Here is a 55,379-nt window from a genome sequence, read left to right on the forward strand (position 1 = left end):
GCGGCTTCGCCGCGCTCGACGCCGCGCTGCCCGGCGGCGGCTGGCCCTCGCGCGTGCTCACCGAGCTGCTGCTGCCGCGTGCCGGCCTGGGCGAGATGCGGCTGCTGGCGCCAGCGTTGGCCGCGGTCCAGCGTGCCGAGGGCTGCGTGATGCTGTTCGACCCGCCGGCGCTGCCCTTCGGCTGGGCGCTGGCCGAATGCGGGCTCGACCTGGCGCGGCTGTTCGTCGTGCGCAGCCGCCAGGCACAGCGGGGCCGCGCGCGTGGGCCGCTGCCGGCCGCCGACGTGTTGTGGGCGCTGGAACAGGCGCTGCGTTCGGGCCAGGTCGGCGCCGTGCTCGCCTGGCTGCCGGCGCGCCTGCCGGCCGACGCGCTGCGCCGGCTGCAACTGGCCGCGCAGACGCACGACGGCCCGGCCTTCGTGCTGCGCGACGACGCCGCGCGCACCCGGCCCAGCGTCGCGCCGCTGCGGCTGTGGCTGTGCGCCGCCGGTGCCGACGCGCTGCGTGTGCACCTGCTCAAGCGCCGCGGCCCGCCGCTGGCCCAGCCGCTGGCGCTGGCCCTGCCTCCGGTGCTGCCGGCTGCGGCGCGGGCCCGCGCCGCGACGCCGGTGGCCCGCACTGCGTTCACCCAGGAGGTCCTGCAACCATGAACTCTCCCGCCTTTCTCGCCGGCGGCGCCGCCGTGCCGGCTTCGCCCGCGCTCGATGTTTCGCCGTCGTCGGCCGCCGTCGGCCCGGCCGTGGGTGCCGCGGCGCTGGTGCACGAGTTCTGGCGCCGCATGGCGAGCAACGACTTCGCCTCGGTCGGCGAGCTGCTGGCCGAGGATTTCGTGCTCGACTGGCCGCAGTCCGGCGAACGCTTCCGCGGTGCCGAACGTTTCGTGCGCATGAACCAGGAGTACCCGGCCAACGGGCCCTGGCGTTTCCGGCTGCACCGCGTCGTCGGCGGGGCGCACGACGCGGTGTCCGACGTCGGCGTCACCGACGGCGTGCAGCAGGCGCGTGTGATCTCGTTCTTCGACTGCGATCTCGCCGCCGGCCGTGTGCGCCGCCTGGTCGAGTTCTGGCCCGAACCTTATGCGGCGCCGACGAACCGCGCCCACCTGGCCGAGCCGATCGACGACGCGGAGGGCGAGGGCGGCTGACCGGGCGCCGTGGGCGCGCGGGCGAGCGTCGGGGTGCTGCGGCAGGGCCCGGTGTTGGCGTTGCCGTTGCCGTCTGCCCGTCTGTCCGGCCGTTTGCCCGTTCTCCTGTTCGCCCGTTCGCGTTACCCCACCGGCCGTTCCGCTTGAGGCTCCCCGTGTTCTGGATCGCGCTGCACGCCCCGCGGCTGTCGCTGGAGTCCTGGCGCGCCACGCTGGGTGCGGCCGAGGCCGCCCGGCCGCTGGCGCTGCTGGCCGCGCACCGCATCGCCGTCGTCGATCGCCAGGCCGCCGAACGCGGCGTGCAGCCCGGCATGCGGCGTGGCACCGCGCTGGCGCTGGCCCCCGATCTGGTGCACGGCGAGGCCGATGCGGTGCGCGACGCCGCCGCGCTGACGGCGCTGGCACACGCCGCGCTGGCCTTCACGCCGATGGTCGTGCCGGAGCCGCCGGCCACGGTGTTGCTGGAGGTGGCGGCCAGCCTGCGCTGCTTCGGCGGCGGGCCGCGGCTGCTGCAGCGGCTGCAGGCCGCCGTCGAGCCGCTGGGGCATGCACTGGCCCTCGCCAGCGCGCCCACGGCGCGCGCCGCCTCGCTGCTGGCGCGCTGGCGGGGCGATCAAACGGGCTTCATGCTCCTGCCGGGCGACCGGCTGGCGGCGCTGCAGGCCGTGCTGGCCGGCGCGCCGCTGGCCTTGCTGGACGCCGGGCGCGAGCACGCCGCGGTGCTGCAGGGCATGGGCGTGCACACGCTGGGCGAACTGCAGGCGCTGCCGCGCGACGGCGTCGCCCGCCGCTTCGGCACCACGCTGCTGGCCGAACTCGACCAGACGCTGGGCCACGCCGCCGATCCGCGCGAGCCGCTCGTGCCGCCGGCGGTCTTCGCGAGCCGGCTGGAGCTGTTCGCGCGTGCCGACACCACGGCCCAGGTGCTGCACGGCGCCGGCGTGCTGCTGGCGCGGCTGGTGGCCTGGGCGCAGGCGTGCCAGGTTCGCATCGCCGCCTTCACGCTGGACATGCACCACGACCGCTGCCGTGGCGACGCGCCGCCGGCCACGCGGCTGCGGCTGGAGCTGGCCGAGCCTTCGCTCGACCCGGATCACCTGCAACTGCTGCTGCGCGAGCGTCTGGGCCGGCTGGAACTGCTGGCGCCGACGCTGGAGCTGGAACTCGAATGCCGCGAGGCGGTGCACGCACCGGCGCCGAACGCCGAGCTGTTCCCGTCGCGCCAGGGCCAGGCGCAAGGCCTGCTGCGCCTGCTGGAGCGCCTGCGCGCGCGCCTGGGCGACGAGCAGGTGCTGCGCCTGGCGCCGCAGCCCGACCACCGCCCGGAATGCGGCACGCGGCTGCTGCCGCTGGGGCGCGTGCCGGCGCCGTCGGTGCGGCACGGCCGGCACCCGTCAGCCCCGCCGCCGGTGGTGGCGCAGGGCGCTGCACCGCCTGAACCGGCAACCGACCCGGCACAGGCCCTGATCGCCTCGCTGCTGGCGCGTGCCGCGCCGGTCGTGCCTGCAGCCGCACGGCGCCGGCGCGCCGCGCTGCACCGCCCGGTGTGGCTGCTGGACGCACCGCAGCCGCTGCCCGAGCGCCACGAGCGCCCGCAATGGCAGGGCCGACCGCTGCGTGTGCTGGCCGGGCCGGAGCGCATCGAGTCGGGCTGGTGGGACGGCGGCCTGGCGGTGCGCGACTATTTCGTCGCCCAGGCCGAGGACGGCGCGCTGGTCTGGGTCTACCGCGAACGCCTGCCGGCCGACGACGCAGCCGGCGGCTGGTACCTGCAGGGCTGGTTCGGCTGACGCCGCCGGCTCAGGCCAGCACCTTCAGCAGCCAGCGCTGCAGCGCCTGCACTTCCTCGAGACAGACCGAGTGTTCCATCGGGTAGTCGTGCCACTCGACCTCGAAGCCTTCGCGGCGCAGCGCCTCGCGCGCCGCCTGGCCGCGCACCAGCGGCACGACGCCGTCGTCGCGACCGTGGGCCAGGAAGACCGGCGTGCCGGTGCTCGCCGGGTGGCGTTCGGCGGCCAGTGTCTCGGGCAGCGGCAGATAACCCGACAGCCCGGCCAGGCCGGCCAGCCGGTGCGGCAGGCGCAGCCCGCCGCCCAGCGTGACCGCGCAGCCTTGCGAGAAGCCGGCGAGCACGATGCGCGACGCCGGCACGCCGCGCGCGATCTCGCGCTCGACCAGCGCCTGCACCGCGGCGAAGGACTCGCGCAGCCCGGCCTCGTCTTCACGGCGCGGCGCGTCCGGCCCGAGGATGTCGTACCAGGCGCGCATGCGGTAGCCGCCGTTGATCGTCACCGCCCGTTCGGGCGCGCGCGGCAGCACCCAGCGCACGGGCCCCAGCGCCTCCAGCCGCAGCTCGTCGGCCATCGGCAGGAAGTCGGTGCCGTCGGCGCCCAGCCCGTGCAGCACGATGACCGTGGCCACCGGCGCCACGCCCGGGTCGAGTTCGATCGTCTGCAGCGCCATCGTGTCTCCTTGCTCGGTCCATCGCCCGCCGCGGCGGTCTTGCAGCACGCATTTCCTCCGCGGAGGAGCGAATGCCAGAGCCGGGCAACTTCAAGCCCCGCTCGCACGCACACGGCGCATCAAGCGGCCGCCGCGGCCCGGCTTTGCCGGGTCGCTGGCGGCGCCCCCTGGGGGGAGCGCGTGAGCGCTCCGGGGGGGATCAGTAAGAGATGCCCATGGCTTCCCGGACGTCCTTCATCGTCTGCCGGGCCACCGTGCGCGCACGCTCGGTGCCCATCTCGACGATCCAGTGCACCTGCTTGGGGTTGGCGGTGAAGGCTGCGGCGCGTTCGCGCCAGGGCTGCTGTTCCTTGACGATCGCGTCGATGACCGGCTGCTTGCACTCCAGGCAGCCGATGCCGGCCGACGTGCAGCCCTGGCTGGCCCAGCTCTGGGTCGCTTCGTCGCTGTAGACCTTGTGGAAGGCCCAGACCGGGCACTTCTCCGGCGTGCCCGGGTCGGTGCGGCGCACGCGCGCCGGGTCGGTGACCATGCCGCGCACCTTCTTGGCCACGGTGTCCGGGTCGTCGCGCATCAGCACGGCGTTGCCGTAGCTCTTGCTCATCTTCGCGCCGTCCAGGCCGGGCAGGCGCGCGTTCTCGGTGTACAGCGCCTGCGGCTCGACGAGGATGCTCTTGCCGCTGCCCTTCAGGTGGCCGGCCAGCAGTTCGCTGTCGTGCGCCGTCCAGCCCTCGACCTGGCCTGCCGCCTTCTTCAGGATGCCTTCGCCCTTGGCCAGCGCCTCGGCGGCACCGGTCTCGCCGAAGGCCTTGCGCTGCTTCTCGAAGTAGCGCTGGTCGTCCTTGGAGAGTTTGGCCAGCGTTGCTGCCACCTGCTCGGCGAAGTCGGGTGCGCGGCCGTAGAGGCTGTTGAAGCGCCGCGCGCATTCACGCGTCAGTTCGACGTGCGAGGCCTGGTCTTCGCCGACCGGCACGTAGGCGGCCTTGTAGATCAGGATGTCGGCGGCCTGCAGCAGCGGGTAGCCGAGGAAGCCGTAGGTCGCGAGGTCGCGGTCCTTCAGCTTGTCCATCTGGTCCTTGTAGGTCGGCACACGTTCGAGCCAGCCCAGCGGCGTGCCCATCGCCAGCAGCGTGAACAACTCGGCGTGCTCGGGCAGACGGCTCTGGATGAAGATCGTGCTCTTCTCCGGGTCCAGGCCGGCGGCGAGCCAGTCGATCACCATCTCGTAGACGTTCTTCTCGATGACGTCACGCTCTTCGTAGTGCGTGGTCAGCGCGTGCCAGTCGGCAACGAAATAGAAGCAGTCGTACTGGTCCTGCAGCCGCACCCAGTTCTTGAGCGCGCCATGGTAGTGGCCGAGGTGCAGGGAGCCGGTCGGGCGCATGCCCGAGAGAACGCGGGGTCGCATGGAGTTTTGCCGGGACAAGGAAAGCGTCGATTGTCTCAGGTCGCGGCGGGGCCGCTCGCTACACTGCGCGCCCCATGAAGCGCATCGTCATCCTGATCTCCGGCCGCGGCTCGAACATGGAGGCGATCGTCCAGCGCTGTGCCGCCGAAGGCTGGCCGGCGCTCGTCGCGGCCGTCGTCTCGAACCGGCCCGACGCCTCGGGGCTGGCCTTCGCCGCCGCGCACGGCGTGCCGACGGCCGTCGTCGACCACCGCGGCTTCGCCGGTGACCGCGAGGCCTTTGACGCCGCGCTGGCCGCCGAGATCGACCGCCACGAGCCCGACCTCGTCGTGCTCGCCGGCTTCATGCGCATCCTCGGCGACGCCTTCGTGCGCCGCTACGCCGGGCGCATGCTGAACGTGCACCCGTCGCTGCTGCCGGCCTTCCCGGGGCTGCACACGCATCGCCGCGCGATCGAGGCCGGTTGCAAGGCCGCCGGCGCCACCGTGCACTTCGTGACGCCCGAGCTCGACCACGGGCCGATCGTCATGCAGGCCGTGGTGCCGGTGCTGCCGGGCGACGACGAGGCGGCGCTCGCTGACCGTGTGCTCGCCGCCGAACACGTCATCTACCCGCAGGCCGTGCGCTGGTTCGTCGAAGGCGCGCTGGTCGTCGACGGCGGCGTCGTGCGCCAGCGCGACGGCCAGGCCCAACTGCTCGTCTGAACGGCCCGCGGCAGCCGCCGTCGCGCCCCGATCCGGGGCGCGGGCCGCGCTCACGGGATAATCGCGCCCCTATGCATCCGAACGCCCTGCTCGACCTCGCCACCGAACTGCTGCGCAGCGTGCTGCGCCTGGACCAGCCGGCCGACGCCGTCGTCTCCGCGTTCTTCCGCCAGCACCGCGCGCTCGGTGCGCGCGACCGCCACGCGCTCGCGGAGACCGCCTACAACGTGCTGCGCCAGCGCCTGCTGCTCGCGCACCTGGCGCAAAGCGGCAGCGGCGCGCTCGAGCGCCGGCTGGCGATCCTCGGCTGGCAGGGCGGCGACAACTTCCTGCGTGGCGCGCTCGGCCCGCACGAGCAGCAGTGGCTGGCCCAGGTCAACACCGTCGACCGCACGACGCTGGCCGACAAGCTGCGCCACAACCTGCCCGACTGGCTGGCCGGCGCGCTGCAGACGCAGCTCGGCGAGGAGTTCTGGCCGCTGGTGCAGGCGATGGACGCCGCGGCACCGCTGGACCTGCGCGTCAACGCGCTGAAGACCAAACGCGACGAAGCCGCCAAGGCGCTGGCCGCCGCCGGCATCACCGCCGAGCCGACGCCGTATTCGCCCTGGGGCCTGCGCGTCGACGGCAAGCCGGCGTTGAACAAGCTCGAACTCTTCACCAACGGCAGCGTCGAGGTGCAGGACGAGGGCAGCCAGCTGCTGGCGCTGCTGACCGGTGCCAAACGCGGCGAGATGGTCGTCGACTTCTGCGCCGGCGCCGGCGGCAAGACGCTGGCGCTGGGCGCGATGATGCGCAACACCGGCCGCCTCTACGCCTTCGACGTCTCGGGCCACCGCCTGGACAACCTGAAGCCGCGGCTGGCGCGCAGCGGCCTGTCCAACGTCTATCCGGCGCAGATCGCGCACGAGCGCGACGAACGCGTCAAGCGCCTGGCCGGCAAGATCGACCGCGTGCTGATCGACGCGCCTTGTTCGGGCCTGGGCACGCTGCGCCGCAACCCCGACCTGAAGTGGCGCCAGTCGCCCAAGGCGGTGCAGGAGCTGCAGGCCAAGCAGCAGGCCATCCTGGCCAGCGCCTCGCGCCTGCCCAAGTCCGGCGGCCGCCTGGTCTACGCCACCTGCAGCCTGCTGACGGCGGAGAACGAGGAGATCGTCGCCGCGTTCGATGCCGAACACGGCCGCGACTTCGTGCGCCTGGACGCTGCCGAGCTGCTGCGCGAGCAGGGCGTCGAGCGTGCCGACGAACTGGTGCAGGACCGCTGCCTGCGCCTGTGGCCGCACCGCCATCGCACCGACGGCTTCTTCGCCGCCGTCTGGCAGCGGCGCTGACGCCGCGGCGCGGCCGCGCTTGCCACGATCAGCGCCTGAAAGCCAGGCGAAATCGCAAATCACCTTGCAAAACCAGGCTCGTACAATGCCTGGTTTGAGATAACGCAAGGCGAAAGACGCGATGACCCAGTTGTTGACCTTCCACGACGTCCTCGTCGATGGGCTCGCCCACGGGCTGCTCGGCGCGTCGTGGTGGCAGATCGTGCTCTTCACGCTGGTCGTGACGCACGTGACGATCGCCGCGGTGACGATCTTCCTGCACCGCTCGCAGGCGCACCGCGCACTTGACCTGCACCCGGTCGTCTCGCACTTCTTCCGCTTCTGGCTCTGGCTGACCACCGGCATGGTGACCAAGGAGTGGGTCGCGATCCACCGCAAGCACCACGCGAAGTGCGAGACCGAGGAAGACCCGCACAGCCCGGTGACCCGCGGCATCAAGACGGTGCTGCTGACCGGCAGCGAGCTCTACCGCGCCGAGGCCAAGGTCGGCGAGACGCTGAAGAAGTACGGCCATGGCACGCCCGACGACTGGATCGAGCGTCATCTCTACAGCCGCTTCAGCTGGCAGGGTGTGGCGCTGATGCTGATCGTCGATCTGCTGCTCTTCGGTGCCGTCGGCGCGACGGTCTGGGCGGTGCAGATGCTGTGGATCCCGATCCATGCCGCCGGCATCATCAACGGCATCGGCCACTTCTGGGGCTACCGCAACTTTGAGGCGGCCGACGCGTCGACCAACATCTCGCCCTGGGGCATCCTGATCGGCGGCGAGGAGCTGCACAACAACCACCACACCTACCCGACCTCGGCCAAGTTCTCGGTCAAGCGCTACGAGTTCGACATCGGCTGGGTCTACATCCGCGGCATGCAGACGCTGGGGCTGGCCAAGGTGCGCAAGACGCCGCCGCGGCTGGCGCTGGGCGAGCTCAAGCCGGTGGCCGACGGCCAGACGCTGGACGCGCTGATCGCCAACCGCTACGAGGTGATGGCGGGCTATGCCAAGGAGATGCGCCGCGCCGTGCGCGCCGAGCTGGCGCGGCTGAAGGCGCAAGGTGCCCAGAACAGTGCGCACTGGCGCCATCTGGTGCTCGCCAAGACCTGGCTACACCGCGACGAGGACAAGATCCCGCACGGCGTGCGGCCGCAGCTGTCGCAGGCGCTGGGCGACAACCCGAGCCTGGCCAAGCTGGTGGCGATGCGCGAGGAGTTGCGCGCGCTGTGGACGCGCACCAACGTCTCCGCCGATCAACTGGTCGCCGACCTGCAGGCCTGGTGCCGCAAGGCCGAGGACAGCGGCATCGCTGCGCTGCAGGAGTTCTCGCTGAAGCTGCGTTCGGCGCGCGCCTGAGGGCAGGGCGCCTGAACGGCAAAGGGGCCTCGCGGCCCCTTTTTCCTTGCCGGCAGCTCTGCCGCGTGGCGGGCGAAGCGCCCAGGCCTCCCGGGGTCAGGCCTCCCGGGGTTAGGTCTTGCGTTTTGCAGGAAGCGCCACCGGCGCCGCAAAAGGCAAGACCTGACCCCGTTCGTGAGCCGTACGCAAAACAAACGGGGCCCGAAGGCCCCGTTGTCTTGGTCCGCGCCGCCGGATGGCGGCCGGCCGATCACTTCAGCTTCACTTCCTTGTACAGGACGTGCTTGCGAGCCTTCGGGTCGAACTTCAGGAATTCGAGCTTTTCGGGCGTCGTCTTCTTGTTCTTGCTCGTGGTGTAGAAGTGGCCGGTGCCCGCGGTGGACTCCAGCTTGATCTTTTCGCGTCCGCCTTTGCTGGCCATGTCGCTCTCCTAACGGTCTGTCAGATTTCGCCGCGGGCACGCAGGTCGGCAACGACCTTCTCGATGCCCACCTTGTCGATCAGGCGCAGCGCCGCGTTGGACACGCGAAGGCGCACCCAGCGGTTCTCGCTTTCCATCCAGAAGCGGCGGTACTGCAGGTTGGGCAGAAAACGACGCTTCGTTTTGTTGTTGGCGTGGGAGACGTTGTTCCCCACCATCGGGCGCTTGCCCGTGACTTGACAGACGCGTGCCATGACGCTTCTCCGAAAGGTTCGAGGGTGATGGCCGCCTGCGAAAGATACCGAGCTCCCAGCGGAGCCGGGCCATCAAAGGCAGCAAAGCCGAAAATTATAGCCCAGATTGCTCCAGATAGCGCTGGGCATCGAGCGCGGCCATGCAACCGGTGCCGGCGCTGGTGATCGCCTGGCGGTAGATGTGGTCCTGCACGTCGCCCGCGGCGAAGACGCCGGGCACGCTGGTCATCGTCGCGAAACCCTCGGATCCGCCCTTGGTCAGCACGTAGCCGTCCTTCATCTCGAGCTGGCCCTTGAAGATCTCGGTGTTGGGCTGGTGGCCGATGGCGATGAAGCAGCCGTTGACCTTCAGCTCCTCGGTGCTGCCGTCGTTCACCGACTTCAGGCGCACGCCGGTCACGCCGCTGGCGTCGCCGAGCACCTCGTCGAGCGTGGCCCACAGGTGCAGCACGATCTTGCCGGCCTTCACCTTGTCCATCAGCTTGTCGACCATGATCGGCTCGGCGCGGAACTTGTCGCGGCGGTGGATCAGGTGCACGGTGCTCGCGATGTTCGACAGGTACAGCGCTTCCTCGACGGCGGTGTTGCCGCCGCCGACGACGCAGACCGCCTGGTCGCGGTAGAAGAAACCGTCGCAGGTCGCGCAGCCGCTGACGCCGCGGCCCATGAAGGTCTGTTCGCTGGGCAGGCCCAGGTACTTGGCGCTGGCGCCGGTGGCGACGATCAGCGTGTCGCAGGTGTACCGGCCGGAGTCGCCGGTCAGCACGAAGGGGCGCTGCGAGAAGTCGACGGCGTTGACGTGGTCGAAGACCATCTTCGTGTTGAAGCGCTCGGCGTGCTGCTGGAAGCGCTGCATCAGGTCCGGGCCCATCACGCCGTTGACGTCGGCGGGCCAGTTGTCGACCTCGGTGGTCGTCATCAGCTGGCCGCCCTGGGCGATGCCGGTGACGAGCAGCGGCTCGAGGTTGGCGCGGGCGGCGTAGATCGCGGCGGTGTAGCCGGCGGGGCCGGAGCCGAGGATCAGGACGCGGGCGTGGGTGGTGGTCTGGGTCATGGGAACTCTGAAAAAGGAGCCGGGCGCAACTTGGGCGTCGCGCCGATCCGACGGTCCGAGGATACCGCCCACGAGGCGCCGCGGCAGCCCGATGCGCTCAATGGGCACAATAGGGAATAACTTTCCGCGTCCCGGCCGTCGCGGTCGGGCGGGGAAATACATAAAAGGAGGTCCCCGTCGTGTCGATGCTCTCGAACCTGGATCTGATCCGGCGCGTGCCGCTGTTCTCGATGCTGACGGCCGAACAGGCCCAGGCGATCGCCGACAGCGTCGTCAAGCGCCGGTTCCGCCGTGGCGAACTCGTGGTCGAGCAGGGCCGCAAGAGCAACGCGCTGTTCATCCTCCTCAACGGCCGGGCGCGCGTGCTGACCGCCGACTCGCGCGGCCGCGAAGTCATCCTGGCGGTGCTCGAGTCCGGCGACTACGTCGGCGAGATGAGCCTGATCGACGGCGAGCCGCACTCGGCCACCGTGCGCGCCGAGATCCAGACCGACATGCTGGTGCTGCAGCGCGCCGATTTCGCGCGCTGCCTGCCCGAGGGCTCGACGCTGGCCTACGCGATCCTGCGCGGGCTGGTGCGCCGGCTGCGCAACGCCGATCGCCAGATCGAGTCGCTGGCGCTGCTGGACGTCTACGGCCGCGTCGCGCGCACGCTGCTGGACATGGCCGAGGACGACAAGGGCACGAAGATCATCCGCCACAAGGTCTCGCGCCAGGACATGGCCAAGGTCGTCGGCGCGTCGCGCGAGATGGTCAGCCGCGTCATGAAGGACCTGGAGGACCGCGGCGTCATCGAGACCCAGGAGAACGGCTCGGTGATCATCAAGGAACGGCTGCAGACCGACTGACACGGCGGCCGCCGGGGCGATCGGCCACAATCGCCGCATGACGTTCCCGCTCGGATCCCTGGGTGCCGGCGCCGCGGCGGCGAAGGCTCCGCGGCCGGTTCCGGCCCCGGCGCGCTGGCGCCAGCAGGCGCTGCTTTTCGCCGGCGCGGTGGCCTGGCTGCTGCTGGTGCTGGCGCTGGCCACCCACCACCCGGCCGACCCCGCGTTCACCACTTCCGGCACTGGCGAGCCGGTGCACAACGCCGCCGGCCTGGCTGGCGCCTGGGTCGCCGATCTCGCTTATTTCCTCTTCGGCTTCTCGGCCTGGTGGCTGGTGCCGGTGGGCCTGCGCGCCTGGCTGTCGCTGCTGGCGCAGACCCTGCGCAGCGGTGACGACGCCCCGGCCGAAGCCGGTCACCCGCGGCTGCGCTTCTGGGCGGGCCTGGCGCTGCTGATGATGGCGGCCACCGCGCTCGAATGGACGCGGCTGTACCGCCTGGAGCCGCTGCTGCCCGGGCATTCCGGCGGCGTGCTCGGCTACACGCTCGGGCCATTGTCGATGCGCTGGCTGGGTTTCGCCGGTTCGGGCGTGCTGTGGATCGTCGTGCTGGTCGCCGGGCTGGCGCTGGCGCTGCGCTTTTCCTGGCTGAAGCTGGCCGACGCGATCGGCGAGCGTTTCGACGGCCTGCGCGAGCGCCGCGCCGAGGTGCGTGAGCAGGAAGAAGACCGTCGCATCGGCGAGCAGGCCACGCGCGAGCGCGAGCACGTCGTCGAGGTCGAGCGTCAGGTCGTCGAGGAGCACGTGCCGATCGTCATCGAGCCGCCCGTCGTCGAGGTTCCCAAGTCCGAGCGTGTCGCCAAGGAGCGCCAGAAGCCGCTGTTCGTCGAGCTGACCGACACCAAACTGCCGCAGGTCGACCTGCTCGACGCCGCGCCGGGCCGCCAGGAGAGCGTGACGCCCGAGTCGCTGGAGATGACCAGCCGGCTGATCGAGAAGAAGCTGAAGGACTTCGGCGTCGAGGTGCGCGTCGTCGCCGCCTCGCCCGGCCCGGTGATCACGCGCTACGAGATCGAGCCGGCCACCGGCGTCAAGGGCGCGCAGATCGTCAACCTCGCCAAGGACCTGGCGCGCTCGCTGTCGCTGATCTCGATCCGCGTCGTCGAGGTCATTCCGGGCAAGAACTACATGGCGCTGGAGCTGCCCAACGCGCGCCGGCAGACGATCCGCCTGGCCGAGATCCTCGGCTCGCAGGTCTACCACGAGGCCGCGTCGCTGCTGACGATGGGCCTGGGCAAGGACATCGTCGGCAACCCGGTCGTCGCCGACCTGGCGAAGATGCCGCACTGCCTGGTCGCCGGCACCACCGGCTCGGGCAAGTCGGTGGGCATCAACGCGATGATCCTCAGCCTGCTCTACAAGGCCGAGGCGCGCGACGTGCGGCTCATCCTGATCGACCCGAAGATGCTCGAGATGAGCGTCTACGAGGGCATCCCGCACCTGCTGGCGCCGGTCGTCACCGACATGAAGCAGGCGGCCAACGCGCTGAACTGGTGCGTCGGCGAGATGGAACGGCGCTACAAGCTGATGAGCAAGCTCGGCGTGCGCAACCTCGCCGGCTACAACAAGAAGATCGCCGACGCCCAGGCCAAGGGCGAGAAGATCGGCAACCCGTTCAGCCTGACGCCCGAGGAGCCCGAGCCGCTGGAGCGGCTGCCGCACGTCGTCGTCGTCATCGACGAACTGGCCGACCTGATGATGGTCGTCGGCAAGAAGATCGAGGAGCTGATCGCGCGCCTGGCGCAGAAGGCGCGTGCCGCCGGCATCCACCTGATCCTGGCGACGCAGCGGCCCAGCGTCGACGTCATCACCGGCCTCATCAAGGCCAACATCCCGACCCGGTTGTCGTTCCAGGTGTCGAGCAAGATCGACAGCCGCACCATCCTCGACCAGATGGGTGCCGAGGCGCTGCTGGGGCAGGGCGACATGCTCTACCTGCCGCCGGGCAGCGGCATGCCGGTGCGCGTGCACGGCGCCTTCGTCAGCGACGACGAGGTGCACCGCGTCGTCGAGTACCTGAAGACCCAGGGCGAGGCCAACTACGTCGAGGGCATCCTCGAAGGCGGCACGCTCGAAGGCGACGCCGACGCGATGCCCGAAGGCGGCCCCAGCGGCGGCGGCGAGGACGACTCGATGTACGACCAGGCGGTGCAGGTCGTGCTGCAGCACCGCCGCGCCTCGATCTCGCTCGTGCAGCGCCATCTGCGCATCGGCTACAACCGCGCCGCGCGGCTGCTCGAGCAGATGGAGAAGTCCGGCCTCGTCTCGGCCATGGGCCACAACGGCAACCGCGACCTGCTGGTGCCCAAACGCGAAGAATGAAGAAGCTCCTGATCGCCGCGGCGCTGGCCGCCACCACTGTCGCCGCGCAGGCCGACGCCGTGCAGACGCTGCGCGCCTTCGTGCGCGACGTGAAGACCGGCCGCGCCGAGTTCACGCAGACCGTCACCTCGCCGGACGGCGCACGCAAGAAGACGTCTTCCGGGCGCTTCGAGTTCGCGCGCCCCGACCGCTTCCGCTTCGGCTACGAGAAGCCTTTCCAGCAGACCATCGTCGCCGACGGCCAGAAAGTCTGGATCCACGACCCCGACCTGAACCAGGTCAGTTCGCGCCGCCTGTCGCAGGCGCTGGGTGCGACGCCGGCGGCGCTGCTGGCCGGCGGTTCGCTGGAGTCCGATTTCGTGCTGTCCAACGGCGGCAGCCTGGGCGGGCTCGAATGGGCGCAGGCGACGCCGCGCACGCCCGACGGGCCGTTCAAGTCGATGAAGGTCGGTTTCCGCGGCGCCGAGTTGGCGGCCGTCGAGATCGTCGACAGCTTCGGCCAGCGCTCGCGGCTGGACTTCAAGGGTTTCGAGGCCGGCGTCGCGCTGCCGGCCGAGCGGTTCCGCTTCACGGTGCCGGCCGGCGCCGACCTGCTCGAGCAGTGACGCCGGGGCGCCGGCTCAGCCGCCGGCGTGATCCATCAGCCCCATGTCCGGGCTGCGCATCAGGGCCTCGATGTCCAGCAGGATCAGCATGCGCTCGTCGTCGCCGGTCTTCAGCGTGCCCAGGCCGGTGATGTAGCTGGCGTCGACCGCGGCGCTGAACTCCGGGGCCGGCTTGATCTGGCCGGCGGCGAGTTCGAGCACGTCGCTGACCGAGTCGACCACCATGCCCACCGTGCGCCCGGCGACGTTGAGGATGATGACGACGGTGAAGCCGTTGTACTCGGCATCGGCGAGGCCGAAGCGCAGCCGCATGTCGACCACCGGCACGATGACGCCGCGCAGGTTGACGACGCCCTTGAGGAACACCGGCGCATTGGCGATGCGTGTCGGCGGCTCGTAGCCGCGGATCTCCTGCACCTTCAGGATGTCGATGCCGTACTCCTCGGCGCCGAGCTTGAACGACAGGTACTCGCGCGCGGCCTGGGCGGCGGCTGCGTCGTGGGTGTCGGCTCCGGTCGCGGCCGGGTGGTCGAGGGTGGTGCTCATGCGGGCTCCTTTTCCGGAGGTCTTGTGCTGTCGCGGTCCGGCAGGCGGCCGCGGCGCAGATTCTGTGCAGCGCGCGCGGTGCCGGAAGCGGCGATAAGCGGCGCCGGCCGGGCGCATTTCGGGCTCGGCGACAATCGGTCATGGACGCCCAGGACTCCCTGTTCGCCGACGAACCGCCGCCGCGCCCGGCCGCGGCGCCGGCCGTCGAACCCGGCGCGCCGCTGGCCGAGCGGCTGCGGCCGCACACGCTGGCCGAGGTCATCGGCCAGCAGCACCTGCTCGGCCCCGGCCGGCCGCTGCGAGTGGCCTTCGAGAGCGGCCGCATCCCGTCGATGATCCTCTGGGGCCCGCCGGGCGTCGGCAAGACGACGCTGGCGCGGCTGGTCGCCGGCTCGGTCGATGCCCAGTTCCTGGTGCTGTCGGCGGTGCTGGCCGGCGTCAAGGACATCCGCGACGCGGTCGAACTCGCCAAGGACGCGCGCCGCCGCGGCCAGGCCACCGTCGTCTTCGTCGACGAGGTCCACCGCTTCAACAAGGCGCAGCAGGACGCCTTCCTGCCGCACGTCGAGTCGGGCCTGTTCACCTTCATCGGCGCGACGACCGAGAACCCGTCCTTCGAGGTCAACTCGGCGCTGCTGTCGCGGGCCACGGTGCACGTGCTGAAGTCGCTGGCCGACGAGGACCTGGGCGTGCTGCTCGACCGCGCCCGCGCGCTGCTCGGCGCGCCGCCGCTGACCGACAGCGCGCGCACGCGTCTTGTCGCCCACGCCGACGGCGACGCGCGCCGGCTGCTCAACGCCTACGACAACCTCGTCGCCATCGCCGGCGACGTGCCCGAGCTCGACGAGGCCGTGCTCGAGCGTGCGCTGGGCGAGCTGCTGCGCCGCTACGACAAGGGCGGCGACCAGTTCTTCGACACGATCTCGGCGCTGCACAAGTCGGTGCGCGGCTCCGACCCCGATGCGGCGATGTACTGGCTGGCGCGCCTGCTCGACGGCGGTGCCGACCCGCGCTACGCCGCCCGGCGCATCGTGCGCATGGCTGCCGAGGACATCGGCCTGGCCGACCCGCGCGCGCTGCGCCTGGCGCTGGACGCCGCCGAGGTCTACGAGCGCCTGGGCTCGCCCGAAGGCGAGCTGGCGCTGGCCGAGGCCGTGGTCTATCTGGCGATCGCCCCCAAGTCCAACGCCGTCTACAAAGCCTGGAACGAGGTGCGTGCGCTGGTGCGCAGCGACGTCAGCCGGCCGGTGCCCGACCACCTGCGCAACGCGCCGACCCAGCTGATGAAGTCGCTGGGCCACGGCGCGGGCTACCGCTACGCCCACGACGAGCCGGGAGGCTACGCCGCCGGCGAACGCTACCTGCCCGAGGGCCTGGTCGGCCGGCGCTTCTATGCCCCGGCGGCACGTGGCCTGGAGGCCCGGATCGCCGAGCGCCTAGCAGAACTTCGCGCGCTAGACGATGCGGCGACTACTTCCGGGTGAGCGTTTGTTTTCAGGCGAGAATCGCGCCCTTGCGCGACGTCCGGCCGGCGTCGAAGGCCCGACGAGCCTCGCTTTACATACAAACTGAGACGATCCGGCCGGCTTCTTGCTAGCACTGCCCTGGCGCGCGGAACGCCCGCGCGGATCACCCCCGGAGACTTCTTTTCGATGGAAACATTCCTCCAGCAGATCATCAACGGTCTGGTGCTCGGCAGCATGTATGCGCTGGTCGCACTGGGCTACACGATGGTCTACGGCATCATCAACCTGATCAACTTCGCGCACGGCGAAGTGTTGATGGTGGGCGCGCTGACGAGCTGGACCGTCGTCACCCTGATGGCCGACTCGGGCCTGCCGGGCTGGGCGATGATGCTGATCTCGCTGCCCGTGGCGATCGTCATCTGTTCGACGCTGAACTTCACGATCGAGAAACTGGCCTACAAGCCTTTGCGCAACGCGCCCCGGCTGGCCCCGCTGATCACCGCGATGGGCATGAGTCTGCTGCTGCAGACCATCGCGATGATCATCTGGAAGCCGAACCCCAAGCCCTATCCGCTGCTGCTGCCGACCGATCCGATCGACCTCGGCGGCCCGGTCATCACCGTCACGCAGTGCCTGATCCTGGGCATCACCGTCGTCGTGCTGTCGGCGCTGATGTATCTGGTCAACCGCACCAAGCTCGGCCGCGCGATGCGCGCCACCGCCGAGAACCCGCGTGTGGCCACGCTGATGGGCGTGCGTCCGGACATGGTGATCTCCGCGACCTTCATCATCGGCGCGACGCTGGCCGCCGTCGCCGGCGTGATGTGGGCCGCCAACTACGGCACCGTGCAGCACTCGATGGGCTTCCTGCCCGGGCTGAAGGCCTTCACGGCGGCGGTGCTCGGCGGCATCGGCAACCTCGCCGGTGCGGTGGTCGGCGGCCTGCTGCTGGGCCTCGTCGAGGCCATCGGCGCCGGCTACCTCGGTGACCTCACCGGCGGCGTGCTCGGCAGCCACTACGCCGACATCTTCGCCTTCGTCGCGCTGATCCTCGTGCTGACGCTGCGTCCCGCCGGGCTGCTCGGCGAACGCGTCGCCGACCGCGCCTGAGTTCCGGGTCGACTCCCATGAAGAACAAGCTCTTCCTATTCATCATCGCCGCGCTGGCGCTGCTGGCCCTGCCGCTGTTCGCGCAGCAGTTCGGCCAGGGCTGGGTGCGCATCCTGGCGCTGGCCCTGCTGTACGTGCTGCTGGCGCTGGGCCTGAACATCGTCGTCGGCTACGCCGGCCTGCTCGACCTGGGCTACGTCGCGTTCTACGCCGTCGGGGCCTACATGTACGCGCTGCTCGCGTCTCCGCACCTGATGGAGAACTTCGAGTGGATCGCCAACGCCTTCCCCAACGGCTTGCACACGCCGATCTGGCTGGTCATCCCATTGGCAGCGGGATTGGCGGCGCTGGCCGGCGTGCTGCTGGGCACGCCGGTGCTCAAGCTGCGCGGTGACTACCTGGCGATCGTCACGCTGGGCTTCGGCGAAATCATCCGGGTGTTCATGAACAACCTGGAGTACCCGGTGAACATCACCAACGGGCCGCGCGGGCTCGACCGCATCGACCCGATGAACATCTTCGGGTTCGAGTTCGGCAAGGCGGTGACGATCGGCGACTTCACGATGCCGGCGGTCACGCTGTACTACTACCTGTTCCTGGCGCTGGTGATCTTCAGCGTGCTGATCAGCTACCGTCTCGAGCGCTCGCGCATCGGCCGCGCCTGGATGGCGATCCGCGAGGACGAGATCGCCGCCAAGGCGATGGGCATCAACACGCGCAACATGAAGCTGCTGGCCTTCGGCATGGGCGCCACCTTCGGCGGCGTGTCGGGCTCGATGTTCGCGTCGTTCCAGGGCTTCGTGTCGCCGGAGTCGTTCTCGCTGCAGGAGAGCGTGATGATCGTGGCGATGATCGTGCTCGGCGGCCTGGGCCACATCCCCGGCGTCATCCTGGGCGCGGTGCTGCTGGCCGCGCTGCCCGAGGTGCTGCGCTATGTCGCCGGCCCGCTGCAGGAGATGACCGGCGGCCGGCTGGACGCCGCCATCCTGCGCCAGCTGCTGATCGCGCTGGCGATGATCTCCATCATGTTGCTGCGTCCGCGCGGCCTGTGGCCCTCGCCTGAACACGGCAAGGCCGCACCGCGGCCGGTCACCAAGCTGATGCGCTGAGAAGGGACGCGAAGCGACATGTCGGAAACGATTCTCAAGGTTCAAGGCGTCTCCAAGCGCTTCGGCGGGCTGCAGGCCCTGTCGGACGTCGGCATCGAGATCCGCAAGGGCCAGGTCTACGGCCTCATCGGCCCCAACGGCGCCGGCAAGACGACGTTCTTCAACGTCATCACCGGCCTGTACATCCCCGACGCCGGCACGTTCGAGCTCGGCGGCGAGCCCTACAAGCCCAGCGCGGTGCATCTGGTGGCCAAGGCCGGCATCGCCCGCACCTTCCAGAACATCCGCCTCTTCGCCGAGATGACGGCGCTGGAGAACGTGATGGTCGGGCGCCACGTGCGCACGAAGTCGGGCCTCGGCGGCGCGGTGTTCCGCACCGCCCGCTTCAAGCGCGAGGAGGCGGAGATCGCCGCGCGCGCCAAGGAGTTGCTGGACTACGTCGGCATCGGCAAGTACGCCGAGTACAAGGCGCGCACGCTGTCCTACGGCGACCAGCGCCGGCTGGAGATCGCGCGCGCGCTGGCCACCGACCCCAAGCTGATCGCGCTGGACGAGCCCGCCGCGGGCATGAACGCGACCGAGAAGGTCGTGCTGCGCGAACTGATCGACCGCATCCGCCGCGACGGCCGCACGATCCTGCTCATCGAGCACGACGTGAAGCTGGTCATGGGGCTGTGCGACCGCGTCACCGTGCTCGACTACGGCAAGCAGATCGCCGAGGGCACCCCGGCGGACGTGCAGAAGAACGAGAAGGTCATCGAGGCCTACCTGGGCGCGGGCGGACACTGAGCATGAGCACCACGACGATGTTGAAGGTCACCGGTCTGAAGGTGGCCTACGGCGGCATCCAGGCCGTCAAGGGCGTGAACTTCGAGGTCCACCAGGGTGAGCTGGTGAGCCTGATCGGCGCCAACGGTGCCGGCAAGACGACGACGCTGAAGGCGGTGACCGGCACCCAGCCGGTGGCCGAAGGCACGATCGAGTACCTGGGCCGCAGCATCCGCGGCCAGGGCGCCTGGGACCTGGTCAAGCAGGGCCTGGTGATGGTCCCCGAAGGGCGCGGCACCTTCACGCGCATGACGATCGTCGAGAACCTGCAGATGGGCGCGTTCATCCGCAACGACAACGAGATCGACGCCGACATCGAGATGGTGTTCGCGTTGTTCCCGCGTCTGAAGGAGCGCCGCAACCAGCTCGCCGGCACGATGTCCGGCGGCGAGCAGCAGATGCTCGCGATGGGCCGTGCGCTGATGGCGCGCCCCAAGGTGCTGCTGCTCGACGAGCCCTCGATGGGCCTGTCGCCGATCATGGTCGACAAGATCTTCGAGGTCGTGAACGACATCCACCAGCGCGGCACGACGGTGCTGCTGGTCGAGCAGAACGCCAGCCGCGCGCTGGGGCTGGCCAACCGCGGCTACGTCATGGACTCGGGCGAGATCACGATGACCGGCGACGCCAAGGTGCTGCTCAACGACCCGAAGGTGCGCGCCGCTTACCTGGGCGAGTGACCGCGCCTGCGTCGATAGGGGGGGCGGCACGCTCGGAATGCTTGCAACAACCCCTTACCCGACTAGCATCGGCAGCGTGAATCCGAGGGGAGGACGCCGCGTGGTCGTGTGCCGCGGGCGCTCCTGATGTCAGTCAGGTCTATCGAGGAGGATTGCATGTCTGAAGCCAAGCGCGTGTCGGCTGTGCCGAGGTCGCTGCTGCTGTCCGCCGTCGCCGTGGCGGCAACGGCGCTGCTGAGCGGGTGTCTGGCCACGGCGCCGACGCTGGGTACCAACAAGGGCACCGTGTCCGGCGCCGCCGGCGGCGAGACCGCCGAGGGCGACAACAGCGCGCTCGAGAAGTGCTCCGAGTCGCTCGGCACGCTGGCCCTGCAGGAAGACACCGCGGCACCCTGGTTCCTGCAGCTGAGCCAGTACAACCTGGGCTCCACCGTGCCGGTGCTGCGCCTGATGATCCAGCAGAGCAACTGCTTCGTCATCGTCGAGCGTGGCGGCGCGATGCGCAACATGGAAATGGAGCGCAACCTGGCGCGCAGCGGCGAGTCGCGCCAGGGCAGCAACTTCGGTGGCGGCCAGGTGGTCGCGGCCGACTACACGATGAGCCCGTCGATCCAGTTCTCCGGCAACACCGGCCGCGCCGGCCTGGCGTCGTTCCTGCCGGGCATGGCCGGCGCGATCGCCGGTGCGGTGCAGACCAACGAGGCGTCGACGACGCTGCTGCTCATCGACAACCGCTCCGGCGTGCAGGTCTCGGCCGCCGAGGGCACGGCGCGCAACTTCGACATCGGCATCCTGGGTGGTGTCGGCCTGCTCGGCGGCCTGGGCGGCGGTGCCTACTCCAAGACTCCGCAGGGCAAGGTCATCGTCGCGGCTTTCGCCGACTCCTACAACCAGATGGTCAAGGCCCTGCGCAACTACAAGGCCCAGACCGTCAAGGGCGGCCTGGGCACCGGCGGCCGCCTGTCCGTGGACGGCGCCACCAAGCCGGCGGCCCCCGCCAAGGCCGCGACGCCGGCCAAGTCGTCGACGCCGGCCAAGACGGCGCCCGCCAAGAAGACGACCGGCACCACGTCCTCCGGCAGCAAGTGATCGTGCGGGGTCACGGGTCCATGTGATCCGTGACCCGCTGCCGCGACCGCGGCTTCGGGTCTCAGTCGACCCTGGCGCCCGACAGCCGGACGACCTTCTGGTACTTCGCCAGCTCGCTCTTGACGAAGGCCGCGAACTGCTCGGGCGTCGTCGGTGCCGGCTCGATCATCAGCGTCGCCATGCGCGACTTCAGCTCCGGCGCCGCCAGCGCGTCGGTGAAAGCCTTGTTCAGCCGCTGCGTCGTGTCCGCCGGCAGGCCGGCCGGGCCGAAGAGGCCGAACCAGGTGCTGATGTCGAAGCCCGGCAGGCCGGCCTCGGCGGCGGTCGGCAGCTCGGGCATCGCGCTGGCGCGGCGCGGCGTCGTCACCGCCAGCGCCTTCAGCTTGCCGTTGCGGATGTTGGCCGAGGCCGCGGCCAGGTTGTCGACGTTGAAGTCGACCTGGCCGCCCAGCAGCGCCAGCTGTGCCGGCGCGGCGCCGCCGTACGGGATGTGCACGGCGTAGACGCCGGCCAGCGACTTCAGCATCTCGCCGGCCAGATGCCCGGCGCTGCCGTTGCCGCCCGAGCCGTAGTTCAGTTGGCCGGGGTGCCGCTTGGCGTAGGCGATGAAGTCGGCGAGCGTCGCGATCTTCAGCCGCGCCGCGGTCTCGGCGTTCATCACCAGCACGTTGGGCACCTGGGCCACCAGCGTGATCGGCGTGAAGTCGCGCACCGGGTCGTACGGCAGCCGGGCGAACAGCCACGGGTTGATGGCGTGCGTGGCGACCGCGCCCATCACGATCGTGTGGCCGTCGGGTGCGCTCCGGGCGACGAAGTCGGCGCCGAGGTTGCCGCCGGCCCCGGGCTTGTTGTCGACGACGACCTGACCCAGGCTGTCCTTGACGCGTTCGGCGAGTGCACGCGCCACCGTGTCCAGCGGGCCGCCGGGCGGGTAGGGCACGACGAGGCGGATCGGGCGGTGGTCGGCGGCGAAGGCCGGCGCGCCGGTGGCGGCCAGCGCGCCGGCCGCGAGCAGGTGGCGACGGGAGATCATCAGGCGGTCGGGCCGTGCTTGTCGGCCTCCGAGGTGAAGGAATCGGCGTAGAACTCGTCGGCCGGCAGGCCGCAGCGGGCGACGAAGTCGCGCTGCGCGGCCTCCACCATCGCCGGCGTGCCGCAGGCGTAGACCTGGTGGCCCGACAGGTCGGGCCAGTCGGCCATCACGGCCTGGTGCACGAAGCCGGTGCGGCCGTCCCAGGCGTCGTCGGCCGTCGGTTCGGACAGCACCGGCACGTAGCGCAGGTTCGGCATCGCCGCCGCGGCTTCGACGCACCAGTCGTGGCGATACAGGTCGGCGCGGCGGCGGCAGCCCCAGTACAGCACGACCGGGCGCTCGATCTTCTCCAGCCGCATCTGCTCGAGGATCGCCTTCACCGGCGCGAAGCCGGTGCCGCTGGCCAGCAGCACGATCGGCTTGGTGCTGTCGGTGCGCAGGAAGAAGCTGCCCAGCGGGCCTTCCAGGCGCAGGATCTCGCGTTCCTTCATCGCGCCAAAGACGTGATCGGTGAACCTGCCGCCCGGCATGTGGCGGATGTGCAGCTCGATGGCCGGCGGCTCGCCGAGCTGCTGCGGCGCGTTGGCGATGCTGTAGGCGCGGCGCACGCCGTCGCGCAGGATGAACTCGACGTACTGGCCGGCGCGGTACTGCAGGTTCTGGTTGGCCGGCAGCTGCAGCTTCAGCACCGCGACGTCGGCCGCGGCGCGTTCGATCGCCAGCACACGCACCGGCATCTTCAGCACCGGGAACTGGCCGGCGGCGGGCACGCCGCGCGCCTCGATGGCGCAGTCGGTCAGCGGCACCGCGCAGCAGCTGAGGATCTGGCCGGCGGCCTCTTCCTCGGGTGTCAGCGCCTTCAGCTGGTGCGCGCCGTGCGTGACGCGGCCGTCGACCAGGCGGCACTTGCACGAGCCGCAGGCGCCGTCGCGGCAGCCGTAGGGCAGGCCCACGCCCTGGCGGATGGCGGCGGCGAGCATCGTCTCGTCGCGCTGGACCTCGAACTCGACCCCGGCGGGCTCGACCTTGACTCTGAAACTCATGGCAGGCGGCACACGTAAACTCACCCGTCATTGTGCCCCGTCCCACCTTGCTCATCGTCGGCTGCGGCGACGTCGGCTGCCGCGTCCTGCAGATCCTGGCCGGCCGCTGGCGCGTGCTGGCGCTCACCTCGTCGCCCGACCGCGTGCCCGCGCTGCGGGCGCTGGGCGCCGTGCCGCTCGTCGGCGACCTCGACCGCCCGGCGACGCTCGGCCGCCTGGCCGGTCTCGCCGACCTCGTGCTGCATCTGGCGCCGCCGCCCGGCGAAGGCGACGGCGACCCGCGCACGCGTGCGCTGCTGCAGGCGCTGGCGCGTGCGGGGCGCGTGCAAACGCTGGTCTACGCCAGCACCACCGGCGTCTACGGCGACGCCGGCGGCGCACGCTTCGACGAGACACGCGCCGTCGCGCCGGCCACGCCGCGCGCCCGGCGGCGTGTCGACGCCGAGGAACAGGTGCGGCGCTTCGGCCGCCGTCACGGCGTGCGCGTCGCGGTGCTGCGTGTTCCGGGCATCTACGCGCCCGATCGCGAAGGCGGTGACCCGCGCGAGCGTGTGCGCCGCGGCGCGCCGCTGCTGCTGCCGCCGCACGACCCGTACACCAACCACGTGCACGCCGACGACCTGGCGCGCATCTGTGTCGCCACGCTGTTGCGCGCCGCGCCGCAGCGCGTCTATCACGCCAGCGACGACGGCGAGTTCACGATGGGCGACTACTACGAGCTCGTCGCCCGCGTCTGCGGCCTGCCGGCGCCGCCGCGAGTCACCCGCGACGAAGCCCGGCGCACGCTGGGCGCGATGACGATGAGCTTCCTGGGCGAGTCGCGCCGGCTCGACAACACCCGCCTCAAGCGCGAGCTGCGCGTCGCGCTGCGTTACCCGACGGTCGTGGAAGGCTTGGCGCCCAAGGGCTGATCGCTACGAAACTTCGTCAAACCACCGGAGCCTCCCTCCCGGAGGGAGGCTGGTGGGTGTTCCGGAGCGAGCTGGAGCACCCTCCTGGAGGGGGCTCGGGGGAGCCCAACGTTCAGAGCCGGAGGCTAGAGACCGTGCGGTGAAGCCGCCCGGCTTCTAGCGCCGGCGCCCGCCGAACGGCGCCTGCCGGCGCCAGTAGCGGATCATCAGGAAGCCGCCGACCATGCCGCCCAGGTGGGCGAAGTGGGCGATGTCGCCGCGGTCCATGAAGCCCAGCAGCAGTTCCAGCGCGCCGAAGACGACGACGAAGGTGCGGGCCTTCATCGGGATTGGCGGGATCAGCAGCATCACCTGCCGGTTCGGGAACAGCATGCCGAAGGCCAGCAGCAGCGCGAACAGCGCGCCCGAAGCGCCGATCGTCGGATTCTGCGAGCCGGTCATCGCCGTCACCGCCATCTGCGCCGCGGCCGCGGCCAGCGCGCCGGCGAGCAGGAACTGCAGGTAGCGCTTCTGGCCCCAGACGCGTTCGAGCTCGGAGCCGAACATCCACAGGCCCAGCATGTTGAAGAACAGGTGGAACAGGCCGCCGTGCAGGAAGGCGTAGCTGACGACCTGCCAGGGCCCGAAGAGCCCGCTGCCGACCGGCCACAGAGCCAGCCACAGCGTCAGCGATTGCGGCACGAAGGTCTGCAGGCAGAACACCGCCGTGCAGATCAGGATCAGCGTCTTGGTGACCGGGGGAAGCGGCGGCATGGATCGGGCCGGACGGGCACGCCCGGCGGAAACGGTCGGGGTGGGGTGGTGCCCGCGGCCAGACTCGAACTGGCACGCCTTGCGGCGGCGGATTTTGAATCCGCTACGTCTACCGATTTCGTCACGCGGGCTCGCGGGGCGGAGCAGGGCTCGCCCGGGGTTCGAACGATTATGTCATGCAGGGTTCCGGCGGCCGGGCGCCGGCGCTGCCACAATGTCTGCCGAGGAGCGACGACGATGGATTCAACGGCCGCACCGGCCTACCCGACCCTGGAAGACGCGATCGGCCGCACGCCGCTGGTGCGCCTGCAGCGCCTGCCCGGAGACGACAACGCCGCCCGCGGCAACGTCATTCTCGGCAAGCTGGAAGGCCACAACCCGGCCGGCTCGGTCAAGGACCGCCCGGCAATCAGCATGATCCGGCGCGCCGAGGAGCGCGGCGAGATCAAGCCCGGCGACACGCTGATCGAGGCGACCTCGGGCAACACCGGCATCGCGCTGGCGATGGCCGCGGCGATCCGCGGCTACCGGCTGGTGCTGATCATGCCGGAGGACCTGTCGATCGAACGTGCGCAGACGATGAAGGCCTTCGGGGCCGAACTCATCCTGACGCCGCGCTCCGGCGGCATGGAGTACGCGCGCGATCTCGCCGAGCGCCTGCAGCACGACGGCAAGGGCCGTGTGCTCGACCAGTTCGCCAACGCCGACAACCCGCGCGTGCACTACGAGAGCACCGGCCCCGAGCTCTGGGAGCAGACCGGCGGGCGCATCACGCACTTCGTCAGCGCGATGGGCACCACCGGCACGATCACCGGCGTCTCGCGCTACCTGAAGGAGCGCAATCCGGCGGTGCGCATCGTCGGTGCCCAGCCGGCCGAGGGCTCGCGCATCCCCGGCATCCGCAAGTGGCCCGAGGCCTACCTGCCGAAGATCTACGACCCGGCGGCGGTCGACGAGACGGTGCTCGTCAGCCAGGCCGACGCCGAGGACATGGCGCGCCGCCTGGCGCGCGAGGAAGGGCTGTTCGGCGGCATCTCGGCGGCCGGCGCCTGCTGGGTGGCACTGCAGATCGCGCGCACGGTGGAGAACGCGACCATCGTCTTCATCGTCTGCGACCGCGGCGATCGCTACCTGTCCACCGGCGTCTTCCCGGCTTGAACGCCGTCGCCGCCCCCATGGGCGACGAAGCCCGCTTCTGCCTGCACTGCGGCACGGCGCTGGCCTGGATCACGCTGGACGAGGACGGCGGCCCGAAGGCGCGGCGGCGCTGCCCGGCCTGCGGCTGGACCCACTGGAACAACCCGACGCCGGTGCTGGCGGCGATCGTCGAGTGCGCCGACCGCGGCGGCCGGCTGCTGCTGGCGCGCAACGCCGCCTGGTCGGGGCGGCTGTTCGCGCTGATCACCGGCTTCATGGAGGCCGGCGAGAGCGCCCAGGACGGCATCCGGCGCGAGGTCGCCGAGGAGACCGGCCTCACGGTCGAGCGGCTGGAACTGGTCGGCGTCTACGACTTCCAGCGCCTGAACCAGGTCATCATCGCCTGGCATGCGACGGCGCGCGGCGAGATCCGGCTTTCGCCCGAACTCGCCGAGTACCGGCTGTTCGAGCCTTCCGAGGTGCGCTGCTGGCCCGCCGGCACCGGCTACGCGCTGGCCGACTGGTTGCGCTCGCGTGGTCACGAGCCGGTGTTCATCGACTGGCCGCCGCGCGATGACGCGGCCCCAGCGGCCTAGAATCCGGCGCGATGGACGCCCTGCCTTTCGACAAGGAACTCGACACCCGCGGGCTCACCTGCCCGCTGCCCATCCTCAAGGCCAAGAAGATGCTGGCCGTGATGAGCAGCGGCGAGGTGCTCAAGGTCGTCGCCACCGACCCGGGGTCGATGCGCGACTTCCAGGCCTTCTCGCGCCAGACCGGCAACGAACTCGTCGACCAGCACGCCGAGGGCGCCGAGTTCGTGCATTGGCTGCGCCGCCGCTGACGGGGTCACGCTGAGACGGGGTCAGGTCTCGCGCTGAGACGGGGTCATGAGACGGGGTCAGGTCTCGTGAGACCTGACCCCGGACCCCCGCCGGTCTCGCGCTAAAGGGGGGTCAGGTCTCATGAGACCTGACCCCGGACCCCCATGAGACCTGACCCCGGTCCCCATGAGACCTGACCCCGGTCCCGCCGCGATCTCACGCGGGCCGGCTGTGGCGGCGCCCGCCGTCTCTTACAGCTCCAGTCCGCGCAGGTAGTCGCGGAAGCCGGGGCCCAGCTCCGGGTGCGCCAGCGCCAGCTCGACGTTGGCCTGCAGGAAGCCTTCCTTGCTGCCGCAGTCGAAACGTTTGCCCTCGTAGCGGTAGGCGAAGACCTTCTCGCGCCGCAGCAGGCTGGCGATGCCGTCGGTGAGCTGGATCTCGCCGCCGACGCCGCGCGGCTGGGTCATGATCTCGTGGAACACGCCCGGGGTCAGGATGTAGCGCCCGGCCACGCCCAGCCGCGACGGCGCCTCGGCCGGCGCCGGCTTCTCGACGATGCGCGTGACGTCGACCAGGCGGTCGTTGACCGGCGTGCCGTCGACGATGCCATAGCGGCGCGTCTGTTCCTGCGGCACTTCCTGCACCGCCAGGATCGAGGCCCGCCACTCGCCGAACTGCTCGACCATCTGCTGGAGCACCGGCGGCTCGCCGACCATCAGGTCGTCGGCCAGCAGCACCGCGAACGGCTCGTTGCCGACGAGGCGCCGGCCGCACAGCACCGCGTGGCCCAGGCCCAGCGCCTGCGCCTGGCGCACGTAGATGCACTCCATGTCGTCGGGCTTGACGCTGTGCACGACCTCCAGCAACTCCTTCTTGTTCGCCTGCTCCAGCGCCACCTCGAGCTCGAAAGTCATGTCGAAGTGGTCCTCGATCGGGCGCTTGTGGCGGCCGGTGACGAAGATCATCTCGCGCACGCCGGCGGCATAGGCCTCCTCGACGGCGTACTGGATCAGCGGCTTGTCGACGACCGGCAGCATCTCCTTGGGCTGGGCCTTGGTCGCCGGAAGGAATCGCGTGCCGAGGCCGGCGACCGGGAATATTGCCTTCTTGACCAACATTTGGTTACATAGAATGAGTTGATTCGAATTTCATTCTGGCACGCGACCCGCCGAGCCGACTTCGGCCCATGTCAGTGCCTGTCTTTGCATGGAAGTGCTGATCGTCGAGCCGCTGGAGCAGCGGGCGCTCGACTGGCTTGGCAAGCGACGTGCCGTTCACCTCGACCCGTCGCTGGCTTCGGACCCTCGCCGTTTCGAGGCGCTGCTCGCCCGGGCCCGGGCCGTGGTCGTGCCGCCGACGATGGCGATGGACGCGCGCCTGCTGCTGTCCGCGCCGGGGCTGCGTGCGGTCGGCCGGCTCGAGGGCGGCCCCGGCACGATCGACCTGATCACCTGCGAGAGCGCCGGCATCGCCGTCGTGCAGCCGGCCGGCGCGGGGTCGGTGGCCGAGGCCGAGTTCGCCACCGCCGCGATGCTGCAGCTGCTGCGCCGCGTGCCGGTGCACGAGGGTCACGGCGTCTTCGTCGGCCGCGAGCTGTCGTCGTCGACGGTGGGCATCGTCGGCATGTCGCCGACGGCGCGGCTGCTGTCGCAGCTGGCCGGCAACTTCGGCGCGCGGGTCGTCGGCTACGACCCGGCGCTGCACGCCTCGGATCTCGCCTGGCGCCAGGCCGGCATCCGCCCGGTGCCGCTGGTCGAGCTGCTCGAGACCTGCGACGTCGTCGTCGTGCTGCTCGCCTACTACTCGCGTTATCACGGCCTGCTCGGCGAGCGCCTGCTCGAGAGCTGCAAGCGTGACCAGGTGATGGTCTGCCTGTCGCCCGCGGCGCTGTTCGACGAGGCGGCGCTGGCTGCGGCGCTGAAGAGCGGGCGCATCGCCGCGGCCTGGTTCGACCGGCTGGAACCCGGCTGGCTGGACCCCGGGCGGCCGCTGAGCGAGGTCGACACCTTGCACGTCACGCCGCGGCTCGCGCCGTCGACACGCGAGGCGCGGGCCCGCGGCGCCTGGGCTCTGGTGCGCCGGCTGGATTCGCTGCTGGGGGTCGCCGACCCCCAGGCGGCGTTCAGCGAGACGGTGCCAGACGTGCTCGTTGGGCTTGCAGGCGGTCCAGCGCCTGCGTGAAGCCGTCCAGCCGCGCCTTTTCCTGCTCGACCACGGCCGCCGGCGCACGCGCGACGAAGCTCTCGTTGGCGAGCTTGGCGCGGGCCTTCGTGATCTCGCCTTCCAGCCGCGTGATCTCCTTGCCCAGGCGGGCGAGTTCGGCCTCGACGTCGATCTCGACGTGCAGCGCCAGCCGCAGGCCGCCGGCCAGCGCCACCGGCGCGGTCTGCGTCGCGGCGGCGAAGGCCGCCTCGTCGGCCGGCACACGCACCTCGGCCAGGCGCGCCAGCGCCTTCAGCAGCGGTGCGGCCTGCTCGACGAAGGCTGCGTCGCCGAACGCGACCAGCGGCACACGCTCGGCCGGCGACAGGTTCATCTCGCTGCGCAGGTTGCGCACCACGCCGACCACGGCCTTCAGCCGTGCCACCCACTCGTCGGCCGCAGCGTCGATCTTCTCCGGCTGGGCGACGGGGTAGGGCGCGCCGGCGACCGAGTCGGCCACCTTGCGGCCGGCCACCGGCGCGACCGTGTCCCACAGCTCGGCGGTGATGAACGGCGCGATCGGGTGCAGCAGGCGCAGCACGGTCTCGAGCACGCGGATCAGCGTGCGCCGCGTCGCGCGCTGCGCGGCGGCGTCGCCGGTGGCGATCTGCACCTTGGCGATCTCGAGGTACCAGTCGCAGTACTCGTCCCAGACGAAGGCGTAGATCGTGTTGGCGACGTTGTCCAGGCGGTACTCGGTGAAGCCCTGGGCCACCGCCTGCTCGACACGCTGCAGCTCGCTGACGATCCAGCGGTCGGCCGGCGAGAACGTCATGTACTCGCCGCAGCTGCCGCTGGCGCAGGCCGCGTCGGCCTGCTCGCCGAGGCCGCAGTCCTGGCCTTCGCAGTTCATCAGCACGAAACGCGTGGCGTTCCAGAGCTTGTTGCAGAAGTTGCGGTAGCCCTCGCAGCGCTTGGCGTCGAAGTTGATGTTGCGGCCCAGGCTGGCGTAGCTGGCCATCGTGAAGCGCAGCGCATCGGCGCCGAACCCGGGGATGCCGGCCGGGAACTCCTTCTCGGTCTCCTTGCGCACACGCGGCGCGGTCTCGGGGCGGCGCAGGCCGGTGGTGCGCTTGTCCAGCAGCGCCGGCAGCTCGATGCCGTCGATCAGGTCGACCGGGTCGAGCACGTTGCCTTCGCTCTTGCTCATCTTCTTGCCCTGCGCATCGCGCACCAGGCCGTGGATGTAGACGTCGCGGAACGGCACCTTGCCGGTGAAGTGCGTCGTCATCATGATCATCCGGGCGACCCAGAAGAAGATGATGTCGAAGCCGGTGACGAGCACCGACGACGGCAGGAACAGGTCCTGCTCGACGGTCTTGTCGGGCCAGCCCAGCGTCGAGAACGGCACCAGCGCCGACGAGTACCAGGTGTCGAGCACGTCCTCGTCGCGCTTGAGCTCACCGGTGTAGCCGGCCGCCGCGGCGCGTTCACGCGCTTCTTCCTCGCTGCGTGCGACGAACATCTCGCCGCCCGTACCGTACCAGGCCGGGATCTGGTGGCCCCACCAGAGCTGGCGGCTGATGCACCAGTCCTGGATGTTGTTCATCCAGTGGTTGTAGGTGTTGACCCACTGCTCCGGCACGAAACGCACCTGGCCCGAGGACACGGCGTCGATCGCCTTGGCAGCGATGCTCTTGCCGTCGGCGCCGGGCTTGTTGACGGCGACGAACCACTGGTCGGTCAGCATCGGCTCGACGATCTGGCCGGTGCGTTCGCAGCGCGGCACCATCAGGCGGTGCTTCTTGGTCTCGACGAGCAGGCCCAGGGCCTCCAGGTCGGCGACGACACGCTTGCGCGCCTCGAAGCGGTCCAGGCCGCGGTAGGCCTCGGGCGCGTTGTCGTTGATCGTCGCCTGCAGCGTCAGCACGCCGATCGACGGCAGGCCGTGGCGCTGGCCGACGGCCCAGTCGTTGGCGTCGTGCGCCGGCGTCACCTTGACGACGCCGGTGCCGAACTCGCGGTCGACGTAGGCGTCGGCGATGACCGGGATCGTGCGCTCGGTGAGCGGCAGTTTCACGCGCTTGCCGATCAGCGCCGTGTAGCGCTCGTCCTCGGGGTGCACCATCACCGCGGTGTCGCCGAGCATGGTCTCGGGCCGCGTCGTCGCGACGACCAGGCTGCCCGAGCCGTCTTCCAGCGGGTAGCGGATGTGCCAGAGGAAACCGTCTTCCTCTTCGCTGGCGACCTCCAGGTCGGAGACCGCGGACTGCAGCACCGGGTCCCAGCTCACCAGGCGCTGGCCGCGGTAGATCAGGCCTTCTTCATAGAGGCGCACGAAGGTCTCGGTGACGACGCGCGAGAGCTTGTCGTCCATCGTGAAGTACTCGTGGTCCCAGCTGACGCTGTCGCCGAGGCGGCGCATCTGGCGCGTGATCGTCGCGCCCGAGGCATGTTTCCAGTCCCAGACGCGGGCGACGAAGTTCTTGCGGCCGAGCTCGTGGCGCGACTCCCCGACGGCCTGCAGCTGGCGCTCGACGACGATCTGCGTGGCGATGCCGGCGTGGTCGGTGCCGGGGACCCACAGCGTGTTGAAGCCGCGCATCCGGTGGTAGCGCGTCAGCGAGTCCATGATCGTCTGGTTGAACGCGTGCCCCATGTGCAGCGTGCCGGTGACGTTGGGCGGCGGCAGCTGGATGCAGAACGAGGGCTTGGCGGTGTCCAGCGTCGGCGCGTGCGCGCCGCTGGATTCCCAGACCGGGGCCCAGCGGGCTTCGATGGCGGCGGGTTCGAACGACTTGGCGAGTTCGGGCATGGGGCTCGTCGGCGGAAGGACGCCGCGGCGCGCACGGACGGCGCGCGCGGGCGGACGATTGGGGGAAGATCGGGATTGTAGGTTGCCGCCCCCAGGAGATCCGCCTTGAGCCAGACCGTCCGTGTGTCGTCGTCCACCGTCCTGCGCCGCGCCGCGCTGGCGCTGCTGCCCGCCCTGCTGGCGGCCTGCGGCGGCGGCGGCGGCGGCGACACCGGCGGCGAGTGCAGCGTGCGCGCGCGCCAGGTCTGGCTGCGCGACTACATGGCCGACTGGTACTTCTGGTACCGGATCTCGCCGCGTCCCGACCCGGCCGGCTACACGACCGTGGACGGCTACTTCGACGCGCTGCTGTACACCGGCAGCAGCGCCGACTTCCCGGCCGACCGCTGGAGCTACGTCGACAGCACCGCCGACTTCAACCGCTTCTGGGGCGAGGGCCGCACGATGGGCTACGGCCTGTCGGTCGCCGGCCTCGAGGTCGAGGGCCGCCCCGACCAGCCGCTGTACGTGCGGGCGGTGGAGCCGAACTCCGACGCGGCGCGGCGCGGCGTGGTGCGCGGTGACGAGATCGTCTCGATCAACGGCATCGGCGCCTCGGCGCTGATCAGCGACGGCAGCTTCTCGGTGCTGACCGCCAACGCCGTCGGCGACACGCTGGCGCTGGTGCTGCGCCGCGACGGCGCGACGCGTGACGTCAGCGTCACGGCCTCCGAGTACGCGCTGGCGCCGGTGCCGGTGACGACGACGCTGACGACCCCCGGCGGGCGCAAGCTGGGCTACGTCGTCGTCAAGGACATGATCTCGCAGGTCAACACGCCGCTGGCCCAGGCCTTCTCGTCGTTTGCCGCCGCCGGCGTGGACGAGGTCGTGCTCGACCTGCGCTACAACGGCGGCGGCCTGGTGTCGGTCGGCACGACGGTCGCGTCCTACGTCGCCGGCGCCGCCAAGGCGGGCCAGGCCTACGCCCGGCTGCTCTACAACGACCGCCACCCGGGCAGCAACCAGAGCTTCCTGTTCCAGAACCCGGCTGCCGCAGCCGGCGTGTCGCGTGTGTTCGTGCTCGTCGGCCCGCGCACCTGCTCGGCCAGCGAGCAGGTCATCAACGGCCTGCGCGGCGTCGGCATCGAGGTCGTGGCGATCGGCGACACCACCTGCGGCAAGCCCGTCGGCTTCCTGCCCGAGGACGACGGCTGCGGCAGCACCTACAGCGTCGTCAACTTCGAGTCGGTCAACGCCCGCTACGAAGGGCGCTACTTCGACGGCTTCGCGCCGACCTGCGCCGTGGCCGAGGACTTCACGCGAGCGCTGGGCGCCGCCGCCGAGCCGCTGCTGGCCGCGGCGGCCTCCTACGCCGACACCGGCGCCTGCCCGGCCGGGGCCCGCGCCCGGGCGATGGCGGCGCCGCAGCGCGGCTGGCGCCAGCCCGAGCCCGACGAGCGCCGCGGCATGATCGCGCGCTGACGGCGCCGGAGCGCGCCGCTCAGGCGGCCGGCTGCGCGCCGGGCACGACGCGGTTCTTGCCGCTGCGCTTGGCCTCGTAGAGCCGGGCGTCGGCGGCGGCCACCAGCGCTTGGCGGCCGTCGGCCTCCTCGCGTTCGGCCAGGCCCGTCGACAGCGTCACGCGCTGCAGCTCCGGCGCGACGGCCGACCAGTCGTGGGCCTCGACGGCCGCACGCATCGCCTCGCAGGCGCGCAGCGCGTCGTTGGCCGAGGCTTCGACGAAGACGACGCAGAACTCCTCGCCGCCGTAGCGTGCGACGAGGTCGATGTCGCGGCAGTGCGCACGCAGCAGCGTCGCCACCTCGCGCAGCACGGCGTCGCCGGCGGCGTGGCCGTGGCGGTCGTTGATGCGCTTGAAGTCGTCGATGTCGATCATCGCCACCGCCAGCGCGTGGCCGTGGCGTGCGGCGCGCGCGTACTCGTCGCGCAGGCGCTCGTCGAGCTGGCGCCGGTTGGCGACGCCGGTCAGCGGGTCGGTGCGCGTCTGCTCGGCCAGGCGCGCGCTCTCCAGCCGGGCCATCGCCGCGTCGTGGCGCGCGCGGGCCACGTCGTACTGCACCTGCAGCGCACGCAGCTTGCGGTCGGAGTCCTCGTTGAACTGCGCGCGCTCGGCTTGGTGGAAGGCCTCGTGCTGCGCGAGCGCGGCCTCGAAGCGGCCGGCCTTCTTGTGCAGCGCCCACAGCGCCTTGTGCGCGCGTGCGACGTGCTGGCGGCTGCCGCGTTCGAGCGCGATCCGCACCGCACGCTCCAGCGACTCGCAGGCTCCGGCGTCGTCGCCGTCGGCAGCCTGCAGCTCGCCCTGCAGCACGAGGGCGAAACACTCGGCGTTCGGGTAGCCCGCCGCCTGGGCCCGCGGCACGACCTCGGCCAGCGCGGCGCGCGCCTCGTCGCGCCGGGCCAGCGCGAGCAGCGGCTCGACCATGTTCAGCCGCGCGATGACGCAGCCGCCCGCGGGCTCGGGCTGGCCGGCGTCGATCTCGATCGCCTGCCGCAGGTGCTGCAGCGCCTCCTCGTGGCGGCCGAGGTTCTTGCAGTTGATGCCCATGTTGTTGAGCACGTGCACGCTGCGTGCGGCGTCGCCGGCCCGCTCGTAGAGCGCCAGCGCCTCGCGGTACTGCACCAGGCCGGCTTCCGGATCGCCGCCCTTGGACAGCACGACGCCGATGCTCAGCAGCGTGCCGGCGAGCTGGACGGGGTCGCCCAGCGTTCTGGCGATCTCGGCCGAACGCGAGCCCCATTCGAGCGCGGCATCGAGCACGCCGGCCTCGTCGCAGGCGATGGCCAGCGCACGCAGCACCTGGCATTCGAGCTGCAGTTCGCCGGACGGCACCAGGCCACGAGCGGCCTGCAGCTCGTCCAGCGCTTCGGCATGGCGGCCGAGGAAGCTCAGCCCCAGGCCGCGCACACGCCGTGCCGCGGCCAGCGTCGCCAGCGGCAGCGCGGCCGACAGCGCCAGCGCCTGGTCGGCCAGGTGCAGCGTCTGCGCCGGCCGGGTGTAGTAGAGCTTCTCGGCCTCGGCGAGCAGCGTGCCGGCCTCGCGGTCGGCCGCTTCGGGGCTGTCCTGGGCGGCCGGGGTGTTCACGTCACATGAACAGGTGTTCGCCGGCGTTCTCGCCGCCGAGGATCACGTAGTTGACCTTCTTCAGGTCGGCCAGCGTGCTGCCGCCGGCGTAGCTGATCGAGCTCTGCAGGTCCTCGCGCATCTCGCGCAGCGTGTCGGCCAGGCGGCCCTTGATCGGCTCGAGGATGCGCTTGCCCTCGACGTGCTTGTACTCGCCCTTGTTGAAGTCGCTGGCCGAGCCGTAGTACTCCTTGTAGAGCTTGCCGTCGACCTCGACGGTCTGGCCCGGGCTCTCCTCGTGGCCGGCGAACAGCGAGCCGATCATGACCATCGTCGCGCCGAAGCGCACGCTCTTGGCGATGTCGCCGTGGTGGCGGATGCCGCCGTCGGCGATGATCGGCTTGGTCGCCACGCGAGCGCACCACTTCAGCGCCGACAGCTGCCAGCCGCCGGTGCCGAAGCCGGTCTTCAGCTTGGTGATGCAGACCTTGCCCGGGCCGACGCCGACCTTGGTCGCGTCGGCGCCCCAGTTCTCGAGGTCGATGACGGCCTCGGGCGTCGCCACGTTGCCGGCGATGACGAAGGCCTGCGGCAGCCGCGTCTTGATGTGCTCGATCGTCTTGCGCACGCTCTCGGCGTGGCCGTGGGCGATGTCGATCGTGATGTAGTCGGCGCCGACGCCGTCGGCCGCCAGGCGGTCGATGGTCTCGTGGTCGTGCGGCTTGACGCCCGAGCTGATCGACACGAACAGGCCCTTGTCGCGCATGCGGCGCGCGAACTCGACGCTGTCGAGGTCGAAACGGTGCATGACGTAGAAGTGGCCGGATGCGGCGAGCATCTCGGCGATCGTCTCGTCGAGCACCGTCTTCATGTTCGCCGGCACCACCGGCAGCTTGAAGCGGCGTCCGCCGAAGACGATCGAGGGGTCGCATTCGCTGCGGCTTTCGACGCGGCATTTGCGCGGCAGCAGCAGGATGTTGTCGTAGTCGAAGATTTCCATGGCCGGGCTCCGTGATCCGTGAGAGGCGATGGACCCGGCTGCAGGGCGCCGGCGGCGGCGCGCGCACTGAATCGGCGGCCGGTGTGCCGGACGCAAGAAATCGAGTCCGGTGACCGATTCTACGCAGCGGCGCGCGGCGGGCGCGGCGCGGGGTTCTCCGAAGGACCTGCGTGTTACGCTGCGTGTCAGAGGTGACCAGGGACCGGAACGACGGGACGCGAGCCGGTCAGCGCCATGAACACTGCCATCGAGGAGCTGGGCCAGCGGCTTCGGCAGGAGCGCATCGCGCTCGCGTTGCTGTTGCTGGCCGTCGCGCTGGTGCTTGCCTGGGCACGGGTCCGCGCACGTGACGACGCCCTGGAGGCGGAGGGCGCGCGCCTGGCCGACCAGGCCAGCGCGGTGCGCGAGGTGCTGGCGCTGCAGGTCGGCGCGACGCGTTCCGCGTTGATCGCGCTGCGCTCCGGCCTTGCCGGCCCGACCGGCGCCGCACCGCTGCGTGCCTTCGCCGCCGCCACGCCCCAGGTCGGCGACGTGCTCCGGCTGGATGCCGCGGGCCGCGTGCTTGCCTCCAGCCGCGACATCCCCGCCGGCGCGACGGTCCCGGTGCTGCCGGCGTCACGCGACCCGGACCTGCTGTACCTGCTGCCGCCCGACGAGGACGAGCGCGGCCGGCGCCGGCTGCTGATGCTGCTGACGATGCCCGACGGCGGCTGGCTGGGCACCGAGCTCGACGCCGCGCATGCCGAGGCCGTGCTCGGCGCGGTGCGCTACGCGCCTGACATGCAGGTGTCGCTGGCGCACGGTGGCGGGCGCTTGCTGCTGAGCGTGCCGCCGGTGCCCGGACAGGCCGGCGTCGACCTGGCGCGCAGCAGCCCGGCGTTCGCCGCCCACCGCGGCAGCGGCCGCAACCTGAGCGTGCAGCGCGCGCGCAGCGTGCTGTCGGGCGACGAGCGCCTGTTCGCGCTGGCGACGCTGCGTGCGCCGCAGCTGCCGCTGGGCGGCGACATCGAGTTCGGCACCAGCCGCCGCATCGACGCGGTGCTCGAGCCCTGGCGCACGCAGACGCTGCTGGCCGCCGCCGCCTTCTTGCTGGTGTCGGCGCTCGTGGCGGCCGGGCTGGTGGTCATGCAGCGGCGCCAGCGCCTGGCGCTGGAACAGCTGCGCGTGCAGTCCGAGCGCCTGTCGCTGGCGCTGCGCGGCGCCGACCTGGGGCTCTGGGACAACGACTGGACACGCGACCACGGCACCGTCAACGAACGCTGGTGCGAGATCCTCGGGCTGCCGCCGTCCGACGGCCGCGACATGCGGGCGGTCTGGATCGAGCGCCTGCACCCCGACGACCGCGATTCGGTGCTCGAGGCCGAGCGCCGTCATCTCGAAGGCCACAGCCCGGCCTACGAGGTGCTCTACCGCTTGCGCCACGCCGACGGACGCTGGATCTGGGTGCTCGACCGCGGCAAGGTGCTGCAGCGTGATGCCGACGGCCGGCCGCTGCGCATGGCCGGCACGCTGCTGGACATCGACACCCGCATGCGCGAGCAGCAGGCGCTGGCGGCCAGCGAACGCCGGCTGGCGATCACGCTGCGCTCGATCGGCGACGGCGTCGTCGTCACCGACCGCGACGGCTGCGTCACGCGCATGAACACGATGGCCGAACGCCTGACCGGCTGGAGCGAGGCCGACGCGCTGGGCCGGCCGCTGACCGAGGTCTTCCGCATCGTCAACCAGCGCACCGGCGAGCCGGTGCCCAACCCGGCCGAGCAGGTCATCGCCACCGGCCGCATCGTCGCGCTGGCCAACGACACGGCGCTGCTGGCGCGCGACGGCCGGCGTCTGTACATCGAGGACAGCGCCGCGCCGATCCCCGGCGACGACGGCGGCGTCACCGGCGTCGTGCTCGTCTTCAGCGACGTCACCGAACGCTACGTCGCCCGCCAGGCGCTGCGCGAGCGCGAGCGGCTGCTGGCCGGCATCACCGACGCGCTGCCGGGCCCGGTGGCGCGGCTGGACCTGGACGGCCGCTACCGCTTCGCCAGCGCCGCCTACCGCGACTGGTTCGGACTCGACCCGGCGACCGTCGTCGGCCGCAGCATTCCCGAGGTGCTGGGCGAGCCCCTGCACCGCTTCGGGCTGCCCTACCTGCGCCGGGTGCGTGCCGGCGAGGCGGTGCGTTTCGACCTGCCGATGAAGACCGCCGACGGCCAGCAGCGCCACGCCCTGGTCACGCTGCTGCCCGACCGCGACGCCGACGGCACCGTCTGCGGCCACTTCGCCGTCACCTTCGATATCGGCGAGCTCAAGCGCACCGAGGAGGCGCTGCGCGCCAGCGAGCGCAGGTTGCGCGCGCTGCTGGACAACCTGATGACCGGCGTCGTTGTGCACGAGCCCGACCTGCGTGTGCGCGAGGCCAATGCCGCGGCGCTGGCCATGCTCGGGCTGGCCGACCAGCAGGCGCTGCGCGATCGTCCCGAGGCCGACTGGCAGGTCGTCGACGAACTCGGCGAGCCGCTGACGCACGACGAGCTGCCGGCGCCGCGCGTGCGCCGCAGCGGCCGGCGCATCGCCGACATGGTGATCGGCCTGCGCCGCCCCGACGGCCGCCAGCTCTGGGCGCTGTGCAACGCCGTGCCGCTGGTCGACGACGACGGCCGGCTCGAGTCCATCGTCGTCGCCTTCGCCGACATCACCGCGCGGCGCGAGGCCGAGCGCCTGGAGCGCCGGCTGCGCGACACGCAGAAGATGGAGGCCATCGGCACGCTGGCCGGCGGCATCGCGCACGACTTCAACAACATCCTCGCCGGCATCCTGGGCCGGCTGACGCTGGCGCGCGAGGACGCGGCCGCGTCGCGCCCGGTGCACGAACACCTGGACCAGGCGATGCAGGCCGGGCTGCGCGCGGTGGCGCTGGTGCGCAAGATCCTCGAGTTCAGCCGCGGCGAGACCGGCGCGATGACGCTGCAGCCGGCCGCGCCGGTCATCGAGGAGACGCTGGGCATGCTGCGCGCGATGGTGCCGCCCGGCGTGCAGCTGCAGGCCGTGCTGCCTGCCGATCCGGTGGCCGTGCGCGTCGACGGCACCCAGCTGCAGCAGGTGCTGCTGAATCTCGCCACCAACGCCTGGCATGCGCTGCCGGCCATCGGCGGCCGCGTCGAGGTGGGGCTGGAGCGTCTCGACGCCGCGCAGGCGCGCGCGCTGGGCGAGCCGGCGCTGGCCGAGGGCCCCCGTCGCCCATCTCTGGGTGCGCGACGACGGTCACGGCATCGCGCCCGACGTGCTGTCGCGCATCTTCGAGCCCTTCTACACGACCAAGCCGGTGGGCAAGGGCACCGGGCTGGGCCTGTCGGTGGTGCACGGCATCGTGCTGGCCCACGGTGGTGCGATCCGCGTCGACAGCCGGCTCGACGCCGGCAGCACCTTCCACGTCTATCTGCCGTCGCCCGAGGCCCCCGAGCCGGCGCCGCCGCCGGTCGTCGGCACGTCCGCGGCGCCTCGGCCCGCGGCCTCGGGCGCGCACGTGCTGCTCGTCGACGACGACCCGATCGTCGCCGCGGTGCACGGCCAGCTGCTGCGCCGCGCCGGCTACCGCGTGCAGGTCTGCGACTCCGGCCGCGAGGCGCTGGCGCTGCTGGAGCGCTCGCCGGACGGCTTCGACGCCGTCGTCACCGACCACAACATGCCCGACACCTCGGGTGTCGAGCTCGCGCGCCGCATCGTGCAGGTGGCGCCGGCGTTGCCGGTGCTGCTGTGCTCGGGCTTCGTCGACGATGCGCTGCACGCCCAGGCCGCCGAGGCCGGCGTGCGTGTCGTCGTGCCCAAGGAGGACGCCTACGAGCGCCTGGTGCCGGCGCTGGCCACGGTGCTGGCCGCAGGGGGCGGCTCCTAGAATCCCGGGATGCATCTCCAAGACGCGCAGCTGCTGCGCAACCTGAATCCCGAACAGCTCGCCGCCGTCACGCTGCCGGCCGTGCCCGCGCTGATCCTCGCCGGTGCCGGCTCCGGCAAGACGCGCGTGCTGACGACGCGCATCGCCTGGCTGCTGGCCACCAACCAGGTGTCGCCGGGCGGCGTGCTCGCCGTCACCTTCACGAACAAGGCCGCCAAGGAGATGCTGACGCGGCTGGGCACGATGCTGCCGTTCGCCGTGCGCGGCATGTGGATCGGCACCTTCCACGGCCTGTGCAACCGCCTGCTGCGCGCCCACTGGAAGGCCGCCGGGCTGCCGCAGAGCTTCCAGATCCTGGACAGCGGCGACCAGCTCTCGGCCGTCAAGCGGGTCGTCAAGGCGATGAACCTCGACGAGGAGCGTTTCGTGCCCAAGCAGGTGGCGTGGTTCATCGCCGCCCAGAAGGAAGAGGGCCGCCGCCCGGCCGCCGTCGAGGCCTTCGACGAGCACACGCGCAAGCTGGTGCAGGTCTACGAGGCCTACGAGGAGCAGTGCCGGCGCGAAGGCGTCGTCGACTTCGCCGAGCTGATGCTGCGCAGCTACGAGCTGCTGCGCGACGACGAGCCGCTGCGCGAGCACTACCGCCGCCGCTTCGGCCACGTGCTCGTCGACGAGTTCCAGGACACCAACCGGCTGCAGTACGCCTGGCTGAAGATGTTCGCGCCGCCGGGCGCCCAGGGCCAGGGCGTGTTCGCCGTCGGCGACGACGACCAGAGCATCTACGCCTTCCGCGGCGCGCGGGTCGGCAACATGGCCGACTTCGAGCGCGAGTACCGCGTCAGGAGCGTCATCAAGCTCGAGCAGAACTACCGCTCGTTCGGCAACATCCTCGACGCCGCCAACGCGCTGATCGCGCACAACGCGCAGCGCCTGGGCAAGAACCTGCGCACCGACGCCGGCCCCGGCGAGCCGATCCGCGTGCAGGAGGCGGCGAGCGACTACGCCGAGGCCCAGTGGCTGCTGGACGAGGCGCGCGAGCTGCACCGCGGCGGCATGCCGAGGAGCGAGATCGCCGTGCTCTACCGCAGCAACGCGCAGAGCCGCGTCATCGAGAGCGCGCTGTTCAACGCCGGCATTCCGTACCGCGTCTACGGCGGCCTGCGCTTCTTCGAGCGCGCCGAAGTCAAGCACGCGCTGGCCTATCTGCGGCTGCTGGAGAACCCCGACGACGACACCAGCTTCCTGCGTGTCGTGAACTTCCCGGCGCGTGGCATCGGCGCGCGTTCGATCGAGCAGCTGCAGGACGCGGCGCGGGCCAGCGGCCGCAGCCTGGCGCAGAGCGTCGGCGCGGTGCCGGGCAAGGCCGGCCTGAACCTGCAGGGCTTCGTGCACAAGCTCGACACGATGCGCAGCGCCACGCAAGGCCTGACGCTGCGCGAGATCATCGAGCACGTGGTGCATGAGAGCGGGCTGCTGGACTTCTACCGCACCGAGAAGGAAGGCCAGGACCGCATCGAGAACCTGCAGGAACTGGTCAACGCCGCCGAGAGCTTCGTCACCCAGGAAGGCTTCGGCAAGGACGCGGTGGCGCTGCCGCTGGACGAACACGGCCCCGGCACGCTGGCCGGCGGCGGCGAGACCGCGATCCCGTCACCCGACGCCGAGACCGGCGAGATCGTCTCGCCGCTGGCGGCCTTCCTGACGCACGCCTCGCTGGAAGCCGGCGACAACCAGGCCCAGGCCGGCACCGACGCCGTGCAGCTGATGACGGTGCACTCGGCCAAGGGCCTGGAGTTCGACGCCGTGTTCATCACCGGCATCGAGGAAGGCCTGTTCCCGCACGAACAGTCGCTGTCCGACGCCGACGGCGTCGAGGAGGAGCGGCGGCTGATGTACGTCGCCATCACGCGGGCCCGCAAACGCCTGTACCTGAGCTTCAGCCAGACGCGCATGCTGCACGGCCAGACGCGCTACAACGTCAAGAGCCGCTTCTTCGACGAGCTGCCCGAGGGCGCGCTGAAGTGGCTGACGCCGCGCCAGCAGGGTTTCGGCTCGGGCTACGCGCGCGAGTACCGCCAGGCCTGGGACCGCGGCCAGGGGCTGTCGGGCATCGTCGGCGCCGGGCGCGTCGAGCGTGCCGAGCCCTGGCAGCAGCCGGTGCCGTTCACGCCCAAGGCGCCGGCGGCGCCGGCCGGGCAGGCGCCGCTGCGCACCGGCCAGGCGGTGTTCCACACCAAGTTCGGCGAGGGCGTGGTCGTCACGCTCGAAGGCAGCGGCGAGGATGCGCGCGCCCAGGTGCGTTTCGGCCGCCACGGCGTCAAGTGGCTGCTGCTGGCGATGGCCAAGCTGACGCCGATCGAGTGACCGGCAGGGTGCCGGCCGGGCGGTCTCAGGCCGGCTCGGCCGGCTCCACCGGCGGCCGCACCGCGTCGGCGCCGCCGAAGCTGTCGTTGAAGGTGAACAGCAGCGAGACGTAGAACACGGTCGAGAACAGCAGCCCCGCCGGCAGCGCCAGCATCGAGGCCGCGCTGTGCGCGCCGAGCAGCGAGAAGACCAGCGCCGCGACGATGCCGAAGACCGTCGCGACGACGAACCAGGCCAGGCCGTAGACGAGGAACGCGCCCTTGCAGCGCCAGACCGCCAGCGTGCTGGAGAACAGCGACTGCGCGACGCCCTGCCGGCCCCAGTGCACCAGCGCCGGCGCGTGCCAGAACGGCACCGACAGCAGCGTGCCCAGCACCAGGCCGACGAAGGCCGCGGTCGTCACGCCGGGCTCGGCCATCAGCGCGTCGAGTTCCTCCTGCGGCACGGTGCCCCGGGCCATCAGCTCCTGCAGGCGCTGCATCGCGCCGCCGGACACCAGGTCGCAGATCACCAGGATCGCGATCGCGCACAGCCCGTACAGCGCGCAAAGCACCAGCAGCGAGGTGCGCCGCCGGGCGTCGCCCTTCAGCGGCTCGACGAACTGCGCCGGCGTCACCGGCCCGCCGATCAGCGCCGACTGCGACGCCACCATGAAGCCCAGCGACAGCATCGGCAGCGACATCATCTGCAGCACGCCGCCGAGGACGGGCACCAGCGACACCGCCAGCGCCGCGAACAGGAACACGGCGAACAGCGCCGTGAAGGCCAGCGGGCGGCGGGCGTAGAGCGCGAAGGCGTCGCGCAGCCAGCGCGCACCACGCGCGGGATCGACGGTCTTCAGTTGCAGCGGCATGCGGGGGTTCAGGAGCTGGGCGTGGCCGGCGGATGCCACGGGTTGTCGATGCGGTCGCGCAGCAGGCGCTCGAAGTGCGCCGGGTCCTTGGGCTGCAGCAGCGCGGCGTCGCGTGGCAGGTGCCAGTCGCGCAGCCGCGAGAGCCAGAAGCGCAAGGCCGCGGCGCGCAGCAGGCCGGGCATCAGCCGGATCTCGGCGTGCGTCAGCGGGCGCACGGCCTGGTAGGCGGCCATGAAGGCGAGCGCCCGTTCCTCGTCGAGGCCGGCGGTCGTCAGGTCGGCGCACCAGTCGTTGAGGCAGACGGCGATGTCGAAGAGCAGCGTGTCGGTGCCGGCGAAGTAGTAGTCGAAGAAGCCGCAGAGGCGGTCCTCGCCGGCGGTCTCGTCGAACATCACGTTGTCGCGGAACAGGTCGGCGTGGATCGCGCCGCGCGGCAGGGCCTGGCCGGCTGCCGAGGCCGCGAGCTGCCGCTGGAACGCGAGCTCGTCCTGCAGCAGCGCGGCCTGCGCGGCGTCGACGAAGGGCAGCACCTCGGGCACCGTGGCGGCCCACCAGTCCAGCCCGCGCAGATGCGGCTGCTCGAGCGGCAGGTCGGCGACGGCGAGGTGGGCGCGGGCCAGCATCTCGCCGACCTGGGCGCAGTGCGGCGCCTCGGGCGAGAGCCGGTGGCTGCCGGGCAGCCGCGTGACCACCGCCGCCGGCTTGCCGGCCAGCGTGTGCAGCAGGCCGCCGTCGGCGTCGGCCTGCGGCGCCGGCACCGGGATGCCGTGCTGCGCCAGGTGCTGCATCAGCGCCAGGTAGTAGGGCAGCTCGTCGCGCGACAGGCGCTCGAACAGCGTCACGACCCACTGGCCGCGTGCCGTCGTCGCGTAGTAGTTGGTGTTCTCGATGCCCGAGCGGATGCCGCGCAGCTCGGTCAGCGCGCCCAGGCCCAGGCGGCGGAGCAGGGCGTCGGCTTCGGCGAAGCCGACTTCGGTGTAGACGGCCACTTCAGGCTCCCGCGGGCGCGGCCGCGGCGCGGGGCTCGGACACGGTGCGCACGGTCAGAACGACAGCATGCGCCAGACGCGCCGGCCCGCCGGATCGCCCGGCTGCGAGGGGTCGCGCGAACCGCTGGACGGCACGATCTCGTAGGGCTTGGAGCCCGGCGCCTTGCCGTGCACGACGATGCTCTGCGTCTGGCCGCGCACCTTGACTTCCTCGATGCGCACGTGGTCGTCCTCGGAGACCTGCCGCTGCACGGCCGGCTCGGGCACCGACGTCGCCTGCGCGGCGGCATCGGGTGGCAGCACCGTCTGCGCCGGGGCGGAGGCCGCCGCGGCCGCAAGGGCCAGCGTCGGCAGGAGGAAGCGGAACGGTCGCGCCATGGCGTGATTCTAGGCGGCCTGCCGCAGCCCGCCGCCTCGCCTGGCCGACAATGGGGCGATGGACGACTCCCGCCCCACGCTGCTGCTGGTCGACGGCTCCAGCTACCTCTACCGCGCCTACCACGCGCTGCCCGACCTGCGGTCGCCCGACGGCTTCCCGACCGGGGCCCTGCACGGCATGGTCGCGATGATGAAACGCCTGCGCGAGCAGGTGCCCGCCGAACACGCCGTCTGCGTCTTCGACGCCAAGGGCCCGACCTTCCGTGACGACTGGTATGCCGACTACAAGGCCCACCGGCCGTCGATGCCCGAGCCGCTGGCGCAGCAGGTCGCGCCGATCCACGAGGTCGTGCGCCTGCTCGGCTGGCCGGTGCTCGAGGTGCCCGGCATCGAGGCCGACGACGCGATCGGCACGCTGGCCTGCGTGGCCAAACGTGCCGGCCACCGCGTTGTCGTCTCCACCGGCGACAAGGACCTGGCCCAGCTCGTCGACGAGCACGTCACGCTGATCAACACGATGAGCAACGAGACGCTGGACCCGGCCGGCGTGCTGGCCAAGTTCGGCGTGCCGCCGCAGAGGATCGTCGACTACCTGACGCTGGTCGGCGACGCGGTCGACAACATCCCGGGTGTCGAGAAGGTCGGCCCGAAGACGGCGGTGAAGTGGATCACCGAACACGGCTCGCTCGACGGCGTGATGGCCGCCGCGGCGACGATCAAGGGCGTGGCCGGCGAGAACCTGCGCCGCGCGCTGGACTGGCTGCCGCAGGGCCGGCGCCTCGTCACGGTGGCCTGCGACTGCGACCTCGCGGCCCACGTCCCCGGCTGGCCGGCGCTGGACGCGCTGGCGCTGCGCCCCGCCGACGAAGCCGGGCTCCTGGACTTCTACCGCCGCTACGGCTTCAAGACCTGGGGCCGCGAGCTGGAGGGCCAGCTCGGCGGCGACGTGCCCGCCGCGACGGCGACCGGCACCGTGTCGGCGGCTGCGGCGATCGACGTCGCACGCGAGTACGAGACGGTGACAACCTGGGAGCGCCTGGACGCCTGGCTGGAACGCCTGCAGGCCGCCGAGCTGGTGGCCATCGACACCGAGACCGACTCGCTGGAGCCGATGAAGGCGCGCATCGTCGGCATCAGCTTCGCCGTCGAACCCGGCCGCGGCGCCTACGTGCCGCTGGCGCACGCCGGCCCCGACGCGCCCGAGCAGCTGCCGCTGGACGCGGTGCTGGCGCGGCTGAAGCCCTGGCTGGAGGACGCCTCGCGCGCCAAGCTCGGCCAGAACCTGAAGTACGACCGCCACGTCTTCGCCAACGCCGGCATCGCGCTCGCCGGCGTGCGCCACGACACGATGCTCGAGAGCTACGTGCTCGAGGCGCACAAGCCGCACAGCCTGGAAAGCCTGGCCGAGCGCCACCTCGGCCGCAAGGGCCTGTCCTACGAGGACCTGTGCGGCAAGGGCGTGAACCAGATCCCGTTCGCCCAGGTCGACGTCGCGCGCGCCACCGAGTACTCGGCCGAGGACAGCGAGATGGCGCTGCACGTGCACCAGGTGCTGTGGCCCGAGATCGAGGCCGACGCCGGGCTGCGCCGCGTCTACGAGGCCATCGAGATGCCGGTGGCCGAGGTGCTGGCGCGCATCGAGCGCCACGGCGTGCTCGTCGACCCGCAGGAGCTGGCGCGCCAGAGCCGCGACCTGGCCGAGCGCATGGTGGCGCTGGAGCAGGAGGTCTACGCGATCGCCGAGCAGCCCTTCAACCTGGGCAGCCCCAAGCAGATCGGCGAGATCCTGTTCGGCAAGCTCGGCCTGCCGGTGAAGAAGCGCACCGCCAGCGGCGCGCCGAGCACCGACGAGGACGTGCTGACCGAGCTCGCCGCCGACTACCCGCTGCCGGCACGCATCCTCGAGCACCGCAGCCTGGCCAAGCTGAAGGGCACCTACACCGACAAGCTGCCGGCGATGGTCAACCCGGCCACCGGCCGTGTGCACACCAACTACGCGCAGGCGGTGGCGGTGACCGGGCGGCTGGCGAGCAACGAGCCCAACCTGCAGAACATCCCGATCCGCACGCCCGAGGGCCGGCGCGTGCGCCGCGCCTTCGTCGCGCCGCCGGGGCACGTGATCCTGAGCGCCGACTACTCGCAGATCGAGCTGCGCATCATGGCCCACATCAGCGAGGACGAAGGCCTGCTGCGCGCGTTCTCCGAAGGCCTGGACGTGCACCGCGCGACCGCCGCCGAGGTCTTCGGCATGCCGCTGGCGGAGGTGACGAGCGAGCAGCGCCGCTACGCCAAGGTCATCAACTTCGGGCTGATCTACGGGATGGGCGCCTACGGGCTGGCGGCCAACCTGGGCATCGAGCAGAAGGCCGCCAAGGACTACATCGACCGCTATTTCGCGCGTTTTGCCGGCGTCAAGCGCTACATGGACGAGACCCGGGTGCGCGCCAAGGAGAAGGGTTATGTCGAGACCGTCTTCGGCCGCCGGCTGTGGCTGCCGGAGATCAACTCCGGCAACGGCCCGCGGCGCAGCGGCGCCGAGCGCCAGGCGATCAACGCGCCGATGCAGGGCACGGCCGCCGACCTGATCAAGCTGGCGATGATCGCGGTGCAGAAGGAGCTGGACGCCAGCGGCCGCGCGACGCGCATGGTGATGCAGGTGCACGACGAACTGGTGCTCGAGGTGCCCGAGGCCGAGCTCGACTGGGCGAAGGACGCGATCCCGCGGCTGATGGCCGGCGTCGCCGCGCTGAAGGTGCCGCTGCTGGCCGAGGTCGGCGTCGGCGCCAACTGGGACGAGGCGCACTGAGCGGCGCGGCTGGCGGCGGGCCGGAGACGGCAGGGGTCAGGAGACGGCAGGGGTCAGGTCTTGCAAGACCTGACCCCGTCTTCCGCAGCGTTCCAAGGCTGCAGGGGTCAGGTCTCAAGAGACCTGACCCCGTCTTTCCCGTCTCGGCCGCGCGCGCTCGCTGACATCGTTCTTTCGACGTTGCTTGCCGCGGGGGCATGCTGCAGGGGTCAGGTCTTGCAAGACCTGACCCCATCTTCGGCGGCGTTCCGAGGCTGCAGGGGTCAGGTCTCAAGAGACCTGACCCCGTCTCCCCCGTCTCCCTCGTCCATCGGTGAGGAAAGATGAAACCACTGCAAGGCCTGGCGCTGCTGCTGTTGCTGCAGGCCGCCGGCGAGTCGCTGACCCACGCGCTGGCGTGGCCGTTTCCCGGCCCGGTCGTCGGCATGGTGCTGCTGCTGCCGCTGCTGCGCTGGCGGGCGGTGCGCGAGCCGGTCGAGGCCACCGCCGGCTTCCTGCTGGCGCACCTGTCGCTGCTGTTCGTGCCGGTCGGTGTCGGCGTCGTCGCCCACCTGGACCTGGTGGTCGAGCACGGCGTCGCGCTGCTGGCGGTGATCGTCGTCTCGACCTGGATCGGCCTGGCGGTGACCGCGCTGGTGCTGCGCCGGCTGCTGCGCGGCGAGGAGGCGGGCGGTGGCTGAGGTCGTCGAACTCTGGGTCTACCTGTCGTCCCGGCCGCTGTTCGGGCTGACCGCGACGCTGGCCGTCTACGTCGCCGCCCAGGCCGTCTACCGCCGGCTGGACCACGCGCCGCTGGCCAATCCGGTGCTGTGGTCGGTGCTCGCGCTGGCCACGCTGCTGGCGGCCACCGGCACGCCGTATCCGGCCTACTTCGCCGGCGCGCAGTTCGTGCACGTGATGCTCGGGCCGGCGGTCGTCGCGCTGGCCTGGCCGCTGTGGCAGCGTGCGGCCGAGGTGCGCCGGCGCGGGCGTGCGCTCGTGCTGGCGGCGCTGGTCGGTGGCGCCGCGGCCGCCGGCAGCGCCGTCGCGCTGGCCTGGGCGCTGGGGCTGCCGCCCGAGGTGATCCGCTCGCTGGCGCCGAAGTCGGTGACGGCGCCGGTGGCGATGGGCATCGCCGAGCAGCTCGGCGGCGTGCCGGCGCTGGCGGCGAGCTTCGCGGTGCTGACCGGGCTCGTCGGCGCGCTGTCGGCGCGCTACCTGTTCGCCTGGCTGAAGGTGCCCGAGTGGCCGGTGCGCGGTTTCGCGGTCGGCACGGCCGCGCACGGCATCGGCGCGGCCCGCGCGCTGCAGGTGCACCCCGACGCCGGCGCCTATGCCGGGCTGGCGCTGGGCTTGCAGGTGCTGCTGGCGGCCTTGTTGATTCCTCTCGTGGCGCGATGGCTGGGCTGACCGCCGGCCCGCCGCGCCGGGTGCCGCGTACGATGCGTCATCCCCGCAGCGAGGAGCCTCCGATGCCCAGGTCGCCGAAGCCCGCCACGCCGGTCGCCACGGGCCGCAAGCCCAAGCCGGCCGCCGCGCCGGCCGTGCGCCCGTTCCTGCGGTTCCACCACTCGCACGAGCTGCGCGTGAAGACGCTGCAGGTGCTGGACAGCGTCGAGGGCGCCGACAAACCTTCCGCCTGTTCAGCGCAGCTCACCGCGCTGGTGCTCGAGCTGACCGAGAGCGGCATGGAGCAGTACTTCCTGCAGCCGCTGAAGGCCACCCAGGCGAACTTCGTCGTCCAGCAGTCGGCCTCGATCGGGCTGTCGGGCGTGCAGAAGCTCATGGGTGGCGTCATCCGCAACATCCTCGCACGCATGGACGACCGGCAACTGCTGTCGGTCTGCGGCTCGATCCGCCAGTTCATGATCTGAGCCGGTGCTGGCACAGGGCCTGCCTCGGTGAAAGTCCCGCCCGCCGTGTCACGGCTTTGTCGCACGGCGTTCATAAACTGACGCCATGGCCGACGAAACGCGCGTCGGCGACCTGGGCGAGCCACCTGCGGCCGCCGTGTCGCCGCCCCCGACCCTGCTCAACCGCGAAAGCTCCATCCTCCAGTTCAACCGCCGCGTGCTCGCCCAGGCGCGCCGGCCCGACGTGCCGCTGCTGGAGCGGCTGCGCTACGTCACCATCGTCTCGTCCAACCTCGACGAGTTCTTCGAGGTGCGGTTCGCCGACCTGGCCGAAGCCTCGCGCCGCCCCGGCGGCGGCGTCTCGCGCGAGGACCTGGCCGCGGTCGCCGCCGCCGCGCACGCACTGATCGACGAGCAGTACGCGCTGCTCAACGACGAGGTCGTGCCCGAGCTGCAGCGCCACGGCATCGTCGTCGTCAACCACGCCGACCGCGACGAGGCCCAGCGCCGCTGGGTGCGCCGCTTCTTCGAGCGCGAGGTGCGGCCGCTGCTGGTGCCGCTGGTGCTGGACCCCAGCCACCCGTTCCCTCTGGTGGCCAACAAGTCGCTGAACTTCATCGCCCGGCTCGGCGGCCGTGACGCCTTCGGCCGCGAGAACTCGATCGCCATCGTCAAGGTGCCGCGTGTGCTGCCGCGCGTGATCCGCCTGCCCGACTCGGTCAGCGGCGGCCGCCAGGCCTTCGTGCTGCTGACCAGCGTCATCCGCGCCCATCTGGAGGAGCTGTTCCCGGGGCGCAGCGTCGAGTCCTTCTCGCAGTTCCGCGTCACGCGCGACTCGGAGCTGGAGTACGACGCCGAGGACGTGACCAACCTGCGCCAGGCGCTGCGCAGCAACCTCAGCAAGCGCCACTTCGGCCTGGCGATCCGGCTGGAGGTGGTGCACAGCTGCCCGCAGGAGCTGCACGACTTCCTGCTGCGCCAGCTGCAGCTGCCCGAGTACGCGCTGTACAAGGTCAACGGCCCGGTCAACCTTGCGCGCCTGACCGAGCTGATCGACCAGGCCGGCAGCGACGATCTGCGTTTCCCGCGTTACGAGCCGGTCTGGCCGGCCGCCGACCTGCCGCCCGGGCGCTCGATCTTCGACCGGCTGCACGACGGCGACGTCGTGCTGCACCATCCGTTCGAGAGCTTCGAGCCGGTCGTGCAGTTCCTGCGCGAGGCGGTCGAGGACCCGGACGTGCTGGCGATCAAGCAGACGATCTACCGCACCGGCAGCCAGAGCGTGCTGATGGACCTGCTGATCGAGGCGGCGCGCCGCGGCAAGGAGGTGATGGCCGTCGTCGAGCTGACCGCGCGTTTCGACGAGGAGGCCAACATCAACTGGGCCGAGCGCCTGGAGGCCGTCGGCGCTCAGGTGGTCTACGGTGTCGTCGGCCTCAAGACCCACGCCAAGCTGATGCTGGTGACGCGGCGCGAGCACGGCCGGCTGCGTCGCTACGTGCACCTGTCGACCGGCAACTACAACCCGAAGACCGCGCGCCTGTACACCGATCTCGGTTATCTCAGCACCGACCCCGAGCTGACCGCCGACGCCGACGCCGTCTTCCAGCAGCTTGCCAGCCAGGGCCGCATGCGCATGCGGCGCATGCTGACCGCGCCCTTCGTGCTGCATCGCCGGCTGATCGCACACATCGCGCAGGTCGCCGAGGCGGCGCGTGCCGGCCGTCCGGCGCGCATCGTCGCCAAGGTCAACGCGCTGACCGACCCGGGGCTGATCGCGGCGCTGATGGACGCCGGCCGCGCCGGCGCGAAGATCGACCTCGTGATCCGCGGTGCCTGCATGCTGCCGCCGGGTGTGCGGGGGCACACCGACACGATCCGCGTGCGCTCGGTCGTTGGCCGTTTCCTCGAACACACCCGGGTGCTGTACTTCCGCTGGGGCGAGGGCGACGACGACGAGGTGCTGTACCTGTCCAGCGCCGACTGGATGAGCCGCAACATGTTCCGCCGCATCGAGCTCGCCTGGCCGGTGCGCGACGCGGCGCTGCGCCAGCGCATCGTCGACGAGGCGCTGGTGCCCTATCTGCACGACGAGCTCGACGCCTGGACGCTGGATGCCGACGGCGCCTACCGCCGTGTCGCCGAGGCCGGCATCAGCGCCCAGCAGGCGCTGACACGGCGCTACCGCTGAGCCGGAGCCGCCGCATGGACCTGATCCTCTGGCGCCACGCCGAAGCCTTCGACGCCCGCGAGGGCCAGAACGATCTCGAGCGCGAGCTGACGCCCAAGGGCGAACGCCAAGCGCGGCGCGTCGCCGCGTGGCTCAATCGCCAGCTCCCGGCCGGCACGCGGGTGCTCGCCAGTCCGGCGCGGCGTGCGCAGCAGACCGCTGCCGCGCTGGAGCGGCGCATCAAGACCGTGGCCGAGCTCGCGCCCGACGCTTCGGTCGAGGCGCTGCTGCACGCCACGCGCTGGCCCGAGGCGCGCGAGCCGGTGCTCGTCGTCGGCCACCAGCCGATCCTCGGCCTGACCGCGGCGCTGCTGCTGTCCGGCGAGATCCAGGCCTGGACGGTGCGCAAGGCCGGCGTCTGGTGGCTGCGCTCGCGCGAGCGCGGCGACACGCTGCAGGTGGTGCTGCACGCCGTCGTCGGGCCCGAGGCGGTCTAGGAGTCAGCGCGGCAAAAGCCGCGGCGCCTGCGGCGCCGCGTTCAGCGCGGCAGCAGCAGCTTGCGCGGCCCCGAGCGCGCCCAGGTCTGCGCTTCTTCCTCCAGCAGGAAGACGGTGCGCGGATGGGCCTTGGCCCAGGCGGCGTCGTAGGCCAGCACGGCGTCGCGGCCGCGCACACGCAGCGCCAGCGCCTTGGCGTCGACGTCGGCCCGTGCGTGGCACTTGATCGCCGCCAGCCGCAGGCACATCACCTGCCAGCCCAGCAACTCGCTGCTGAGCGCATCCTCGATCTTGCGCAGGCCGCCACGCTGGCCCAGCACGAGCTGGCCGATGCGCCGCTGCTGGCTCTGCGAGAAACCCGGCGCGTCGACGTGCGCCAGCAGGTAGGCGCTGTGGCGGTGGTGGTCGTGGTGCGAGACCATCAGCCCGATCTCGTGCAGGTCGCAGGCCCAGCCGAGCTCGCGCCGGACCTCGGCGTCGGCGTCCGGCATGACGCCGTCGAACAGCGCCAGCGCCACGGTGGCGACACGCCGCGCCTGCTTGACGTCGACATCGAAGCGGCGCTGCAGCTCGTGCACCGAGGCGTCGCGCATGTCGCTCGGGTGGCTGCGCCGCAGCGCGGCCAGGCGCTCGTGCAGGTCGACGACGACGCCCTGGCGCAGCGCGCCCTTGGCCGGCCACAGCGTGGCGATGCCGAAGTTCTCGGCCAGCGTCTGCAGGATCGCCAGGCCGCCGGGGATGACGGCGCGGCGCTCGGGCTTGAGGCCCGGCAGGTCGAGCCGGTCGACGTGGCCGGCGGCGATGCAGCGCTGCTCCAGCCAGGCCAGGCCCTCGGGCGTGATGCGGCCGTCGCTGACGCCGCTGGCGGCGAGGATCTGCGACACCGCGCCGGCGGTGCCCGACGAGCCCAGCGCCTGCTGCCAGTGGCGCGACGAGAACGGCTCCATCGCCTCTTCGAGCTCGGCGCCGGCGGCCACGCGGGCGGCACGGAAGGCCTCGGCGTCGATGCCGCCGTCGCCGAAGAAACGCAGCGACAGGCTGACGCAGCCCACCGCGAAGGACTCGGCGCTCACCGGCGTGCGGCCGCGGCCGAGGATCAGCTCGGTCGAGCGCCCGCCGATGTCGACGACCAGGCGCGGCTCGTCGGCCGGCTGCAACTGGGCGACGCCGGCGTAGATCAGCCGCGCTTCTTCACGCCCGGAGATGACCTCGATCGTGTGGCCCAGCGCCTCCTGGGCGCGCAGCAGGAAGGCGTCGCGGTTGCGCGCCTCGCGCAGCGTCTGCGTCGCCACCGCTCGCACCTGCGCCGGCGCAAAACCGGTCAGGCGCGCGGCGAAACGCCGCAGGCAGTCCAGGCCGCGCTGCACCGCTTCTTCGGTCAGCAGGCCCTGGTCGTCGAGGCCCGCACCGAGGCGGACCATGTCCTTGTAGTAGTCGCTGCGGCGGTAGCGGCCGCGCTGGATCTGCGCGATCTCGAGCCGGAAGCTGTTGGAGCCCATGTCGACCGCGGCCAGCGGCAGGTCGGGCGAGGTGATGTCGGCCATGGGCCGATTGTGCAAGAGGGCTCTCACGGCGCCGTGACGGCGTTCCTAGAATCGATTCGACTTGTTTGAGGTCAAGGAGGCGAACATGCAACAAGCCGAGTTCGATTCCCTGGTGTCGCCACGCGACCCCAACCGGCGAGACTTCGTGCGCACCGCCGTCGGCGGCAGTTTCGCTGCCGCGGTGCTGCCGGTGGCGGCGCAGACGGTGGTCACGACCGACAGCGCCGGCCTGGTCGCCGGCGAGGTCACGATTCCCGTCGGCGACTTCCGCATGCCGGCCTACCGCGCCGCACCGGCCAACCGCGCGAACGCGCCGCTGGTGCTGGTCGTCAGCGAGATCTTCGGCGTGCACGCGCACATCGCCGACGTCGCGCGGCGCTTCGCCAAGGCCGGCTGCTACGCCGTCGCGCCGCAGCTCTTCGTGCGCCAGGGCGACGCCGCGGCCTACACCGAGATCCCCCGCCTGATCAGCGAGGTGGTCTCCAAGGTGCCTGACGAGCAGGTGATGCGCGATCTCGACGCGAGCGTGGCCTGGGCGAGCGGGCAGGGCGCCGACACGACGAAGGCCGGCATCACCGGCTTCTGCTGGGGCGGGCGCATCACCTGGCTGTACGCCGCGCACAGCCCGCAGATGAAGGCCGGTGTCGCCTGGTACGGGCGGCTGGTCGGCGACAAGACGGCGCTGCAGCCGATGCACCCGGTGGAACTGGCGTCGCAGCTGCGTGCGCCGGTGCTGGGCCTGTACGGCGGCCAGGACAGCGGCATCCCGCTGGACGGCGTCGAGCGCATGAAGGCCGCGCTGGCCGGCGGCAGCGTGGCGGCGAAGCAGTCGCGTTTCGTCGTCTATCCCGAGGCGGGACACGCCTTCCACGCCGACTACCGGCCCAGCTACCGCGCCGACGCGGCGCAGGACGGCTGGAAACGCGCGCTGGCCTGGTTCGCCGAGCACGGCGTGGGCTGAACCCGGGTCTCAGCGGTTCGGCGCCTCAGGGCGGCGGCCAGTCCGCGTCGGGCGCACGCGGCGCCTCGGCCGGTGCCTGCGGTGCCGCGGTCGGCGCCAGCACCGGCGGCGGCACGTCGACCGCGCGCTGCACGAAGGCGTCGACCAGCTTGTCGGCGATCTTGTCGAACACCGGGCCGGCCATGCGTGTCATCACCACGCTGTCGAACTCGTAGTCGAGCAGGAAGTTGACCTTGCAGGCGTCCTCGGCCAGCACCTTCAGCTGCCATTCGCCGTAGAAGCGGCGGAACGGGCCGCGCTCCAGGTGGATGGCCATGAACTCGGGCCGGCGCTTCGGGTTGCGCGTGCGGATCTCGAAACCCACGCCCTTGAAGCGGATGCTGATGTCGGCCGAGACCACGCTGTCGTCGCGCACGAGGATCGTCGCGCCGGCGCACCAGGGCAGGAAGGCCGGGTAGTGCTCGGCGCCTTCGATCAGGTCGAAGAGGTGGCTGGCCGGGCGGGCCACCAAGGCGCTGCGGCGGACCTGCACGACCTAGGCCCGTTCGGTGCGTGAGCCCGTCATCGGGCGATCATCGAGCCGAGCAGGGCGCCGGCGGACAGCAGCGCGGCGAACCACAGCTCCAGGCGGAAGGTGCGGAACAGGATCTCGTTGAAGGCGATGCCGCGCGGGCAGTGCACGAAGTCGCGGCGCAGCTGCAGCGTCGACGGCAGCAGCACCAGCGGCAGCAGCAGCGTCCAGGACTGCGACAGCAGCGCCATCGGCACGAGCAGCACGAACGGCAGCAGCAGCAGCACCGTGTACAGCGCCACCGAGCCCGATTCGCCGAAGGTCACGGCGAAGGTGCGCCGGCCGACGAGCCGGTCGTGCGCGATGTCGCGGTGGTTGTTCACCGCCAGTGCCGCCGCCGCCACCGAACCCAGCGCCACCGAGGCGAGCACGGTCACGAGGCCGAAGCTGCCGGTCAGCACCCAGTCGGTGCCGACGACGGCGATCAGGCCGAAGAACACGAAGACCGTCAGCTCGCCGTAGGGCGTGTAGGCGATCGGCTTGGGGCCGCCCATGTAGGCCAGCGCGGCCAGCAGCGACGCCACGCCGATGGCCAGCACCGGCCAGCCGCGGTAGGCGACGAGCGCGACGCCGAGTGCCGCGGCCAGCAGCGCCGCGACGACGATGCCGGCGCGCACGTGGCGCACGCTGAGCCAGCCGTTGGCCGTGGCGCGCGGCAGCCCGGTGCGCGTGCCGGTGCTCTCTCCGCCGCGCACCGTGTAGCCGACGTCGTTCTGCATGTTGGTGATGACCTGCATCAGCAGGGCGGCACCGAGCACCAGCAGCGCGGCGATCATGTCGATCGCGCCGGTGCGGTCGAAGCCCAGCGTCGCGCCGACGAGCACCGGGCTCACGGCCACCGGCAGCGTGCGCGGCCGCACGGCGACGGCCCACGCCTCGACCGATCCGGTGCGGACCGCGCGCGTGCTGTTCACCGTGGCTCTGTCTCCGGGCATGTACGCGGACTCCGTGCGGGCGAGGGAAAACGAGGGTTCGATTGTCCGCGTCGCGGGGCGACGCGCTGCTTGTGCAACATCAAGCGGTGCCGGAAGGCGCCGCCGCCGCCGGG

At 71.5% G+C, this 55,379-nt stretch carries 50 protein-coding genes, 1 tRNA gene and 1 pseudogene (1 of these 52 running past the window's edge); 31 read left to right on the plus strand and 21 right to left on the minus strand.

The features are described from left to right. The 3 genes from imuA to RBXJA2T_RS09050 form a co-directional block, all read left to right on the plus strand. A partial coding sequence (gene imuA / locus RBXJA2T_RS09040) for a translesion DNA synthesis-associated protein ImuA (RefSeq protein ID WP_009857046.1) occupies window positions 1–650 on the plus strand: 650 nt, incomplete at its 5' end. Further along, window positions 647–1,144: a nuclear transport factor 2 family protein gene (locus tag RBXJA2T_RS09045; RefSeq protein ID WP_009857047.1), complete on the plus strand. Its 498-nt coding sequence runs from the start codon at window positions 647–649 to the stop codon at window positions 1,142–1,144. The genes imuA and RBXJA2T_RS09045, both read left to right, overlap by 4 nt. Before the next feature lie 143 nt (window positions 1,145–1,287). Further along, on the plus strand, window positions 1,288–2,934 hold the full coding sequence (locus tag RBXJA2T_RS09050; RefSeq protein ID WP_206026733.1) for a Y-family DNA polymerase: 1,647 nt from the start codon (window positions 1,288–1,290) through the stop codon (window positions 2,932–2,934). A 10-nt stretch (window positions 2,935–2,944) separates the two neighbouring features. Here the strand turns inward: RBXJA2T_RS09050 and RBXJA2T_RS09055 are convergent, their stop codons facing one another. Further along, window positions 2,945–3,607 carry an alpha/beta hydrolase gene (locus RBXJA2T_RS09055; RefSeq protein ID WP_009857049.1) on the minus strand — a complete coding sequence of 221 codons (663 nt, stop codon included), beginning with the start codon at window positions 3,605–3,607 and terminating at the stop codon, window positions 2,945–2,947. Between the two features lie 199 nt (window positions 3,608–3,806). Beyond that, entirely contained in the window at window positions 3,807–5,015 is a 1,209-nt protein-coding gene (locus tag RBXJA2T_RS09060) for a tryptophan--tRNA ligase (RefSeq protein ID WP_029718616.1), read from the minus strand. A 74-nt stretch (window positions 5,016–5,089) separates the two neighbouring features. Here RBXJA2T_RS09060 and purN point away from each other — a divergent pair, with 74 nt between their 5' ends. The 3 genes from purN to RBXJA2T_RS09075 all read left to right on the plus strand — a co-directional run bounded on the left by purN (window position 5,090) and on the right by RBXJA2T_RS09075 (window position 8,395). After that, entirely contained in the window at window positions 5,090–5,719 is a 630-nt protein-coding gene (gene purN / locus RBXJA2T_RS09065; RefSeq protein ID WP_009857051.1) for a phosphoribosylglycinamide formyltransferase, read from the plus strand. A gap of 71 nt (window positions 5,720–5,790) precedes the next feature. Next, the gene (locus RBXJA2T_RS09070; RefSeq protein WP_009857052.1) at window positions 5,791–7,050 is read left to right on the plus strand and encodes an RsmB/NOP family class I SAM-dependent RNA methyltransferase; all 1,260 of its coding nucleotides are present in this window, start codon (window positions 5,791–5,793) and stop codon (window positions 7,048–7,050) included. A gap of 121 nt (window positions 7,051–7,171) precedes the next feature. Continuing rightward, a complete protein-coding gene (locus tag RBXJA2T_RS09075; RefSeq protein WP_029718615.1) occupies window positions 7,172–8,395 on the plus strand; it encodes a DesA family fatty acid desaturase in 1,224 nt (407 codons plus the stop codon). 250 nt (window positions 8,396–8,645) lie between these two features. Here the strand turns inward: RBXJA2T_RS09075 and rpmG are convergent, their stop codons facing one another. The 3 genes from rpmG to trxB form a co-directional block, all read right to left on the minus strand. Continuing rightward, window positions 8,646–8,816 carry a 50S ribosomal protein L33 gene (gene rpmG / locus RBXJA2T_RS09080; protein WP_009857054.1) on the minus strand — a complete coding sequence of 57 codons (171 nt, stop codon included), beginning with the start codon at window positions 8,814–8,816 and terminating at the stop codon, window positions 8,646–8,648. A 20-nt stretch (window positions 8,817–8,836) separates the two neighbouring features. Next, window positions 8,837–9,070 (minus strand): 50S ribosomal protein L28, encoded by a 234-nt coding sequence (gene rpmB, locus RBXJA2T_RS09085; RefSeq protein WP_009857055.1) that lies wholly within the window; start codon window positions 9,068–9,070, stop codon window positions 8,837–8,839. Between the two features lie 94 nt (window positions 9,071–9,164). Further along, window positions 9,165–10,124 (minus strand): thioredoxin-disulfide reductase, encoded by a 960-nt coding sequence (gene trxB, locus RBXJA2T_RS09090; RefSeq protein WP_009857056.1) that lies wholly within the window; start codon window positions 10,122–10,124, stop codon window positions 9,165–9,167. 179 nt (window positions 10,125–10,303) lie between these two features. Here trxB and RBXJA2T_RS09095 point away from each other — a divergent pair, with 179 nt between their 5' ends. The 3 genes from RBXJA2T_RS09095 to lolA are packed head-to-tail and all read left to right on the plus strand — an operon-like array spanning window position 10,304 to window position 13,936. Beyond that, entirely contained in the window at window positions 10,304–10,972 is a 669-nt protein-coding gene (locus RBXJA2T_RS09095) for a Crp/Fnr family transcriptional regulator (RefSeq protein WP_009857057.1), read from the plus strand. A 37-nt stretch (window positions 10,973–11,009) separates the two neighbouring features. Then, window positions 11,010–13,331, plus strand: a complete 2,322-nt coding sequence (locus RBXJA2T_RS09100; protein ID WP_009857058.1) for a DNA translocase FtsK — start codon at window positions 11,010–11,012, stop codon at window positions 13,329–13,331. Then, window positions 13,328–13,936: an outer membrane lipoprotein periplasmic chaperone LolA gene (gene lolA, locus RBXJA2T_RS09105; RefSeq protein WP_009857059.1), complete on the plus strand. Its 609-nt coding sequence runs from the start codon at window positions 13,328–13,330 to the stop codon at window positions 13,934–13,936. Before RBXJA2T_RS09100 ends, lolA begins: the two co-directional genes overlap by 4 nt. Before the next feature lie 15 nt (window positions 13,937–13,951). Here the strand turns inward: lolA and RBXJA2T_RS09110 are convergent, their stop codons facing one another. Continuing rightward, complete coding sequence (locus RBXJA2T_RS09110) at window positions 13,952–14,482, minus strand: chemotaxis protein CheW (protein ID WP_009857060.1); 531 nt, start codon at window positions 14,480–14,482, stop codon at window positions 13,952–13,954. A gap of 140 nt (window positions 14,483–14,622) precedes the next feature. On the opposite strand from RBXJA2T_RS09110, the gene RBXJA2T_RS09115 reads away from it, so the two are divergent. The 6 genes from RBXJA2T_RS09115 (at window position 14,623) to RBXJA2T_RS09140 (ending at window position 20,764) form a co-directional block, all read left to right on the plus strand. Then, window positions 14,623–15,966, plus strand: a complete 1,344-nt coding sequence (locus RBXJA2T_RS09115) for a replication-associated recombination protein A (RefSeq protein ID WP_009857061.1) — start codon at window positions 14,623–14,625, stop codon at window positions 15,964–15,966. 168 nt (window positions 15,967–16,134) lie between these two features. Continuing rightward, window positions 16,135–17,058, plus strand: coding sequence for a branched-chain amino acid ABC transporter permease (locus RBXJA2T_RS09120; protein ID WP_009857062.1), 924 nt, complete (start codon window positions 16,135–16,137; stop codon window positions 17,056–17,058). 17 nt (window positions 17,059–17,075) lie between these two features. Then, window positions 17,076–18,167, plus strand: coding sequence for a branched-chain amino acid ABC transporter permease (locus tag RBXJA2T_RS09125; protein WP_009857063.1), 1,092 nt, complete (start codon window positions 17,076–17,078; stop codon window positions 18,165–18,167). 18 nt (window positions 18,168–18,185) lie between these two features. Further along, on the plus strand, window positions 18,186–18,956 hold the full coding sequence (locus tag RBXJA2T_RS09130; protein WP_009857064.1) for an ABC transporter ATP-binding protein: 771 nt from the start codon (window positions 18,186–18,188) through the stop codon (window positions 18,954–18,956). 2 nt (window positions 18,957–18,958) lie between these two features. Next, window positions 18,959–19,675: an ABC transporter ATP-binding protein gene (locus tag RBXJA2T_RS09135; RefSeq protein WP_230248163.1), complete on the plus strand. Its 717-nt coding sequence runs from the start codon at window positions 18,959–18,961 to the stop codon at window positions 19,673–19,675. A gap of 156 nt (window positions 19,676–19,831) precedes the next feature. Then, a complete protein-coding gene (locus RBXJA2T_RS09140) occupies window positions 19,832–20,764 on the plus strand; it encodes a CsgG/HfaB family protein (RefSeq protein WP_009857066.1) in 933 nt (310 codons plus the stop codon). Window positions 20,765–20,825: 61 nt separating this feature from the next. Here the strand turns inward: RBXJA2T_RS09140 and RBXJA2T_RS09145 are convergent, their stop codons facing one another. Then, window positions 20,826–21,797: a Bug family tripartite tricarboxylate transporter substrate binding protein gene (locus tag RBXJA2T_RS09145; RefSeq protein ID WP_009857067.1), complete on the minus strand. Its 972-nt coding sequence runs from the start codon at window positions 21,795–21,797 to the stop codon at window positions 20,826–20,828. Then, complete coding sequence (locus RBXJA2T_RS09150; protein WP_009857068.1) at window positions 21,797–22,840, minus strand: CDP-6-deoxy-delta-3,4-glucoseen reductase; 1,044 nt, start codon at window positions 22,838–22,840, stop codon at window positions 21,797–21,799. The genes RBXJA2T_RS09145 and RBXJA2T_RS09150 overlap by 1 nt, the downstream gene beginning before the upstream one ends. A 32-nt stretch (window positions 22,841–22,872) precedes the next feature. On the opposite strand from RBXJA2T_RS09150, the gene RBXJA2T_RS09155 reads away from it, so the two are divergent. Next, a complete protein-coding gene (locus RBXJA2T_RS09155; protein WP_029718614.1) occupies window positions 22,873–23,751 on the plus strand; it encodes an SDR family oxidoreductase in 879 nt (292 codons plus the stop codon). 156 nt (window positions 23,752–23,907) lie between these two features. Here the strand turns inward: RBXJA2T_RS09155 and RBXJA2T_RS09160 are convergent, their stop codons facing one another. Together RBXJA2T_RS09160 and RBXJA2T_RS09165 are read right to left on the minus strand one after the other, a co-directional pair. Next, on the minus strand, window positions 23,908–24,504 hold the full coding sequence (locus tag RBXJA2T_RS09160; RefSeq protein ID WP_009857070.1) for a rhomboid family intramembrane serine protease: 597 nt from the start codon (window positions 24,502–24,504) through the stop codon (window positions 23,908–23,910). Window positions 24,505–24,550: 46 nt separating this feature from the next. Beyond that, a tRNA-Leu gene (locus RBXJA2T_RS09165) sits at window positions 24,551–24,635 on the minus strand. Between the two features lie 106 nt (window positions 24,636–24,741). Between RBXJA2T_RS09165 and cysM the strand changes: the two genes are divergently transcribed. From cysM to RBXJA2T_RS09180, 3 genes are read left to right on the plus strand one after another with little or no spacing between them, the layout of a single operon-like run. Then, window positions 24,742–25,662 (plus strand): cysteine synthase CysM, encoded by a 921-nt coding sequence (gene cysM, locus RBXJA2T_RS09170; protein WP_009857071.1) that lies wholly within the window; start codon window positions 24,742–24,744, stop codon window positions 25,660–25,662. Between the two features lie 17 nt (window positions 25,663–25,679). Then, the gene (locus tag RBXJA2T_RS09175) at window positions 25,680–26,237 is read left to right on the plus strand and encodes an NUDIX domain-containing protein (protein WP_009857072.1); all 558 of its coding nucleotides are present in this window, start codon (window positions 25,680–25,682) and stop codon (window positions 26,235–26,237) included. Window positions 26,238–26,248: 11 nt separating this feature from the next. Continuing rightward, window positions 26,249–26,485 carry a sulfurtransferase TusA family protein gene (locus RBXJA2T_RS09180; protein WP_009857073.1) on the plus strand — a complete coding sequence of 79 codons (237 nt, stop codon included), beginning with the start codon at window positions 26,249–26,251 and terminating at the stop codon, window positions 26,483–26,485. Between the two features lie 231 nt (window positions 26,486–26,716). Here the strand turns inward: RBXJA2T_RS09180 and galU are convergent, their stop codons facing one another. Beyond that, entirely contained in the window at window positions 26,717–27,583 is an 867-nt protein-coding gene (gene galU, locus RBXJA2T_RS09185) for a UTP--glucose-1-phosphate uridylyltransferase GalU (protein ID WP_009857074.1), read from the minus strand. Window positions 27,584–27,671: 88 nt separating this feature from the next. Here galU and RBXJA2T_RS09190 point away from each other — a divergent pair, with 88 nt between their 5' ends. Beyond that, window positions 27,672–28,646: an NAD(P)-dependent oxidoreductase gene (locus RBXJA2T_RS09190; protein WP_009857075.1), complete on the plus strand. Its 975-nt coding sequence runs from the start codon at window positions 27,672–27,674 to the stop codon at window positions 28,644–28,646. On the opposite strand, the gene RBXJA2T_RS09195 is transcribed toward RBXJA2T_RS09190, so the two are convergent. Then, window positions 28,588–31,422 (minus strand): valine--tRNA ligase, encoded by a 2,835-nt coding sequence (locus tag RBXJA2T_RS09195; protein ID WP_009857076.1) that lies wholly within the window; start codon window positions 31,420–31,422, stop codon window positions 28,588–28,590. The genes RBXJA2T_RS09190 and RBXJA2T_RS09195 overlap by 59 nt on opposite strands. A gap of 105 nt (window positions 31,423–31,527) precedes the next feature. Between RBXJA2T_RS09195 and RBXJA2T_RS09200 the strand changes: the two genes are divergently transcribed. Further along, window positions 31,528–32,883 (plus strand): S41 family peptidase, encoded by a 1,356-nt coding sequence (locus tag RBXJA2T_RS09200; protein WP_009857077.1) that lies wholly within the window; start codon window positions 31,528–31,530, stop codon window positions 32,881–32,883. A gap of 19 nt (window positions 32,884–32,902) precedes the next feature. Here RBXJA2T_RS09200 and RBXJA2T_RS09205 read toward each other — a convergent pair whose 3' ends face one another. Together RBXJA2T_RS09205 and RBXJA2T_RS09210 are read right to left on the minus strand one after the other, a co-directional pair. Continuing rightward, window positions 32,903–34,504: a diguanylate cyclase gene (locus tag RBXJA2T_RS09205; protein WP_009857078.1), complete on the minus strand. Its 1,602-nt coding sequence runs from the start codon at window positions 34,502–34,504 to the stop codon at window positions 32,903–32,905. A 1-nt stretch (window position 34,505) separates the two neighbouring features. Next, on the minus strand, window positions 34,506–35,483 hold the full coding sequence (locus RBXJA2T_RS09210; RefSeq protein WP_009857079.1) for a GMP reductase: 978 nt from the start codon (window positions 35,481–35,483) through the stop codon (window positions 34,506–34,508). A gap of 1,302 nt (window positions 35,484–36,785) precedes the next feature. On the opposite strand from RBXJA2T_RS09210, the pseudogene RBXJA2T_RS20705 reads away from it, so the two are divergent. The 3 genes and pseudogenes from RBXJA2T_RS20705 to RBXJA2T_RS09220 all read left to right on the plus strand — a co-directional run. After that, a pseudogene (locus tag RBXJA2T_RS20705) lies at window positions 36,786–38,369 on the plus strand (PAS domain-containing protein); the annotation flags it as partial. A gap of 352 nt (window positions 38,370–38,721) precedes the next feature. Continuing rightward, window positions 38,722–39,366 carry a response regulator gene (locus tag RBXJA2T_RS20710; protein WP_237704874.1) on the plus strand — a complete coding sequence of 215 codons (645 nt, stop codon included), beginning with the start codon at window positions 38,722–38,724 and terminating at the stop codon, window positions 39,364–39,366. A 9-nt stretch (window positions 39,367–39,375) separates the two neighbouring features. Next, on the plus strand, window positions 39,376–41,730 hold the full coding sequence (locus tag RBXJA2T_RS09220) for a UvrD-helicase domain-containing protein (RefSeq protein ID WP_009857081.1): 2,355 nt from the start codon (window positions 39,376–39,378) through the stop codon (window positions 41,728–41,730). A gap of 25 nt (window positions 41,731–41,755) precedes the next feature. Here RBXJA2T_RS09220 and RBXJA2T_RS09225 read toward each other — a convergent pair whose 3' ends face one another. The 3 genes from RBXJA2T_RS09225 to RBXJA2T_RS09235 are packed head-to-tail and all read right to left on the minus strand — an operon-like array spanning window position 41,756 to window position 43,950. Beyond that, entirely contained in the window at window positions 41,756–42,583 is an 828-nt protein-coding gene (locus RBXJA2T_RS09225; protein ID WP_009857082.1) for a BPSS1780 family membrane protein, read from the minus strand. Between the two features lie 8 nt (window positions 42,584–42,591). Continuing rightward, on the minus strand, window positions 42,592–43,572 hold the full coding sequence (locus tag RBXJA2T_RS09230) for a homoserine kinase (RefSeq protein ID WP_009857083.1): 981 nt from the start codon (window positions 43,570–43,572) through the stop codon (window positions 42,592–42,594). Window positions 43,573–43,626: 54 nt separating this feature from the next. Then, window positions 43,627–43,950, minus strand: coding sequence for a hypothetical protein (locus RBXJA2T_RS09235; protein ID WP_009857084.1), 324 nt, complete (start codon window positions 43,948–43,950; stop codon window positions 43,627–43,629). 58 nt (window positions 43,951–44,008) lie between these two features. On the opposite strand from RBXJA2T_RS09235, the gene polA reads away from it, so the two are divergent. The 6 genes from polA (at window position 44,009) to RBXJA2T_RS09265 (ending at window position 51,255) form a co-directional block, all read left to right on the plus strand. Continuing rightward, complete coding sequence (gene polA, locus RBXJA2T_RS09240; protein ID WP_009857085.1) at window positions 44,009–46,756, plus strand: DNA polymerase I; 2,748 nt, start codon at window positions 44,009–44,011, stop codon at window positions 46,754–46,756. A gap of 323 nt (window positions 46,757–47,079) precedes the next feature. After that, window positions 47,080–47,436, plus strand: coding sequence for a CidA/LrgA family protein (locus RBXJA2T_RS09245; protein WP_009857086.1), 357 nt, complete (start codon window positions 47,080–47,082; stop codon window positions 47,434–47,436). Further along, window positions 47,429–48,145 (plus strand): LrgB family protein, encoded by a 717-nt coding sequence (locus RBXJA2T_RS09250; RefSeq protein WP_009857087.1) that lies wholly within the window; start codon window positions 47,429–47,431, stop codon window positions 48,143–48,145. The genes RBXJA2T_RS09245 and RBXJA2T_RS09250 overlap by 8 nt, the downstream gene beginning before the upstream one ends. A 62-nt stretch (window positions 48,146–48,207) precedes the next feature. Then, complete coding sequence (locus tag RBXJA2T_RS09255; protein ID WP_009857088.1) at window positions 48,208–48,609, plus strand: hypothetical protein; 402 nt, start codon at window positions 48,208–48,210, stop codon at window positions 48,607–48,609. A gap of 85 nt (window positions 48,610–48,694) precedes the next feature. Beyond that, window positions 48,695–50,779 (plus strand): polyphosphate kinase 1, encoded by a 2,085-nt coding sequence (gene ppk1, locus RBXJA2T_RS09260; protein WP_009857089.1) that lies wholly within the window; start codon window positions 48,695–48,697, stop codon window positions 50,777–50,779. Between the two features lie 14 nt (window positions 50,780–50,793). Next, entirely contained in the window at window positions 50,794–51,255 is a 462-nt protein-coding gene (locus tag RBXJA2T_RS09265) for a SixA phosphatase family protein (protein WP_009857090.1), read from the plus strand. A gap of 41 nt (window positions 51,256–51,296) precedes the next feature. Here the strand turns inward: RBXJA2T_RS09265 and ppx are convergent, their stop codons facing one another. Further along, window positions 51,297–52,799: an exopolyphosphatase gene (ppx, locus tag RBXJA2T_RS09270; RefSeq protein ID WP_009857091.1), complete on the minus strand. Its 1,503-nt coding sequence runs from the start codon at window positions 52,797–52,799 to the stop codon at window positions 51,297–51,299. Between the two features lie 85 nt (window positions 52,800–52,884). On the opposite strand from ppx, the gene RBXJA2T_RS09275 reads away from it, so the two are divergent. Continuing rightward, window positions 52,885–53,760 carry a dienelactone hydrolase family protein gene (locus tag RBXJA2T_RS09275; protein ID WP_029718822.1) on the plus strand — a complete coding sequence of 292 codons (876 nt, stop codon included), beginning with the start codon at window positions 52,885–52,887 and terminating at the stop codon, window positions 53,758–53,760. A gap of 25 nt (window positions 53,761–53,785) precedes the next feature. Here the strand turns inward: RBXJA2T_RS09275 and RBXJA2T_RS09280 are convergent, their stop codons facing one another. The 3 genes from RBXJA2T_RS09280 to ubiE form a co-directional block, all read right to left on the minus strand. Continuing rightward, complete coding sequence (locus RBXJA2T_RS09280) at window positions 53,786–54,292, minus strand: type II toxin-antitoxin system RatA family toxin (RefSeq protein WP_009857093.1); 507 nt, start codon at window positions 54,290–54,292, stop codon at window positions 53,786–53,788. Between the two features lie 29 nt (window positions 54,293–54,321). Continuing rightward, window positions 54,322–55,245 (minus strand): 1,4-dihydroxy-2-naphthoate octaprenyltransferase, encoded by a 924-nt coding sequence (menA, locus tag RBXJA2T_RS09285; RefSeq protein ID WP_009857094.1) that lies wholly within the window; start codon window positions 55,243–55,245, stop codon window positions 54,322–54,324. A gap of 100 nt (window positions 55,246–55,345) precedes the next feature. Then, a protein-coding gene (ubiE, locus tag RBXJA2T_RS09290; RefSeq protein ID WP_009857095.1) for a bifunctional demethylmenaquinone methyltransferase/2-methoxy-6-polyprenyl-1,4-benzoquinol methylase UbiE crosses the window boundary here: on the minus strand, window positions 55,346–55,379 show its 3' portion. 722 nt of this gene lie beyond the right edge of the window; only the last 34 of its 756 coding nucleotides appear in the window; its start codon lies beyond the right edge, outside the window — the gene reads right to left on this strand; it ends in the stop codon at window positions 55,346–55,348.

It is taken from the genome of Rubrivivax benzoatilyticus JA2 = ATCC BAA-35 (assembly GCF_000190375.1).
GTDB classification, from domain to species: domain Bacteria; phylum Pseudomonadota; class Gammaproteobacteria; order Burkholderiales; family Burkholderiaceae_C; genus Rubrivivax; species Rubrivivax benzoatilyticus.

What these genes read in the sequence shown, in the direction of transcription:
- ppx (WP_009857091.1), bottom strand. Translation starts at nt 52,799, where the DNA reads ATGGCCGACATCACCTCGCCCGACCTGCCGCTGGCCGCGGTCGACATG.
- RBXJA2T_RS09265 (WP_009857090.1), top strand. Translation starts at nt 50,794, where the DNA reads ATGGACCTGATCCTCTGGCGCCACGCCGAAGCCTTCGACGCCCGCGAG.
- RBXJA2T_RS09175 (WP_009857072.1), top strand. Translation starts at nt 25,680, where the DNA reads ATGGGCGACGAAGCCCGCTTCTGCCTGCACTGCGGCACGGCGCTGGCC.
- RBXJA2T_RS09220 (WP_009857081.1), top strand. Translation starts at nt 39,376, where the DNA reads ATGCATCTCCAAGACGCGCAGCTGCTGCGCAACCTGAATCCCGAACAG.
- RBXJA2T_RS09140 (WP_009857066.1), top strand. Translation starts at nt 19,832, where the DNA reads ATGTCTGAAGCCAAGCGCGTGTCGGCTGTGCCGAGGTCGCTGCTGCTG.
- RBXJA2T_RS09070 (WP_009857052.1), top strand. Translation starts at nt 5,791, where the DNA reads ATGCATCCGAACGCCCTGCTCGACCTCGCCACCGAACTGCTGCGCAGC.
- cysM (WP_009857071.1), top strand. Translation starts at nt 24,742, where the DNA reads ATGGATTCAACGGCCGCACCGGCCTACCCGACCCTGGAAGACGCGATC.
- galU (WP_009857074.1), bottom strand. Translation starts at nt 27,583, where the DNA reads ATGTTGGTCAAGAAGGCAATATTCCCGGTCGCCGGCCTCGGCACGCGA.
- RBXJA2T_RS09125 (WP_009857063.1), top strand. Translation starts at nt 17,076, where the DNA reads ATGAAGAACAAGCTCTTCCTATTCATCATCGCCGCGCTGGCGCTGCTG.
- RBXJA2T_RS09075 (WP_029718615.1), top strand. Translation starts at nt 7,172, where the DNA reads ATGACCCAGTTGTTGACCTTCCACGACGTCCTCGTCGATGGGCTCGCC.
- RBXJA2T_RS09055 (WP_009857049.1), bottom strand. Translation starts at nt 3,607, where the DNA reads ATGGCGCTGCAGACGATCGAACTCGACCCGGGCGTGGCGCCGGTGGCC.
- RBXJA2T_RS09145 (WP_009857067.1), bottom strand. Translation starts at nt 21,797, where the DNA reads ATGATCTCCCGTCGCCACCTGCTCGCGGCCGGCGCGCTGGCCGCCACC.
- ppk1 (WP_009857089.1), top strand. Translation starts at nt 48,695, where the DNA reads ATGGCCGACGAAACGCGCGTCGGCGACCTGGGCGAGCCACCTGCGGCC.
- polA (WP_009857085.1), top strand. Translation starts at nt 44,009, where the DNA reads ATGGACGACTCCCGCCCCACGCTGCTGCTGGTCGACGGCTCCAGCTAC.
- RBXJA2T_RS09275 (WP_029718822.1), top strand. Translation starts at nt 52,885, where the DNA reads ATGCAACAAGCCGAGTTCGATTCCCTGGTGTCGCCACGCGACCCCAAC.
- RBXJA2T_RS09180 (WP_009857073.1), top strand. Translation starts at nt 26,249, where the DNA reads ATGGACGCCCTGCCTTTCGACAAGGAACTCGACACCCGCGGGCTCACC.
- RBXJA2T_RS09135 (WP_230248163.1), top strand. Translation starts at nt 18,959, where the DNA reads ATGAGCACCACGACGATGTTGAAGGTCACCGGTCTGAAGGTGGCCTAC.
- RBXJA2T_RS09110 (WP_009857060.1), bottom strand. Translation starts at nt 14,482, where the DNA reads ATGAGCACCACCCTCGACCACCCGGCCGCGACCGGAGCCGACACCCAC.
- RBXJA2T_RS09195 (WP_009857076.1), bottom strand. Translation starts at nt 31,422, where the DNA reads ATGCCCGAACTCGCCAAGTCGTTCGAACCCGCCGCCATCGAAGCCCGC.
- RBXJA2T_RS09210 (WP_009857079.1), bottom strand. Translation starts at nt 35,483, where the DNA reads ATGGAAATCTTCGACTACGACAACATCCTGCTGCTGCCGCGCAAATGC.
- RBXJA2T_RS09115 (WP_009857061.1), top strand. Translation starts at nt 14,623, where the DNA reads ATGGACGCCCAGGACTCCCTGTTCGCCGACGAACCGCCGCCGCGCCCG.
- RBXJA2T_RS09225 (WP_009857082.1), bottom strand. Translation starts at nt 42,583, where the DNA reads ATGCCGCTGCAACTGAAGACCGTCGATCCCGCGCGTGGTGCGCGCTGG.
- rpmG (WP_009857054.1), bottom strand. Translation starts at nt 8,816, where the DNA reads ATGGCCAGCAAAGGCGGACGCGAAAAGATCAAGCTGGAGTCCACCGCG.
- trxB (WP_009857056.1), bottom strand. Translation starts at nt 10,124, where the DNA reads ATGACCCAGACCACCACCCACGCCCGCGTCCTGATCCTCGGCTCCGGC.
- purN (WP_009857051.1), top strand. Translation starts at nt 5,090, where the DNA reads ATGAAGCGCATCGTCATCCTGATCTCCGGCCGCGGCTCGAACATGGAG.
- RBXJA2T_RS09150 (WP_009857068.1), bottom strand. Translation starts at nt 22,840, where the DNA reads ATGAGTTTCAGAGTCAAGGTCGAGCCCGCCGGGGTCGAGTTCGAGGTC.
- lolA (WP_009857059.1), top strand. Translation starts at nt 13,328, where the DNA reads ATGAAGAAGCTCCTGATCGCCGCGGCGCTGGCCGCCACCACTGTCGCC.
- rpmB (WP_009857055.1), bottom strand. Translation starts at nt 9,070, where the DNA reads ATGGCACGCGTCTGTCAAGTCACGGGCAAGCGCCCGATGGTGGGGAAC.
- RBXJA2T_RS09060 (WP_029718616.1), bottom strand. Translation starts at nt 5,015, where the DNA reads ATGCGACCCCGCGTTCTCTCGGGCATGCGCCCGACCGGCTCCCTGCAC.
- RBXJA2T_RS09130 (WP_009857064.1), top strand. Translation starts at nt 18,186, where the DNA reads ATGTCGGAAACGATTCTCAAGGTTCAAGGCGTCTCCAAGCGCTTCGGC.
- RBXJA2T_RS09255 (WP_009857088.1), top strand. Translation starts at nt 48,208, where the DNA reads ATGCCCAGGTCGCCGAAGCCCGCCACGCCGGTCGCCACGGGCCGCAAG.
- RBXJA2T_RS09190 (WP_009857075.1), top strand. Translation starts at nt 27,672, where the DNA reads ATGGAAGTGCTGATCGTCGAGCCGCTGGAGCAGCGGGCGCTCGACTGG.
- RBXJA2T_RS09245 (WP_009857086.1), top strand. Translation starts at nt 47,080, where the DNA reads ATGAAACCACTGCAAGGCCTGGCGCTGCTGCTGTTGCTGCAGGCCGCC.
- RBXJA2T_RS09100 (WP_009857058.1), top strand. Translation starts at nt 11,010, where the DNA reads ATGACGTTCCCGCTCGGATCCCTGGGTGCCGGCGCCGCGGCGGCGAAG.
- RBXJA2T_RS09120 (WP_009857062.1), top strand. Translation starts at nt 16,135, where the DNA reads ATGGAAACATTCCTCCAGCAGATCATCAACGGTCTGGTGCTCGGCAGC.
- RBXJA2T_RS09045 (WP_009857047.1), top strand. Translation starts at nt 647, where the DNA reads ATGAACTCTCCCGCCTTTCTCGCCGGCGGCGCCGCCGTGCCGGCTTCG.
- RBXJA2T_RS09235 (WP_009857084.1), bottom strand. Translation starts at nt 43,950, where the DNA reads ATGGCGCGACCGTTCCGCTTCCTCCTGCCGACGCTGGCCCTTGCGGCC.
- RBXJA2T_RS09160 (WP_009857070.1), bottom strand. Translation starts at nt 24,504, where the DNA reads ATGCCGCCGCTTCCCCCGGTCACCAAGACGCTGATCCTGATCTGCACG.